Annotated in this window: 43 protein-coding genes, 2 rRNA genes and 6 pseudogenes; 34 read left to right on the top strand and 17 right to left on the bottom strand. The window is 60.0% G+C overall.

Translation table 11 applies throughout. The annotated features are described in order from the left end of the window. Positions 1-1,339 precede the first annotated feature (1,339 nt). The 4 genes and pseudogenes from OMP38_RS11360 to OMP38_RS11345 all read left to right on the top strand — a co-directional run bounded on the left by OMP38_RS11360 (position 1,340) and on the right by OMP38_RS11345 (position 5,049). A complete protein-coding gene (locus tag OMP38_RS11360) occupies positions 1,340-2,350 on the top strand; it encodes an ABC transporter substrate-binding protein (RefSeq protein ID WP_277565282.1) in 1,011 nt (336 codons plus the stop codon). A gap of 68 nt (positions 2,351-2,418) precedes the next feature. Further along, positions 2,419-3,199, top strand: a pseudogene (locus tag OMP38_RS11355) (ABC transporter ATP-binding protein). After that, positions 3,180-4,043: an ABC transporter permease gene (locus tag OMP38_RS11350; protein WP_277565281.1), complete on the top strand. Its 864-nt coding sequence runs from the start codon at positions 3,180-3,182 to the stop codon at positions 4,041-4,043. The pseudogene OMP38_RS11355 and the gene OMP38_RS11350 overlap by 20 nt, the downstream one beginning before the upstream one ends. A gap of 364 nt (positions 4,044-4,407) precedes the next feature. Further along, on the top strand, positions 4,408-5,049 hold the full coding sequence (locus OMP38_RS11345) for a polysaccharide deacetylase family protein (RefSeq protein WP_277565280.1): 642 nt from the start codon (positions 4,408-4,410) through the stop codon (positions 5,047-5,049). A gap of 372 nt (positions 5,050-5,421) precedes the next feature. Here the strand turns inward: OMP38_RS11345 and OMP38_RS11340 are convergent, their stop codons facing one another. From OMP38_RS11340 to OMP38_RS35770, 4 genes and pseudogenes are all read right to left on the bottom strand, one after another. Next, complete coding sequence (locus OMP38_RS11340) at positions 5,422-6,282, bottom strand: SDR family oxidoreductase (protein WP_277565279.1); 861 nt, start codon at positions 6,280-6,282, stop codon at positions 5,422-5,424. Continuing rightward, the gene (gene uxuA, locus OMP38_RS11335; protein WP_277565278.1) at positions 6,279-7,370 is read right to left on the bottom strand and encodes a mannonate dehydratase; all 1,092 of its coding nucleotides are present in this window, start codon (positions 7,368-7,370) and stop codon (positions 6,279-6,281) included. The genes OMP38_RS11340 and uxuA overlap by 4 nt, the downstream gene beginning before the upstream one ends. Before the next feature lie 137 nt (positions 7,371-7,507). Beyond that, positions 7,508-7,804: pseudogene (locus OMP38_RS35775) on the bottom strand (FCD domain-containing protein); the annotation flags it as partial. 109 nt (positions 7,805-7,913) lie between these two features. Next, positions 7,914-8,066 (bottom strand): annotated as a pseudogene (locus OMP38_RS35770) (GntR family transcriptional regulator); the annotation flags it as partial. 809 nt (positions 8,067-8,875) lie between these two features. Between OMP38_RS35770 and OMP38_RS11325 the strand changes: the two are divergent. Together OMP38_RS11325 and OMP38_RS11320 are read left to right on the top strand one after the other, a co-directional pair. Beyond that, the gene (locus OMP38_RS11325; protein ID WP_277565277.1) at positions 8,876-10,510 is read left to right on the top strand and encodes a response regulator; all 1,635 of its coding nucleotides are present in this window, start codon (positions 8,876-8,878) and stop codon (positions 10,508-10,510) included. Between the two features lie 65 nt (positions 10,511-10,575). Then, positions 10,576-12,303, top strand: coding sequence for a cache domain-containing sensor histidine kinase (locus tag OMP38_RS11320; protein ID WP_277565276.1), 1,728 nt, complete (start codon positions 10,576-10,578; stop codon positions 12,301-12,303). Positions 12,304-12,551: 248 nt separating this feature from the next. Here OMP38_RS11320 and OMP38_RS11315 read toward each other — a convergent pair whose 3' ends face one another. Beyond that, a complete protein-coding gene (locus tag OMP38_RS11315; protein ID WP_277565275.1) occupies positions 12,552-12,845 on the bottom strand; it encodes a hypothetical protein in 294 nt (97 codons plus the stop codon). On the opposite strand from OMP38_RS11315, the gene OMP38_RS11310 reads away from it, so the two are divergent. From OMP38_RS11310 to OMP38_RS11295, 4 genes are all read left to right on the top strand, one after another. Continuing rightward, on the top strand, positions 12,838-13,374 hold the full coding sequence (locus OMP38_RS11310) for an ABC transporter permease subunit (protein ID WP_277565274.1): 537 nt from the start codon (positions 12,838-12,840) through the stop codon (positions 13,372-13,374). The genes OMP38_RS11315 and OMP38_RS11310 overlap by 8 nt on opposite strands. Positions 13,375-13,866: 492 nt before the next feature. Further along, positions 13,867-14,325: a carbohydrate ABC transporter permease gene (locus OMP38_RS11305; RefSeq protein ID WP_338130561.1), complete on the top strand. Its 459-nt coding sequence runs from the start codon at positions 13,867-13,869 to the stop codon at positions 14,323-14,325. Positions 14,326-14,381: 56 nt separating this feature from the next. After that, positions 14,382-15,965 (top strand): extracellular solute-binding protein, encoded by a 1,584-nt coding sequence (locus tag OMP38_RS11300; RefSeq protein WP_277565273.1) that lies wholly within the window; start codon positions 14,382-14,384, stop codon positions 15,963-15,965. 109 nt (positions 15,966-16,074) lie between these two features. Next, on the top strand, positions 16,075-22,035 hold the full coding sequence (locus OMP38_RS11295) for an S-layer homology domain-containing protein (protein WP_277565272.1): 5,961 nt from the start codon (positions 16,075-16,077) through the stop codon (positions 22,033-22,035). 202 nt (positions 22,036-22,237) lie between these two features. On the opposite strand, the gene OMP38_RS11290 is transcribed toward OMP38_RS11295, so the two are convergent. Both OMP38_RS11290 and OMP38_RS11285 read right to left on the bottom strand, forming a co-directional pair. Then, complete coding sequence (locus OMP38_RS11290; protein ID WP_277565271.1) at positions 22,238-23,287, bottom strand: anthranilate phosphoribosyltransferase; 1,050 nt, start codon at positions 23,285-23,287, stop codon at positions 22,238-22,240. Then, positions 23,284-23,907 carry an ANTAR domain-containing response regulator gene (locus OMP38_RS11285; protein ID WP_277565270.1) on the bottom strand — a complete coding sequence of 208 codons (624 nt, stop codon included), beginning with the start codon at positions 23,905-23,907 and terminating at the stop codon, positions 23,284-23,286. Before OMP38_RS11285 ends, OMP38_RS11290 begins: the two co-directional genes overlap by 4 nt. A 308-nt stretch (positions 23,908-24,215) precedes the next feature. On the opposite strand from OMP38_RS11285, the gene nirB reads away from it, so the two are divergent. From nirB to OMP38_RS11240, 9 genes and pseudogenes are all read left to right on the top strand, one after another. Further along, on the top strand, positions 24,216-26,648 hold the full coding sequence (nirB, locus tag OMP38_RS11280; RefSeq protein WP_277565269.1) for a nitrite reductase large subunit NirB: 2,433 nt from the start codon (positions 24,216-24,218) through the stop codon (positions 26,646-26,648). A 19-nt stretch (positions 26,649-26,667) separates the two neighbouring features. Beyond that, positions 26,668-26,976, top strand: coding sequence for a nitrite reductase small subunit NirD (gene nirD / locus OMP38_RS11275; protein WP_277565268.1), 309 nt, complete (start codon positions 26,668-26,670; stop codon positions 26,974-26,976). A 28-nt stretch (positions 26,977-27,004) separates the two neighbouring features. Further along, entirely contained in the window at positions 27,005-27,856 is an 852-nt protein-coding gene (locus tag OMP38_RS11270; RefSeq protein ID WP_277565267.1) for a formate/nitrite transporter family protein, read from the top strand. Continuing rightward, positions 27,853-28,621, top strand: a pseudogene (gene cobA / locus OMP38_RS11265) (uroporphyrinogen-III C-methyltransferase). The gene OMP38_RS11270 and the pseudogene cobA overlap by 4 nt, the downstream one beginning before the upstream one ends. Positions 28,622-28,833: 212 nt before the next feature. Next, positions 28,834-29,538 (top strand): annotated as a pseudogene (locus OMP38_RS11260) (enolase-like domain-containing protein); the annotation flags it as partial. Continuing rightward, complete coding sequence (locus tag OMP38_RS11255; protein WP_277566783.1) at positions 29,483-30,058, top strand: enolase C-terminal domain-like protein; 576 nt, start codon at positions 29,483-29,485, stop codon at positions 30,056-30,058. The pseudogene OMP38_RS11260 and the gene OMP38_RS11255, both read left to right, overlap by 56 nt. Before the next feature lie 17 nt (positions 30,059-30,075). Further along, positions 30,076-30,912 carry an NAD-dependent epimerase/dehydratase family protein gene (locus OMP38_RS11250; RefSeq protein ID WP_277566782.1) on the top strand — a complete coding sequence of 279 codons (837 nt, stop codon included), beginning with the start codon at positions 30,076-30,078 and terminating at the stop codon, positions 30,910-30,912. 242 nt (positions 30,913-31,154) lie between these two features. After that, positions 31,155-31,633: pseudogene (locus OMP38_RS11245) on the top strand (DUF6530 family protein). Between the two features lie 2 nt (positions 31,634-31,635). Then, on the top strand, positions 31,636-32,016 hold the full coding sequence (locus OMP38_RS11240; RefSeq protein ID WP_277566781.1) for a GIY-YIG nuclease family protein: 381 nt from the start codon (positions 31,636-31,638) through the stop codon (positions 32,014-32,016). Positions 32,017-32,065: 49 nt separating this feature from the next. Here OMP38_RS11240 and OMP38_RS11235 read toward each other — a convergent pair whose 3' ends face one another. After that, the gene (locus tag OMP38_RS11235; RefSeq protein WP_277565266.1) at positions 32,066-32,497 is read right to left on the bottom strand and encodes a MarR family winged helix-turn-helix transcriptional regulator; all 432 of its coding nucleotides are present in this window, start codon (positions 32,495-32,497) and stop codon (positions 32,066-32,068) included. 122 nt (positions 32,498-32,619) lie between these two features. On the opposite strand from OMP38_RS11235, the gene OMP38_RS11230 reads away from it, so the two are divergent. After that, the gene (locus tag OMP38_RS11230) at positions 32,620-33,207 is read left to right on the top strand and encodes an NAD(P)H-dependent oxidoreductase (RefSeq protein WP_277565265.1); all 588 of its coding nucleotides are present in this window, start codon (positions 32,620-32,622) and stop codon (positions 33,205-33,207) included. A gap of 57 nt (positions 33,208-33,264) precedes the next feature. Here OMP38_RS11230 and OMP38_RS34625 read toward each other — a convergent pair whose 3' ends face one another. Beyond that, positions 33,265-33,915, bottom strand: a complete 651-nt coding sequence (locus OMP38_RS34625; RefSeq protein WP_338130501.1) for a phosphodiester glycosidase family protein — start codon at positions 33,913-33,915, stop codon at positions 33,265-33,267. Between the two features lie 140 nt (positions 33,916-34,055). On the opposite strand from OMP38_RS34625, the gene OMP38_RS34620 reads away from it, so the two are divergent. Next, a complete protein-coding gene (locus OMP38_RS34620; RefSeq protein WP_338130500.1) occupies positions 34,056-34,184 on the top strand; it encodes a hypothetical protein in 129 nt (42 codons plus the stop codon). 148 nt (positions 34,185-34,332) lie between these two features. Here the strand turns inward: OMP38_RS34620 and OMP38_RS11220 are convergent, their stop codons facing one another. Then, positions 34,333-34,770 (bottom strand): hypothetical protein, encoded by a 438-nt coding sequence (locus OMP38_RS11220; RefSeq protein WP_277565264.1) that lies wholly within the window; start codon positions 34,768-34,770, stop codon positions 34,333-34,335. A gap of 237 nt (positions 34,771-35,007) precedes the next feature. On the opposite strand from OMP38_RS11220, the gene OMP38_RS11215 reads away from it, so the two are divergent. Beyond that, positions 35,008-35,790 carry a TetR/AcrR family transcriptional regulator gene (locus OMP38_RS11215; protein WP_277565263.1) on the top strand — a complete coding sequence of 261 codons (783 nt, stop codon included), beginning with the start codon at positions 35,008-35,010 and terminating at the stop codon, positions 35,788-35,790. A 73-nt stretch (positions 35,791-35,863) separates the two neighbouring features. Here the strand turns inward: OMP38_RS11215 and OMP38_RS11210 are convergent, their stop codons facing one another. Continuing rightward, positions 35,864-36,652 carry an ABC transporter permease gene (locus tag OMP38_RS11210; RefSeq protein ID WP_277565262.1) on the bottom strand — a complete coding sequence of 263 codons (789 nt, stop codon included), beginning with the start codon at positions 36,650-36,652 and terminating at the stop codon, positions 35,864-35,866. Beyond that, positions 36,649-37,533 carry an ATP-binding cassette domain-containing protein gene (locus tag OMP38_RS11205; RefSeq protein WP_277565261.1) on the bottom strand — a complete coding sequence of 295 codons (885 nt, stop codon included), beginning with the start codon at positions 37,531-37,533 and terminating at the stop codon, positions 36,649-36,651. The genes OMP38_RS11210 and OMP38_RS11205 overlap by 4 nt, the downstream gene beginning before the upstream one ends. A gap of 167 nt (positions 37,534-37,700) precedes the next feature. Between OMP38_RS11205 and OMP38_RS11200 the strand changes: the two genes are divergently transcribed. Further along, entirely contained in the window at positions 37,701-38,243 is a 543-nt protein-coding gene (locus OMP38_RS11200) for a shikimate kinase (RefSeq protein ID WP_277565260.1), read from the top strand. 390 nt (positions 38,244-38,633) lie between these two features. Here the strand turns inward: OMP38_RS11200 and OMP38_RS11195 are convergent, their stop codons facing one another. After that, positions 38,634-39,644, bottom strand: a complete 1,011-nt coding sequence (locus OMP38_RS11195) for a Gfo/Idh/MocA family protein (protein WP_277565259.1) — start codon at positions 39,642-39,644, stop codon at positions 38,634-38,636. A gap of 4 nt (positions 39,645-39,648) precedes the next feature. After that, the gene (locus OMP38_RS11190) at positions 39,649-40,494 is read right to left on the bottom strand and encodes a sugar phosphate isomerase/epimerase family protein (RefSeq protein ID WP_277565258.1); all 846 of its coding nucleotides are present in this window, start codon (positions 40,492-40,494) and stop codon (positions 39,649-39,651) included. Positions 40,495-40,648: 154 nt separating this feature from the next. Here OMP38_RS11190 and OMP38_RS11185 point away from each other — a divergent pair, with 154 nt between their 5' ends. The 5 genes from OMP38_RS11185 to htpG all read left to right on the top strand — a co-directional run bounded on the left by OMP38_RS11185 (position 40,649) and on the right by htpG (position 47,554). Then, on the top strand, positions 40,649-41,590 hold the full coding sequence (locus OMP38_RS11185; protein WP_277565257.1) for a helix-turn-helix domain-containing protein: 942 nt from the start codon (positions 40,649-40,651) through the stop codon (positions 41,588-41,590). 63 nt (positions 41,591-41,653) lie between these two features. Then, complete coding sequence (locus OMP38_RS11180) at positions 41,654-42,328, top strand: GntR family transcriptional regulator (RefSeq protein ID WP_277565256.1); 675 nt, start codon at positions 41,654-41,656, stop codon at positions 42,326-42,328. Positions 42,329-42,477: 149 nt separating this feature from the next. Further along, positions 42,478-43,839 (top strand): GntT/GntP/DsdX family permease, encoded by a 1,362-nt coding sequence (locus tag OMP38_RS11175; RefSeq protein WP_277565255.1) that lies wholly within the window; start codon positions 42,478-42,480, stop codon positions 43,837-43,839. A 46-nt stretch (positions 43,840-43,885) separates the two neighbouring features. After that, entirely contained in the window at positions 43,886-45,433 is a 1,548-nt protein-coding gene (gntK, locus tag OMP38_RS11170) for a gluconokinase (protein WP_277565254.1), read from the top strand. A gap of 240 nt (positions 45,434-45,673) precedes the next feature. After that, positions 45,674-47,554, top strand: coding sequence for a molecular chaperone HtpG (gene htpG, locus OMP38_RS11165; RefSeq protein WP_277565253.1), 1,881 nt, complete (start codon positions 45,674-45,676; stop codon positions 47,552-47,554). A gap of 130 nt (positions 47,555-47,684) precedes the next feature. Here the strand turns inward: htpG and OMP38_RS11160 are convergent, their stop codons facing one another. Next, complete coding sequence (locus OMP38_RS11160) at positions 47,685-47,903, bottom strand: DUF2188 domain-containing protein (protein WP_277565252.1); 219 nt, start codon at positions 47,901-47,903, stop codon at positions 47,685-47,687. A gap of 250 nt (positions 47,904-48,153) precedes the next feature. Between OMP38_RS11160 and OMP38_RS11155 the strand changes: the two genes are divergently transcribed. Next, positions 48,154-49,110 (top strand): 3'-5' exoribonuclease YhaM family protein, encoded by a 957-nt coding sequence (locus OMP38_RS11155; RefSeq protein ID WP_277565251.1) that lies wholly within the window; start codon positions 48,154-48,156, stop codon positions 49,108-49,110. Positions 49,111-49,157: 47 nt separating this feature from the next. Here OMP38_RS11155 and OMP38_RS11150 read toward each other — a convergent pair whose 3' ends face one another. After that, positions 49,158-49,364: a hypothetical protein gene (locus OMP38_RS11150; RefSeq protein WP_277565250.1), complete on the bottom strand. Its 207-nt coding sequence runs from the start codon at positions 49,362-49,364 to the stop codon at positions 49,158-49,160. Positions 49,365-49,369: 5 nt separating this feature from the next. On the opposite strand from OMP38_RS11150, the gene OMP38_RS11145 reads away from it, so the two are divergent. The 3 genes from OMP38_RS11145 (at position 49,370) to OMP38_RS11135 (ending at position 51,649) form a co-directional block, all read left to right on the top strand. Next, on the top strand, positions 49,370-50,296 hold the full coding sequence (locus OMP38_RS11145; protein ID WP_277565249.1) for a stalk domain-containing protein: 927 nt from the start codon (positions 49,370-49,372) through the stop codon (positions 50,294-50,296). Positions 50,297-50,450: 154 nt separating this feature from the next. Beyond that, the gene (locus tag OMP38_RS11140) at positions 50,451-50,975 is read left to right on the top strand and encodes a WGxxGxxG family protein (protein ID WP_277565248.1); all 525 of its coding nucleotides are present in this window, start codon (positions 50,451-50,453) and stop codon (positions 50,973-50,975) included. A 194-nt stretch (positions 50,976-51,169) separates the two neighbouring features. After that, entirely contained in the window at positions 51,170-51,649 is a 480-nt protein-coding gene (locus tag OMP38_RS11135; RefSeq protein ID WP_277565247.1) for a C40 family peptidase, read from the top strand. Between the two features lie 66 nt (positions 51,650-51,715). On the opposite strand, the gene OMP38_RS11130 is transcribed toward OMP38_RS11135, so the two are convergent. Continuing rightward, entirely contained in the window at positions 51,716-52,549 is an 834-nt protein-coding gene (locus tag OMP38_RS11130) for a sugar phosphate isomerase/epimerase family protein (protein WP_277565246.1), read from the bottom strand. A gap of 507 nt (positions 52,550-53,056) precedes the next feature. On the opposite strand from OMP38_RS11130, the gene OMP38_RS11125 reads away from it, so the two are divergent. Then, positions 53,057-54,609 (top strand): 16S ribosomal RNA (locus tag OMP38_RS11125). A gap of 233 nt (positions 54,610-54,842) precedes the next feature. After that, positions 54,843-57,671: ribosomal RNA gene (locus OMP38_RS11120) — 23S ribosomal RNA — on the top strand; the annotation flags it as partial.

The following is a 57,671-nucleotide window of genomic DNA, read 5'->3' as shown; positions in this document are numbered from 1 at the left end:
ATTCGCGCTGCGATCGCCTATCGGCGGGTCCCGCGGGCTTGGACGGGGCGCGGGAAAAGCCCGCCTAGCATATAATACATTTCCATCACGGATCCGGGCTGTGCGATGATGCGCACGGAGCTTGACCAAAGCTCGCAGCGCCTGAAGAGGAGGCTGCTCGCCCAACATACGAATAGCGCAAAAATGCGCTATTCCGCCCGCGAGCGACCAACGCTCGCTTCGCCGCTGCCATGCTGCCCATGGAATAGCGCAAAGTTGCGCTATTCCGCCCGCGAGCGACCAACGCTCGCTTCGCCGCTGCCACGCTGCCCATGGAATAGCGCAAAGTTGCGCTATTCCGCCCGCGAGAGACCAACGCTCGCTCCATCGCTGCCACGTTGCCCATGGAATAGCGCAAAGTTGCGCTATTCCGCCCGCGAGCGACCAACGCTCGCTTCGCCGCTGCCACACTGCCCATGGAATAGCGCAAAAATGCGCTATTCCCGCCCGCGAGCGACCAACACTCGCTCCGCCGCTGCCACGCTGCCCATGGAATAGCGCAAAGTTGCGCTATTCCGCCAGCGAGCGACTAACGCTCACTCCATCGCCGCCACGCTGCCCATGGAATAGCGCAAAGTTGCGCTATTCCCGCCCGCGAGCGACCAACGCTCGCTCCGCCGCTGCCACGCTGCCCATGGAATAGCGCAAAAATGCGCTATTCCCGCCCGCGAGCGACCAACGCTCGCTCCGCCGCTGCCATGCTGCCCATGGAATAGCGCAAAGTTGCGCTATCCCCGCCCGCGAGTGACCAACGCTCGCTCCATCGCTGCCACGTTGCCCATGGAATAGCGCAAAGTTGCGCTATTCCGCCCGCGAGTGACCAACGCTTGCTCCATCGCTGCCACGCTGCCCATGGAATAGCGCAAAGTTGCGCTATTCCGCCTGCGAGCGACTAACGCTCGCTCCATCGCTGCCATGCTGCCCATGGAATAGCGCAAAGTTGCGCTATTCCGCCCGCGAGCGACCAACGCTCGCTCCATCGCTGCCATGCTGCCCATGGAATAGCGCAAAGTTGCGCTATTCCCGCCCGCGAGCGACCAACGCTCGCTCCGCCGCTGCCACGCTGCCCATGGAATAGCGCAAAGTTGCGCTATTCCGCCAGCGAGCGACTAACGCTCGCTCCATCGCCGCCACGTTGCCCATGGAATAGCGCAAAGTTGCGCTATTCCGCCAGCGAGCGACTAACGCTCGCTCCATCGCCGCCACGCTGCCCATGGAATAGCGCAAAGTTGCGCTATTCCCGTCTCGTTCCAAAATCAAAGGGAGGCTAACAACATGTTCAAGCCAAAAAAGACCCGTCTTGCTGCTGCTCGCCGCGCTGCTGCTGGCGTTCGCGTCGTCGTGCGGCGGCGCGAACGAAAAGCCCGCGAGCCCGAGCGCCAAGCCCGCCGAGTCCGCATCCCCCTCGACGTCCGCCGCCGAACCGAGCCCGAGCGCGTCCGTCGCGCCGAAGGAGATCGTGACGATCAAATTTTCCGAGGTCATCCGCTCGATCTTCTACGCGCCGTATTATGCCGCGATCTCCAGAGGCTACTTCGAGGAAGAGGGCCTGAAGCTGGACATGAACACGGCCCAGGGCTCAGACAAGGGCGCGGCCGCGCTAATCGCGGGAACGGCGGACATCTCGCTCGTCGGACCGGAGACCGCCATCTATATTTACAACCAGCAGGGCGACAAGAAGCTTAAGATTTTCCACCAGCTGACGATGAAGGACGGCTCGTTCCTGCTGTCCCGCGACAAGGCCGACGCCTTCGACTGGCACGCGCTCGCAGGCAAGAAAATCGTCGGCTGGCGTCCCGGCAGCGCGCCGCAGATGGTGATGGCCTCGACGCTCAAAGCCCAGGGCGCGGAAGGGGCGAACGTCGTCACGAACATCGCCGCGCCGGCGATGGCAGGCGCGTTCGCGAGCGGGCAGGGCGATTATATCCAATTGTTCGAGCCGGTCGCTTCCACGCTTATCGCGGAAGGAAAGGCCTACTACGTCGCCTCGCTTGGCGAGACGTTCGGCGATTTCCCGGAGACGTCGTTCGTCGCGACCTCGGACTATATCGATAAAAATCCGCAGATCATCCAAGGCTTCGTGAACGCCGTCGCCAAGGCGACCGCCTGGCTTGCGAGCGCGTCCGACGACGAGATCGCGACGGCGCTTTCGCCGTATTTCGAGGGGGACGCCGAAGGAACGGATCGTCGAATCGGTTCGCCGCTACCAGCAACAAGACACGTGGCCGGCAACGCCGGTGCTGACCGCCGAAGCGTTCGACAAGCTGCAGACCGTGCTGATCGACAACGGCGTGTTGAAGGCCGAGGATAAGGTCGCCGATATGAACGAGATCGTCGATATGTCCTTCGTCCAGCGGATCGGGAAGGCGGGATGAACCGATGGCGCAAATCGAGCTGGAGGGCGTTGGGCTCAGTTATTTCACGCTGAAGCAGGAAACCGAGGCGCTGAGCGACATTCGTGCGTCGATCGAACGCGGGGAATTCATCAGCGTCGTCGGACCGAGCGGCTGCGGGAAAAGCACCTTGCTCTCCCTCGTCTCGGGCATGCAAAAGCCGACGAAGGGCAAGGTGCTGATCGACGGGGCGGAGGTGCGCGGCGCCTCCCCCCAAGGTGGGCTACATGCTTCAGCACGACCACCTGTTCGAGTGGCGGGATCTGCTGAGCAATCTGCTCGTCGGCGCGGAGATCCGGCGCATGGACATGAAGAAGGCGAAGCGCAAAGCGCTCGAGCTGCTCGAACGTTACGGTCTCGGCGGGTTCGCCGGGCACAACCCGGCCCAGCTGTCGGGCGGCATGCGGCAGCGGGTGGCGCTCATCCGGACGCTTGTGACGGAGCCGGACATTTTGCTGCTCGACGAGCCCTTTTCCGCGCTCGACTACCAGACGCGGTTGACGCTGGCCGACGAGGTTTTTCATATCATCAAGGATCAAGGCAAGACGGCTGTGCTCGTGACGCACGACATCTCCGAGGCGATCGGCATGGCCGACCGCGTGATGGTCCTATCGAAGCGGCCGGGCACGATCGCCAGCGTCCACGACATCCGTTTCGACGAAGGCGAGGGACTGTCTCCCTGGAAAAAGCGGGAAGCGGGCCGTTACCATTCGTATTTTAACGCGATATGGAAGGAGCTGGACAGTCATGTCGTCGAACAGGCATAAGGAATTGACGGACGCGAAGGACCCTCAATCCGTCGCCTCCGCCGGTCCGGCTTCGCCGCAGTACAGGAAGTACTTGCGCGCGCAGCGGCTCTTGCGCATGGCCGTCTGGCTCGCCAGATTCGCGCTGCTCGCGGCGTTCCTCGGCGTATGGGAGCTGGCCGCGGACCGCAAATGGGTCGACGCCATGCTGACGAGCCGTCCGTCGCATCTGGTAACGGCCTTCAGAAGCCTGGCGCTCGAAGGACGGCTGTGGCATCACGCCTGGGTCACGACGACGGAGACAATCATCGGCCTGGCGCTGTCGATGGCGCTCGGCACGGCGATCGCGGTCGCGCTCTGGTGGTCCGCGTACGCGTCCAAAGTACTCGAGCCGTATATGGTCGTGCTGAACGCGCTGCCCAAGGTAGCGCTAGGACCGATCTTCTACATCTGGCTCGGCGACTGCTATTCGGTGTACGGCATGGCGATAGCCATCTCGGTCATCGTCACGATCCTGATGCTCGAGTCAGGCTTCAAGGAGATCGGCCAGTCGAAGCTGAAGCTGATGGAGTCGTTCGGCGCGACCAAGCTGCAGACGCTCCGGATGGTGCTGCTGCCCGCGAGCGTCCCGAATCTCATCGCGACGCTGAAGGTCAATGTGGGCCTAACGCTCGTCGGCGTCATCATGGGCGAGTTTTTGTCGTCGAAAGCCGGGCTCGGCTACATGATCATCTACGGAGGCCAAGTGTTTCAAATGGACATGGTCATGGTCGCCATCGCGCTGCTCGCGGTGCTTTCCATGGCGTTGTACGGGGTCGTATCGCTCGTCGGCAGGTTTGCGCTGCGGCGCCATCACTATGAGTAAAAGGCATCCGTCGCGCCGCCGTCGCATCGCATGCCGGCGGCGCGGCGGATAAAGGGGAGGCTGCACATTCCCGCCGAGGTCGCGCCAGTAGGAACGTATCGACGCCCCATTGCCGCGCGTTGTTGCCAAGATCGCGCCCTAATGCGTTTACCGTCACCGCGAAGCCGCGCATGTCCGCCGGGATAGTGCCCTAAGGCGCTTATCGGCCCTTGTAATCAAATCTTAGGCAATCTTAATATGGGGTGCATTCGACGGGGAATCCAATCGGCTTAAATAAAGTGAAAAAATCGCGAATATCGTCTATGCTAATTCATGGATGAAAAAGGTAAGCCCATTTATATCGTACATAAGGAGAGGTTGCCGTATGAGCCAAGCCGAAGCCCGATCTCGCGATTCGTCCGAGATGATCTCGATTCACGGCACGTCCGCCAAGGCGATCGCCATCACTTTCGACGACGGACCGAACCCCGAGTTTACCCCGCAGATGCTGGCTATTTTTCGCGAGGAGGGAGGACGCGCGACGTTTTATATGAACGGCAACCAGATCGAGCGTGATCCCGATACGGCGAGACTCGTGCATGCCGAAGGCCATGAGATCGGCAATCATTCGTTCACGCATCCGAATCTGACCGAGTTGGACGAGGCAGCCGTTAGGGCGGAGCTTGTCCGCACCGGCAACTTGATCCGCGAGACGGTCGGCGTTGAGCCCGCGACATTTCGCCCGCCCTATCTGGCGACGGACGCCAAGGTCGAACGCATCGCGCGCGAGCTCGGCTACGCGGTCATGGGCGGCGTGAACGGCGCTGCGCGGGACTGGGAAATGCCCGGGGCCGATCACATTCTGGAAGCTTCGCTCGCCGTAGTGGAGCCGGGCAGCATTTTGGTTTTCCACGACGGCCACGGCGACCGGTCCCAGACCGTTGAAGCGGTACGGGCGCTTGTAAGGACGCTGATAAAGGAAGGTTACATGTTCGTCACGGCCAGCGAGCTGCTTGCTATGAAGTAAACTATCCAAAAAGCCCAGCGACAGATGCGGCGCCGAAGCGGAAAGATCCGCTTCGACCCGTATCCCGCTGGGCTTTTTTTTGCAGCTCGAGAAGTCTCAAATTGGAAACAACGCTTGCGCCGAGCCAAACTTCCACGTAAACTTCCACGCAAAAGTAGTCCTGACCAGAATCAATTCTAATTACGCATCGACCCAACTATACAAGGAAGTCCCAACCGGAAATAAGCGAAACCCTCGCGACAGTCTCTTCTAGAAAGAAGTCCTCACCAGAAACAATCTCGGCCTTGTCTTAACTATACTCGACGAGGAAGTCCCAACCGGAAACAACGCTTGCGCTGCGCCGGCCCTCCATGCAAGAGGCGCAAGCTCCCGTCACACGCCCGAATACGCCATGAAGCCGCCGTCCACCGGGATGAAGGCGCCGGTCACGAAGCCGGAAGCCGCGTCGTCGACGAGCCAGAGCAGCGTGCCGAGCAGATCCTCCGGTTGGCCGAACCTGCGCATTGGCGTGTGCGCGATGATTTTGCCGGACCGCTCCGTCAGCGAGCCGTCCGCGTTTTTGAGCAGGGCACGGTTCTGCTCGGTCAGGAAAAAGCCCGGCGCCAGCGCATTGACGCGGATGCCCGATTCCGCGAGATGCACGGCGAGCCACTGCGTCCAGTTGTTGATGGCGGCCTTCGCCGCGCTGTATGCGGGTACCTTCGTCATCGGAGACGGAGCGCTCATCGACGAGACGTTGACGATGACGCCGCTGCCCCGCTCGGCCATCGATCGGCTGAAAATCTGGGACGGGATGAGCGTTCCCATAAAGTTCAGGTCGAGCACGCCGCGGAAGCCGGCGGCGCTCAGGTCGAAAAAGGTGGTCACGCCTTCTTGCCCGAGGTCTTCGGGGCGAAAAATCTCGCCCGTCGTATTGGCGCTCGGATGATTGCCGCCCGCGCCGTTGATCAGGATGTCGCAGGGTCCCAGCTCTCGCGATACGACGGCCTCGGCCTCGCGCACGCTGTCCGCGTCCGTGGCGTCGCAGGCGACGGCGATCGCCGTGCCGCCCGCCGCCCGAATATCCGCCGCGACCTGCTCGCCCTTTTCGGCCGTCCGGTTAAGAACGGCGACCTTGACGCCTTGGCGGCCAAGCTCCTTGGCCATCACGCGGCACAGAACGCCGGAGCCGCCGGTGATGACGGCGACTTTGCCCGCGAGCGATTCGTGGATCGGGAGGAGATTCTCGCTCATACGGCAGCCTCCTTGGTCTTGGCGTCCGCGGCCGCGCGTACCGCCGCGTCCCACAGCCCCCACAAGTACATGATGCCGAGCGCGCGGTCGTACAGCCCGTAGCCCGGACGGCATACCTCGCCCCACAGATGACGCCCGTGGTCCGGACGCGCATAGCCCGTGAAGCCGATGTCGTGATACGCTTTTACGATGCCGGCGATGTCGACCGTCCCGTCCTGCGTACGATGGGAGGTCTCGATGAAGTCGCCGTTTTCGTAGACGCGCACGTTCCGGATATGCGCGAACGGGATGCGGTCCGCGAGCTCGTGGATCATGGACACGATATCGTTGGCCGGATTGGCGCCGAGCGAGCCGCTGCACAGCGTGATGCCGTTGTACGGACTATCGTGCAGCGCGAGGAACCGGCGGAAATTGGCCTGGCTCGTCATGATGCGCGGGAGACCGAAGATCGGCCACGGCGGATCGTCCGGGTGGATCGCCATCTTGATGCCGCAACGGGCAGCGACGGGGATGACCTCGTCCAGGAAGTAGCGCACGTTTTCCCATAGATCCTCTTCGGTGACGCCCGTATAAGCTTCGAACAAAGCGGTCAAATGCGCGAGCCGCTCCGGCTCCCAGCCCGGCATCGTGAGCTCCGAGTTTTCGTTGATCTGCCGGACCAGTTCGAACGGGTCGATGTTGTCGATCCGGCTTTTTTCATAGAACAGGGCGGTGGACCCGTCCTCCATCTCCTTGTGCAGCTCGGTACGCAGCCAGTCGAACACGGGCATGAAGTTGTAGCAGACGACTTTGACGCCGACCTGGCCCAGTTTCTCCAGGGTTCGCTTGTAATTCTCGATGTAGGCGTCCCTGCTCGGAAGCCCAAGCTTGATGTCCTCGTGGATGTTCACGCTTTCAACCACGTCGATGTTGAGTCCGGCTGCGTGCGCCTCGTCGCGTAAAGCAACAATCTTCTCCATCGGCCATTCTTCTCCGGCGGGCATGTCGTGCAGCGACCATACGATCCCCTCGACGCCCGGGATCTGCCGGATCTGCTCGAGCGAGATCGTGTCGTTGCCCGTGCCGAACCAGCGGAACGTCATTCTCATGGCTTGCCGTCTCCTCCCGATATGAAATATTGCGGGTACTTCTCCATCAGATGCGCCAGATCGCGAACGCCGAGCAGGAGATGCTCCTGCATGACGCGTTCCGCCCGGTCCGCATCGCCGGCCTTGACGGCCCGAAAGACCGTCTCGTGTTGTTCGTACAGATGCTGCCAATGGCGGTCCGCCACGAGCCGCAGCATCCGGCTGCGGTTCAGATGGACGTTCATCTGCCCGATGGCGCGCCACGTACCCAGCTTCCCGCAGCCGTCGAACAGAATCCGGTGGTAGGCTTCGTCCAGCTCGAACAGCCTGCGGTCGTCCTCGCGCTCGATGCTCTTCAGCTGCAGGGCCAGATTGTCCTCGAGCGCGTGCAGATGCGCGTCGGGAAAATGCGCGCAGGCGAGCCTGACGACGGCACGCTCGAGATGCTCGCGCATGAACCGGGCTTCTTCGACCAGCGCGGGATCGATGAGCGAGACGAACGTCCCCCCGCTGCGGCAACACCTGCACGAGGCCCTCCTGGGCGAGACGCACGAAGCTCTCGCGAACCGGCGTCCGGCTGACGCCGAGCACGAGCGACGATTCCTTCTCGGACAGGGCGGTGCCGGGCGCCAGCTCCAGATTCAGAATCTGTTCCTTCAGCTTCGCGTAGACCGTCTCCCGCGCCGAGGGCTCCTGTGCGCGTCCGTACGTATACATGGGAGCATGACTCCTTCCGGGCTTTCCACCAGTATCCTACCATACTTGTATGGTAGTGTGGTAGGTGTTTTTTTTGCTCGTAAATATAATGGATTGTATAAAAAGCCTGCTTAATTGCAGGTTTTAAACTCCTTTGGGCGAAGCCGCATCGTATTCCTGCAAATACGCATGTTTTTCGGCAGGAGGGTCCCGGAAGAGGCGTATGGGATTACAAAAGATGTATAGACGTAGGAAATCAGCTTTTAAAGGGGAGATTTTATTGAAAAAGCCTTTGACGGTCATAAAAATCCATACAAAGTCGCAGAAATAGGATAATCCCCGCCAATCCATTACCTCGTACTCAGGATGCAGCCCTTCAAAATCACCTCGAAGCCGCCACCATACGTTTTTGCAAAATAGTTTCTCGGCTTCACGGTGTCCGCGTTCAAGTCGGCCTCTGCGCTCCACGGTACGCCGTGTTAAATGATATTCTACGAATTCGGCATGCGCCCGGTTTAAATGCCATCGCTCGTCAAAACCTCCTTAAAGCAAACAACAAAATAAAAAGCCCCGTCTCCATTCGCGCGGAATGAAGAGGGACGTGCTTCATCTCATACGTACCCTTGTAAATGAGTGGAAGGAGTACTGGCCATAAATTCCGGTCGCAACCAATGAAGCATGCGGTTCACGTTGGCACGGCACGGATCAATATCGCATTTCCCCTAAAAAGCTAAGATATGCACATTGCGATTTGCGAGCGCCGAAGGTATGCTTTTCTGACGAATGTCCGCATTCTACTATAGCGGGTTCATGGGAAAGGGGAGACCCTCGTGCTGGCGCTCATCGTGGACGACGAACTGGAGATTAGGGAAGGACTTCGAACGCAAATTCCCTGGGCCGACTACGGGGTGGAGGAGACGGTGGTCGCGGACGACGGCGACACGGCGCTGGCGATCGCCAGGGCGCGGTTGCCCGACCTCGTCGTCACGGATATCCGGATGAACCGCATGTCGGGACTCGAGCTGCTCGAGCGCCTGTCCGCCGAGCGTCCCCAAGGATGGAAGGGAATCGTCGTCAGCGGTTACGACGATTTTGACATCGTTCGGACGGCCATGAAGTTGGGCGCGATGGACTATATATTGAAGCCGATCAACGCCGGGGAATTAGGCGAGATCGTCACCCGGACGATCGGACAGCTACGCAAGGAGCGCAGCGAGCGCGAACGCCAGAGCCGGCTGCAGAGCGATCTGACCTCCGCCTTGCCCAAGATGCGCGACGAGGTCGTGCGCGAGCTGATCGAGGTGCCGTACGATCCGTACCGGGAGACGCGAATCGTTCACAGGCTGCGAACGCTGGAGCTCGATTGGCTCCTGGCCGGCCATCTGGCGCTCCTGCTCGTCGAAGTGGACGACCTGAAGTCGATCGGGACGCGGGACGGCTCGCCGCTGGAGAAGGAGCTGATCCTGTTCGGCATCGGCAACGTCGCCAAGCAGACGCTGGAAGAGGACATGCCGCATCGCGCCGTCCTCGTACCCGACCGGAAGAACCGGTGGGCGATCGTGCTGTCCTGTCCCGAGAACGGATGGCTCGAGGCTTGCAAGGAGCTGGCCGAGCTGTTGATTCGGCGCGCGAACCAATTCGTGAAGGTGAACGTGAGCGTCGCGATCAGCTCGGGATGCGGCGATACGAATCGCCTGCATGCGCTGTATCAGGAAGCGGAGGACATTCTGATGCAAAAAGCCGTCTACGGCGGCAACCGCGTGCTGACGAGTCTCGGCTGGGAAAACGAAGCGGAGCGGGACGTGCCTTCGATCGCGCAAACGGACGAGGTGCTTGATCTGGTCCGGTACGGCACGGACGAGGATATCCGGACGGCGATGGACCGCTTCGTCGAGATGGTGCAGCGCTGGGGCGCGGGCCATATCCGCGATACGCAGCAGCGGATTTTCGAATGGCTGCTGAGCCTGTTCAAAAAGGCGGCCGCGATCGGCTGGACCGACCGGTCCTGGGAGCGCAACCCGGTAATCGTCTGGGAGCGGCTCGAGAAGTTCGACACGCTGGAGTCGCTGCGGGAGCAGTCCGAGCAATTCCTGCTCGCCATGGCCGTCGACTTCCGCAGCCACGCGGCGCCGCCGAGCCAGATCATCCAGGAGGCGGACAAGTTCATCCGCGCGCACTACGCGGAGAGCCTTACGCTGCCGAGCGTGGCGGCCGAGGTACACGTGACGCCGGTATGGCTGAGCAAGCTGTTCAAAAAGGAAATGCATCAAACGTTTCTCGAATATTTGACCGACATTCGCATGGAGAAGGCGAAGCGGATGCTCTCGGACGTGCAATACAAAATTTACGAGATATCCGCGCAGGTCGGCTACAAGGATCCCGTCCATTTCACGAAGGTGTTCAAAAGGCAGACGGGGCTGACGCCGAAGGAATACCGAAGGATGCAGGGCATCGCGGATGAATAAAGGGATCTCGCTGCGGCTCGCCTCGTCGCTCCGCAACCGGATGATATTGATTTTCTTCATGATCATTGTCGTCCCTTTTTTTATGGTTCGCCTATTACGCGCACGTCAAATCGATCGAAGGCATCTCGAACGCGAACCTGTCGATGACCAACAACTACTTGCTGCAGGTGCGGACCAACTTTCAAAACTACCTGAGCGCGCTGAACGATCAGGTCAACGACCTGATCGGCGACAAGCGCCTGCAGGATTTGCTCGAGCCGGCCGGCGGGGACGCGGCCAGCGAAGAATCGTTTACGGTCGATTTGCTGACCTGGCTGTACCAGCGCACCTCGGCCGTCGACGCTTTCCGGGTCAGCGTGTATCCCATCGATCCCGGCCGGTATGCCGATTACCTCAGCACGATCGGCGAACCGAACGTAGGCGCGCAGCCATGGTTCCGACAATCCGCCGCGCAAGTCAGTCCTTCCTGGTACCTGAAGCTGCCGGAGAAGGGCAGGATGGAGCGTCCGCTCCTATCTTACGTCAAGCGTTTCTCGGGCTTGTACGATCAGACGCCGCGGGGCATTATCGCCACGGACGTGTCCGAGGACCAATTCAAGCGGTTTTTCTCGCCGAGCGGGCAGATGATCGAGCAGCGGCTCTTGCTGCTGCGGGACGACGACGGCGTCGTGCTGTACGATTCGTTCGAAAACGGCTGGACCGGCACGGCGTTCCCCTCGTCCGTCTTCGTGGAGCAGTTCCGCAAGGACAGCGAAGGCGAGAAAACGATCGAAGTCGGGGGAAGCAAGTATTTGGCGAGCTTCGTCCGGACGGACAATGAGCCCTGGGCGATCGTCAGCCTGACGCCGCTCAAGGATCTGACCGGCACGATCGACGAGATCAACCGGGCGACCGTCTATTTTCTGATCGGCTATTTGCTTTGCTGCGTCGGCGTCGTGCTGTATATTACGGCTTCCTTTACCCAGCCGATCGTCCGCCTGGTCCGTTATATGCGCAAGCTGGAGTCGGGCGATTACCAGCAGCAGATCCCGCCGTCCCGCAGGCAGGACGAGGTCGGTTGGCTGTACCGGGGCTTCGGCAGCCTCATCCGCAAGATCGAAGGCTTGATCAACGAGGCCTCGCGCGCGGAGCGCGACAAAAAAGAGCTGGAGTTCCAGGTGCTGAGCCACCAGATCAATCCGCACTTTTTGTACAATACGCTCGAGTCGATCCGCTGGAAGGCCGAGAAGCACGGCGCGGGCGAGGTCGCGCAAATGGTCGCCGCGCTCGGCAACCTGCTGCGGCTTAGCCTGAACCAGGGCAAGGAGATCACGACGCTCGGCAGGGAGCTGGAGCAGGTCAAAGCCTACGTCCAGATCGAGCAGGCGCGGATGGGACGGCCGATCCGGATCCTGTACGGCGTCGACGACGGGCTGAAGGAGCTGCCGTTCCTGCGGCTGCTGCTCCAGCCGCTGGTCGAGAACGCGATCCAGCACAGCATCCGCAACGACTTCGAGAGCGGGAAAATCCTGATCTCGGCCAGCCGGGAGGGCGGCGATATCGCGATCGATATTATCGACAACGGCGGCGGAATCCCGCCCGAAGCGCTCGCGAAGCTCGATATGGAGCAGCCGCCGGGCGGCCGCAGCTCGGAGAGCGCGAAGGGCGTCGGCCTGCGCAACGTCAACAATCGGCTGAAGCTGTACTTCGGCGACGGCTACCGCCTGCGCATCGAGACGGGGCCGGATTTCGGCACGAAGATCGCGCTTCGGCACCCGATATTGGACAAAGAAGACAAGAGCCGGCCCGACTAGGGCGGCTCTTTTTTTTGACCCGCGGCGGCGCCGCCCGAACAGGATAGGCAGGGACCGCAAAGGATAAGATCCGCTCATGGAACGGCGAACGGCCCCCCCTTATCATAAAGGTATCACGATAACAGAAAGGAACATCGCGCATGAAACGCCGAAACGGACTGGTCCGGGACCTCGCGCAAAACCATCAGCTGATCGTCATGTTCCTGCCCGTCGCGACGCTGCTGTTTTTGTTCTGCTACCTGCCGCTGTCAGGACTGATCATCCCGTTCAAAGACTTCGACTTCCAGAAAGGCATCTTCGGGAGCGATTGGATGCACCCGTTGTTCAACAATTTCGACTACCTGCTGTCCTCCGACGCCGCCTTCCGCGCGGTCCGCAACACGATTTTGCTGAACGTGCTCTTTATCGCCGTCGGATTGGTCTTCGAAGTCGGCTTCGCGCTCATGCTGAACGAGCTGCGGAACAAATATTTCAAGCGCGTCACGCAATCGCTCACCTTCCTGCCGTTTTTTTATCTCCTGGATCGTCGTCGGGGTGTTCACGTACAACCTGCTCAACTACGAGACGGGCGCGGTCAACCGGTTCCTCGAGTGGATCGGCGCGGGACCCGTCGACTTCTACAGCGAAGCGGGCCTATGGCCGCTCATCCTGACCATCGCGATCCGGTGGAAAGTGACGGGCTACGGCACGATCATCTACCTGGCCGCCCTCACGTCCATCGATAACTCGTATTATGAAGCCGCATCGATCGACGGCGCTTCGCGGTGGCAGCAGATCCGGTATATCAGCCTGCCGATGCTTAGACCCACCGTCGTTATCCTGACGCTGCTGGCGATCGGACGGATCATGAACGCGGACTTCGGGATGTTCTACGCCATGGTCGGCGACGCCACGCTGCTCTTCCCGACGACCGACGTCATCGACACGCTCGTCTACCGTAGCTTGCGCCAATCAGGCGATATCGGCATGGCCTCCGCAGCCGGCTTCCTGCAGTCCGTCGTCGCCTTCGTGCTCGTGCTGTCCAGCAACTACGCCGCCCGCAGGATCGACAGAGACTCGGCGATTTTCTGATCCCGATCCGCCCGCCCGCGGCGCGTGCAACTACTACCGCAATATTGGCAAGGAGGCTGATAACGATGCTTACCAGAAGATTCTCGCTAAGCCAGGCGGCGATCGGCACAATCGTCCTGCTGTTCAGCCTGGCGTGCCTGTTCCCCTTCATCATGGTCGTCTCCGGTTCGCTCAGCACCGAGAACGACATCGTCAACTACGGCTACGCGCTCATCCCGCGCCATGTCACGCTGAGTTCCTACAAGATCCTGCTGCTCGGTTCGAGCCGGATCGTCGACGCTTATATCATCAGCATTCTCGTCACCGTGATCGGCACCGCGCTGTCCATCATCGTGAACGGCATGGGCGGATACGTCATGGCGAGGCGATCTTTCAAATACCGCAACGTGCTGTCCATCTACGTCATCATCACGATGCTGTTCAGCGGGGGGGCTCGTGCCCTGGTACATCATTTGCGTACGGTATCTCGACTTGAAGGACACGCTGTGGGCGATGATCCTGCCGCCGCTCGCGAACGCCTTCAACATGTTCCTCATCCGCAACTTCATGATGGCGATCCCGGAGGACTTGTACGAATCGGCGAAAATGGACGGCGCCAGCGAATACCGGATTTTCTTCCGCCTCATCGCCCCGCTGTCCGTGCCGGTGCTCGCCACCGTCGGCCTGTTCGTCGCCCTCGGTTACTGGAATGACTGGTTCCTCGGCCTCATGTTCATCGACAAACAGGAGCTTCAGCCGCTGCAGCTGCTGCTGCGGACGCTCGTTTCCAACGTCGAGTTTCTCAAGAGCTCCAGCAACGCCGCGGCCATGCAGCAGATCTCGGCGACGATCCCGTCCGAATCGATCAAGATGGCGCTCACCGTCATCACGATCGGGCCGATCATCTTCCTGTATCCGTTCGTCCAGCGCTACTTCGTGAAGGGCCTCATGGTAGGCGCAGTCAAAGGTTGACTATACCGGCTTCAGCCGTGATAGTATATATCTCACAATTAAGGGGAGAGGTTCACATGCGAAAGGGGAAATCGGCAACTGCGGTCCTCGCCGGCGTCATGCTGCTCGGCGCGATGCTGTCGGCCTGCGGAGGCAATAACAACAACGGCAACGCAAGTCCGTCGGGCACGGCGACGGCAGGCTCGAGCGCAAGCGCCAGTGCCAGCGGAGCGGCGAGTCCAAGCGCGACGGCAAAGGCCGAAGACGAGGTCACGCTCAAGTTCTACTTCGGCGGCGACAAGAAGGCGGCCACCGACGAGGTATGGTCCAAGATCAGCGACTATGTCAAAGACAAGGGCCTGAACGTCAAGTTCGACATCAACTTTATCCCGTTCAACGACTTCAAGGACAAGATGCTCGTCATGGCGGCTTCCGGCGACAACTGGGACCTGAACTTCGACGGCGACTGGCTGTCCTACAACCAGATGGCGGCCAAAGGCTCCTACATGGCGCTGAACGACCTGCTGCCGCAGTATGCGCCGAACCTGTACAAGAAATACGAGGAGCAGGGCACCCTCTCCGCTGCGACGATCGACGGCAATATCGTCGGCCTGCCGTGGACGATGAAGATGAACCAGCGGCAGTTCGTGACCTGGCGCTCGGATCTGACCGAGAAGGCGGGCATCAACGTCGCCAAGGACTCGGTCAAGACGATCGAGGATACGGAAAACCTGCTGCGCGAGCTGCGCAAAGCGTACCCGAACATGAAGCTTAATCGTACGGGGCCGCTGACGCTGATCAAGATCCGCGAAGAGTGGATCGATCTGAACCAACACGGACTGGGCTACTACTTAAGCGATCCGTCGATGAAAATACAGCCGATCGAGCAGCAGCCGTTCTACAAGGAAGCCGCGGTCAAGGCGCGCCAGTGGTATGACGAGAAGCTGATCAACCGCGACGCGATGATCGACAAGACGGACGGCGCGGCCGAATGGCGCAACGGCAAAGCAGTGTTCACGCTCACCTCGCACGAATGGGTCAACGCCGATCCGGGCTTCTCCGATCCGTCGTTTAAGCTGGACTCGTCGCTGATTTATCCGGACAAGAAACAGGTGAACCGCACGCCGCTTGCCAACGTCGCCGCGATCAACCGCAACTCCAAGCATCCGGACCGCGTGCTGCGCTTCCTCGACATGATCGAGACGGACCGCACGTTGTACGATCTGGTGCAATACGGCATCGAGGGCAAGACGTACAAGCTCGACGGCGATACGGCCGTTTATCCCGACGGCATGAGCACGACGACGAGCAATTACATGGAGTGGGGCGGACAATGGGCGTTCTGGAAGCCGCAGTTCATGCGCCCGACGTCGACCTACCCGAAGGACTTCTGGCTGCACGAGGCCGAGTTCGCCAGCGAGCCGATCAACGTCAATTCGCCGCTCGACGGCCTGTTCGTCTCCGAGGAGCCGATGAAAAACGAGCTGGCCAAGCGCGACCAGGCCATCGAGGAGTTCAACAAGCCGATCGAATTCGGCACGGGGAAGGATCCGGAAAAAGCGGTCGACGACTATATCGAAAAGCAAAAGAAAAACGGCCTCGACAAGATTATCGCGGAAACGCAAAAGCAGGTCGACGCCTTCCTCGCAGCCAAGAAGTAATACGCTCATGAACGGCGGGAGCCCGCCTCGAACTCATCATAGCTGTCGATGATTCGCGAGGAGGGCTTCCTTTTCTTTTGTCCAAAACAGGCATTGGAGGGGTAAAATAATGCGAGTTGATACGAAAAATGCATGGCGGACATGGGTGTCTGGCTTGCTCGCCGTCCTCCTGCTGATCGGCAGCTGGCCGGGGAAGTCGTCTGCTCGGGCGAGCGCGGCCGAGGTTTTGGCGGGAAATGAAAGCGTTAGCATCTCGCTTGGAGCGTCGCCCGAGGCGGAAGGGATCTCCGCGCGGCCCGGCGACGGAGTGCCGGACGGGCTCGTCGCGGGCGAGCTGGGCGGCCGAACTTACTGGCAAACCAACAAATCCGCGGAAGACGAGAGCAAGCGGATTTTGTACTTTTACATGAACGTGGACGATAGCTATTCCGTGAACATGGCGGCGTACGACGTCGAAGTGACGGTCGATTATTACGATGCGGGGAGCGGCAAGCTCGTGCTGCAGTATGACGCGCAGGGAGAGGGCAACGGCTTCAAGGACGCGCCGCTATTCAGCTACGGCGATACGGGCGCCTGGAAATCGCATACGTTCAAGCTGTCCGACGCGAACTTCGCGAACCGGACGGGCGGGGCGGACTTCCGTCTCGGCATCGAGGGCGGCGGCGCGAGCTGGCAGACGAACGCGGAGCTGAAGCTCGCGAAGGTGGTCGTCACGAAGACGCTGAAGGCGGCCGCATCGGACGAGGCGAGCATCGTCCTCGGCGAGACGGCGGTCGAGCAGGGCATCGTCGGTCGGGGCGGGGACAACGAGTCCGGTCTCGTAAAGGGCACGCTGGACGGCAAGGGTTACTGGAAAACGAATCGCGGCGCGCCGGGCGACCGCACGCTTTATTTGTACATGAACGTGGACGACGCCTATTTGTACGACAATGCGGACAAGGATGTTTATGTGACCGTGGAGTACCTGGACCAGGGCAGCGGCAGCTTCGTGCTTCAGTATGATGCGCTCTCGGCTGCGTTCAAGGACTCGCCGCTCTTCACGTACGGCAACAGCGGGCAATGGAAAACGAAGACGTTTAAGCTGATCGACGCGAAGTTCGCCAACCGGACGAACGGCTCGGACTTCCGCATCGGCATCAGCGGCGGCGGCAATCCGGAAAACAATCCGGATCTGACCGTGGCGCGCGTGTCGGTGAAAAAAGTCGCGCGCACGTCCACCGCGATGCAGACCAAGGTGTACGATACGCAGTTCGCGACGGATGACGTCGTCATCGCGGACTTCAGCGTGCTCGACTTCGGCGCGAAGGCCGACGGCGCGAGCGACGATACGGCCGCGTTCCAGGCGGCGCTTGATGCGGCGGGCGGCAACGGGGGCGGCGTCGTGTTCGCGCCTGCAGGCACCTACCGGCTGAACGGCCATCTGAACGTGCCGACCGGCGTGACGCTGCGCGGCGACTGGATCAGTCCGGACGAAGCGGGAGGGCAGGTGAAGGGCACCGTTCTGGCTGCATACGGCGGGCGCGGGCAGGCGGACGGCGAGAGCTTTATCCAGTTGCAGCCGGTGAGCGGCGTCACGAACCTGTCGGTCTGGTACCCCGAGCAGACGCTCTCGGATCCGGCGGCGTACCCGTGGACGTTCGAGCAATTGCCGGGCGACAGCGCGACGATGGAGAACATCACGCTGGTCAACAGCTACGGCGGCATCAAGATCGGACCGGAATGGAACGAGCTTCATTACGTGAAAAATCTGTACGGTACCGTGCTTCATACAGGCATTTTTCTCGACTTTACGACCGATATCGGGAGGCTCGAGGGCATCCGGCTCGCGCCGTCCTACTGGGCGGCGTCCGGGCTGGCCGGCGCGCCGGACTCAGGACAGCTGCGCGCCTATACGACGACGCATGCCGAAGGCATCGTGATGGGTCGTTCCGACTGGGAGTACATGTCGGACATTCGTCTGTCTGGATTCGACAACGGCATGCGGGTGACGACGCGCACCGGCTCCGCCGAGACGGCGAACGCGCAGCTGTATGACGTTCATGTGAGCGACAGCCGGATCGGACTTAAGATCGAGGGCGTCAACGATTACGGCCTACTGGTGACGCGCAGCGGCTTTGCGGCGGGCGTCGGCGAGTCTTCGGCCGCGATCTATGCGACCGCGGGCTTCCACTCGATCGCGCAATTCCAGGACGTGCAGGTCGACGGCAGCGGCGGGAGTGCGGTCGTCAGCGAGGGCAGCGGCGTGCTGTCGTTCGAAAATGCGGCGTTCGCGGGCTGGGACGATGCGTCCGGGCGTTATGCGATCGAGCTTGGCGGCGGGTCGCTGATCCTAGGCCAGTCGAGCTTCGCCAAGGCCGCAAAGCAGGTGAAGCTGACGGGCGCCGTGCAATCGTTGAACGCGGTGAACTCGGGCCTGGACGGCAGCTTGCAGGTGACGGACGATAGCGAGGCTGCGGAGGTCAACGTCACGCACAATGCCAGCTATTCGCTCGAACGGCTGCCCGGCGACATCCCGACCGACGCGGCGGCGAGGCCCAAGCCGGCGAACCGGCAGCTATTCGACGCGACCGCGGCGCCGTATAATGCGGACCGGGCCGGCGCGATCGACGCTTCGACCGCGATCCAGCAGGCGCTGGACGCAGCGGGCGGCGCAGGCGGCGGCACCGTGTATTTGCCGGCGGGCATCTACCGCGTCGACTCGCCGTTGTCGGTGCCGACGGGCGTCGAGCTGCGCGGCTCCTGGGACGTACCGCACCATACGATCGGCGGCGGCACGGTGCTGTTCACCCGCTACGGCCAGGGTGCGCCGGAAGGCGCGACCGCGCTGATCACGCTGAAGGCTTCCGCGGGCGTACGCGGCTTGTCGGTCTACTATGACGAGCAGGACTGGAACAACGTCAAGCCGTACGCCTGGACGATCCGCGGCGAGGGGCACGGCGTTTACGCGATCGATACGACGCTGATCAATTCCTATCAGGGCATCGACTTCGGCACCTACGATACGAGCGGCCATTATATCGACTACGTGGCGGGATCTCCGCTCAGGGAGGGCATCTATCTCGGCGGCGGCGCCGAAGGCGGGTTCATGCGCAACGTGCAGTTCAACCCGCATTATTACGGACGCAACAACTACCCGAACCATCCGTCCACGGACGCCGACTTCGACAAGGTATGGAGCTACCAGAAGGAGCATCTGGACGCGTTCCGCATCGGGCATGTCGTTGGGGAGACGATCTTCAACACGTTCGTCTACGGCTCCCAGTATGGCATCCACTTCGCCGCGGAGAGCGGCGGCGCGCCGGTCGCGACCGTGCTCGGCCATGGCACGGACGGGAGCAAGAAAGGCGTTTATCTGGAGGGCGCCGGCGAAGGCGGCTTGACGTTCGTCAACACGGAGCTCGTGTCGATGAGCTCCACGGACAAGGTTTACATCACCCTTGAGGACGGCTTCGACGCGACCGCACGGTTTTTCAACACCTCGATGTGGGGCGATACGTCGCGCTCGGTCGATATCCGTGCGGGACGGCTGCGGATGCAGCAGAGCAACTTCACGACCGTCGGCGAAAAGGGGATCAATGCGATCGGCGGCGACGTCGCGCTGTACGATTCCTACTTCCAGCAGCCGCGAACGACGCATGTGTACGCGGGACCCGGCATCGAGCGGATGACGATTACGAACAACCTTTTCAAGGGCGGCTTCCAGCTCGCGAACGAAGCCGGCGTTAAGGTCGGCGGCTCCAACCTCGTGCCGGTGGCGTTGAGGCTCGAAAAGACGGCGCTCGAACCGGCGCACAAAGAGCGGTCGAACGCGCGGCTCGTGCTGTCCAATGCGACCGATGCGGCGGCGCTGTCCGGCAAGATCGAGCTGGTTCAGCCATCGGTATACGCGGGACTGCTGAAGCCGATTCGGTTTGCGGGTGTTGCTTATGGAGATAGCTTGGCGATCGACCTGCCGTACCTAGCGGCCGCTTCGCTGAAGTTCAAAGTGACGCTGGACGACGGCAGGACGTATATGTCCTCGGTGAAGCTCGGACAGTCGTTCGGCGGCTCTATGAACGGGGAGGTATCGGACGCGCCGCGGATCGATCTGTCCGCGCAGGACGAATATGCCGGCGGCGGACGATCCGGCGCGGCGGATCTGAGCGCCGACGCGGGCGTCGCTTGGGATGACGACAAGCTGTACTTCGACATTATCGTGCGCGACGACGTTCACAAGCAGTCCTACGGGGGCGTCGACATCTGGCAGGGCGACAGCATTCAGCTCGGCATCGACCTGAATCGCGGGGCCGGCGCGGCGAGCAAGCAGGTGAGCGAGCTCGGTTTCGCTTTGCGCGACGACGGCAGCATCGTCAAGTGGCGGTGGAAGGCGCCGGAAGGACTGCAGACCGGCGCGCTCGGCGCGGGCGTCGAAGCGACGGTGACCCGCGACGCGGAAGCGGGCGCGACGCGGTATGCGATCGCGATACCGCTGGACCAGCTGCACGGCGCGGGTTTTGATTTTGACCCGCAGGCTGCGCTCGGATTCACGCTGCTCCTGAACGAGAACGACGGCAGCGGACGCGAAGGCTACATGGAATACAACCAGGGCATCGGCGCAAGCAAGGACTTCTCGTTGTTCGGCGACCTGTATTTGCTGGACGGCAGCTTCCTGGATTGGTCGCTGGCCTCTGCGCAGGCGGCCGTCGCTGCGGCGAAGCTTGAGAAGAGCGACACGTCGATCGATGCGGCGCGCAATTTTGTGGTCCTTCTGCCCGAGGGCAAGGACTGGACGGCACTCGCGGCGGAGCTGGATGCGCTGGAGGAGGAGGGCGGCGGTGGGCCGACGCCTACGCCATCATCGACGCCTACGCCATCATCGACGCCTACGCCAGCCCCGACGCCGGCAGCCGGCACGGTCACGCTTATGCCGACAGCTTCACTTGATGCGGCCAGCGGTCTCGTCCGGGCTTCGGTGAGCGATAGCGAGCTTGCTCAGGCTTACGGCAAGGAAGGCGTTAAGTTGGTTAAGGTCGTATTGTCCGCTGCGGCGGGAGCGAACGGATATGCGGTCGAGCTGCCTGCGGCTGCGCTTGCCGGAGGCGGCGGGGATCGCCGGGTGGAGCTGTCTACGCCGCTCGGCTCTGTAGTAGTGACCGGCGATATGCTGAGCGACGCCGGATTGGCGAGCGTCGTGGGAGGAAAGGTGACGCTGGTCGTGCAGGCGGTGGATCGAGAGGCTTGGGGCGCGGAACTGCGGACGCTCATCGGCGATCGGCCGGCAGTCGACGTGTCCTTGATGTCGGGCGGCGTTCCGATCGCTTGGAGCAATGCGGGTGCGCCTGCCATCGTCTCCGTGCCTTACTCGCCGGACGCGAACGAAGCGGTCCATCCCGAAAAGCTGACGATCCGCTTTATCGACGCCCAAGGGACGGCGCATCCGGTCGTCAGCGGAAGGTATGACGCGGCAGGCGGCGTCGTGACCTTCCGGACGACGCATTTCAGTCCGTATGCGGTAGCCTATGTCGACCGTCGCTTCGACGATCTCGACAAGACGGCGTGGGCGCGCGAAGCCGTCGAGGCGCTGGCTGCCCGCGGCATCGTGGAGGGCCGCGAAGACGGATCTTACGACCCGGGCGCGCCGGTTGGCAGAGCCGACTTTCTTCTGCTGCTCGTGCGGCTGCTCGAGCTGAATGCGGACGCAGGGACGGCTGGCGGCTCCGCCGCATTCGCTGACGTGGCGGCCGGCGCGTACTATGCCGACGCGGTGCGCATCGGCGCGGCGCTCGGCATCGCCGGCGGCTCCGGCGACGGCCGGTTCCGGCCGCGCGACGCGGTCAGCCGCCAGGAAGCGGCGGCACTGGTCACCCGCGCGCTGCGCAGCGCGGGCGCGGAGCTGCCCGGCGGAGGCGATGCGGCGTTAGCCGCGTTCGCCGACGCATCCGCAGCGGCCGCCTATGCGCGACCGGATCTCGCGGCGCTCGCCGGCGCCGGCCTGCTGCAAGGCGCCGGCGGCAAGCTGCGGCCGCAAGGCGAGCTGACCCGCGCCGAGGCGGCGGTGCTGCTGTACCGCGTTTACCAGCGCGGGCAATAAAAAAGAGGGCGCATCGCCTTTCCTTAAGGAGGCGTTGCGCCGAATCCCGCGCGTGCCGCGCCAATCGCCTATCCTAGAGCAGGCGTTGCGTCTGCCGCTCCAAAGACAAAGAGACGCTCCTCCTTTCGGCAACCGCCGAAAGAAGGAACGTCTCTTTTTTGCCAAACGCCGCTTGGTACATCGCCGCCGCAGCATCCGCCGCTCAGCGCATCGCGGCCGCCGCGTTCGCCGGCTCGAGCAGCGCCGTCCGCCAGCTCATGTACGCCGCATGCGCTTCGCCGCCGTCGAGCAGCGCCTTGCAGGCGTACAGCCCTTGCTCGACCGACTCAGCTTTGCCCGCCAGGTGCAGACGGACAGCGCCGTTGAACAGCACCTGGTTCGTGTACGCCAGATCGGCCTCTCCCTGCAGCACCGCCTCCGCGACGGCCAGCTGATCGGCCGGCGTCCATGTCCGCTCCGGCGGCTCGGCCTCGATGCCGTACGTCTCGGGATCGAAGATCTGCAGGCGGAATTCGCCGTTTTCCACCAGATAGGCCCGGGTCGGGCGATTGATGTGCAGGTCCTCGGAGCCCTCCGCGCCTTGGACGATGAGCGCCTGCTCATAGCCGAGCTTGATGAACAGCCTGGCGAGCCTGTCGAAAACGGTATTATGGTAGACGCCGAACACGATGCGCGGCGACGAACCGAGGTCCAGCAGCTTCTCCGCGCTATTCAGCACCGTGCGCATGCCCAGTTCCTCGCGAATCTGGCGAAGCCGGCCGAGAGGCGGGCACCACGCTTCGGTCGAGGCGAAAAACACGCCGGACCGCTCGAAGGCGCGCAGCGTCCGCTCGGGCGTCAAGCCGGCCGCCGGAATGCCGACGGACTCGACGATGTCCTGCAGCGTGATGCCCCACTTCGGCGGCAGGGAGGCGGTACCGTGCAGCGCGTTCGGCAGGCCGGCGGCCGCGAGCAGGAAGGCCGTCGGAAACGTCGCGTAAAAGGACGTTTTGCGGCCGTCGTAAGGCCCTGCGCAATCCAGGCCGATGCCGAGTCCCTCGGCGCGGCGCGCATGCTTGCGAGATACCCGAACGAACGCTTCGAGCTCGTCTACGCTTTCCATCTTAATGCGTTCCGCGATAAAAAAGGCGCCGGTCTGCGCCTGCGTCGCTTCTTGCGTCAGAATGGCTTCCGCAGCCAGGACGGCTTCGTCGTAGGTTAGATCGCGGGCGCCGCGCTTGCCGCGGGCGACTTCCTTGAGCAGCTGGATCATCGCTTCGTCCTCCCTTGTTTTTGCTCTTGCAGCAGATTGTAAACATTGACGATGGAGGCCGCGACGTCGACCAGCCGCTTGCGTTCGTTCATCGCTTGTTTGCGCAAAATGTCGTAAGCTTCGGTCTCCGTGATGTTTTTCACTTCGCACAGGATGCCCTTGGCCATGTCGATCCACTTGCGCTCTTCGATCTTGGCGAGCAGCTGCCGGCGTTCGAGATGCCATTGCTGGCGCTCGAAGCATTGCTTGGCCCCGAACTGCAGCGTCCAATGAATCTCGGTCGGCAGCATCGATGCGCTAAGCACGCCGTCGGCCATCACGCCGTCTTCGCAGGCTTCGACGGACAGCGTCGCGGTCGCTTCGCTGCACCACCACAGGATCGGTACGACTTTCCACTCGAGGACGCTTCGGCTCCACGCTTCGATTTCCGGGATGGGCAGGTCGAGGATCAAGGCGTCGGCTTCCGCGATGCGCTGGCGCGCCTGTTCTTCCCCCCGCGCCGTCGCTACCGTATAACCGGCCGCACGCATGACCGACTCGGGAAGCTGCTGCTTGGAAACGACGGATTCGAGCCGTTCGGCGGCTGTCGGATGGTTATGAACAACGAGCAATGAACGCATCGACGCCCTCCTCTCCAATCGGTTCGCCCTTCTTAATGAAGGCGACACTTTTTCTCCGTTACTTTTTTATAACACAAAAGAAAGCAGAGTGTCGAGCGAAAAGATATTTCATTTTTTCGTGTTATATATATTGACATGAATTTGATTTCATAATATATTCGGGTTAATCAATCGCGAATACAATGGCGTATTCGGATGAAGCGGCAATGGTGCCTGCTTTCGTATCATGGGAGATTTTCGTTTCCCATGCCGCGAAGCAGGCTTTTTTGGTTTCTAACGAAATATCCGAAACGGGGGGAGACGCGAACATGGCGGACAAAAAGAAACTGGTGATGATCGGCAACGGAATGGCGGGCGTGCGGGCGTTGGAGCATCTGCTGAAGCTGGCCCCCGACCTGTACGAGATCACGATCTTCGGCGCCGAGCCCTATCCGAATTATAATCGCATCATGCTGTCGTCCGTGCTCGCCGGCGGCACGGAGCTTAAGGATATCGTCATTAACGACTGGGACTGGTATTCGGAAAACCGCATCGCGCTGCATGTCGGTCATACGGTGAGCCGGATCGATACGGAAGCGCGCATGGTCTATTCGGATCAAGGCGCGGAAGCGGTCTACGATACGCTCATCATGGCGACGGGTTCGCGTCCGTTCATGCTGCCGCTGCCGGGGGCCGACAAAGAAGGCGTCATCGGCTTCCGCGACATCGCGGACTGCGAGACGATGTTCGAAGCGTCGCGATCGTATAAGAACGCCGTCGTCATCGGCGGCGGCCTGCTCGGTCTTGAAGCGGCGCGCGGCCTGCTGAACCTGGGCATGAACGTATCGGTCGTCCATATCAGCCCGAATCTGATGAACCGGCAGCTAGACGAACCGGCATCGAAAATGCTGCAGAAAGAATTGGAAGCGCAAGGGATGAAGTTCTTGCTCCGCAAGCAGTCCGAGCTGATCTACGGCAAAAAGCGCGTGAAGGGCCTTCGCTTCACGGACGGCAGCGAAGTGGAAGCGGACCTGATCGTCATGGCCGTCGGCATCAAGCCGAACGTGTCTCTCGCGAAGTCTGCCGGACTCGCGGTGGGCCGGGGTATCGTCGTAAATGATTACATGGAAACGAACGTGCCGAACGTCTATGCCGTCGGGGAATGCGCGGAGCACAGAGGCATCGCATACGGACTTGTCGCGCCGCTGTACGATCAGGGCGCGGTGCTGGCGAAAAGGCTGGCGGGCGTAGACACGGCCGGCTACGAGGGATCGATGACCTCCACCAAGCTCAAGGTATCGGGCGTCGACGTGTTCTCGGCCGGCCAGTACGAGGAGACGCCGGGCACGCGCGCGCTTCGTTATCAGGATGAGTTGGAAGGCGTCTACAAAAAGATCGTGATCGAGAACGACCGGCTCGTCGGCGCCGTGCTGTTCGGCGACACGTCCGACGGCGCGTCGTTGTTCTCGATCATGAAGAAGGGCGAGTCGATCAAAGGCAAGGAAAAAGAGCTGCTGCTCGGCTTCGCCCCTGGCGGCGCCGCCGCTTCACCGGCGAGCCGGCTCGAGAGCATGGCCGACGACGAGATCGTCTGCGGCTGCAACGGCGTCTCGAAGGGCGCGATCAAGGACGCGATCGAGACGAAGGGCTGCGCCACCGTCGGCGAGATCAAAGCGTGCAATAAAGCGACCGGCTCCTGCGGCGGCTGCAAGCCGCTCGTCGAAGGCCTGCTCAGCCTCTATGCGGGAGAGCGCGCCGGCGAAGCCGTCAAAGAGGGCATCTGCGGCTGCACCTCCCTGGACCGCGACGAGATCGTCGCCGGGCTCCGTCGCCTGGAGCCGGCGACGATCAAGGAAGCGATGCTCGCGCTTGACTGGAAGCAGCCGGAAGGGTGCACGAAGTGCCGGCCTTCCCTGAACTACTATATGGGCATGCTGTGGCCCGAACGCTACAAGGACGAGAAGGAATCCCGCTTCACCAACGAGCGCTATCACGCCAACATTCAAAAGGACGGCACCTATTCGGTCGTGCCGCGGATCTATGGCGGCGTCACCACGCCTTCGGAGCTCAAGAAAATCGCGGAGGTCGCGGAGAAGTACGACGTTCCGCTGGTCAAGTTCACGGGCGGACAGCGTCTCGACCTCTTTGGCGTCAAGAAGGAAGACTTGCCGGGCATGTGGGAGGATCTCGATATGCCGTCGGGCCACGCTTACGGAAAAATGCTGCGCACCGTCAAAACTTGCGTCGGCAATACGTTTTGCCGGTTCGGCACGCAGGACGCCATCGGAATGGGTATCCGGCTCGAGAAGGAGTTCGAGCGGATGAACGCGCCGGCCAAGGTGAAATTCGCCGTATCCGGCTGCCCCCGCAACTGCGCCGAGGCGACGATCAAGGATTACGGCATCGTCGCGATCGACGGCGGCTGGGAGCTGCACGTCGGCGGCAACGGCGGCGTGCATGTCCGGGCGACCGACCTGCTGTGCGTTGTGAAGACGGAGGACGAAGTCGTCGAGTGGGGTGGCGCGTTCCTTCAATATTATAGAGAGAACGCGACTTGGGGCGAGCGGACTTCCGTGTGGGTAGAACGCGTCGGCCTGGATGCCATCAAAGCCGCGCTGGACGATCCCGCGGAGCGCAAAGCGCTACACGGACGGATGAAGACCGCGCTCAGCTACATTAAAGATCCTTGGAAAGAGATCATCGAGGACAAAGAGCTGCGCAAAAACTTCGAAGCGCTCGCGGTGCCCGCGCCGCTGAACTAAGGACTGGGAGGCGGAGAACATGACAAAAATGCTGGTCGCTCACGTTGCCGATATCGATGCCAAAGGGTCTCGTACGTACCGGCACGAGGAGCTGGAGATCGCCATCTTTAAATTGTCCGACGGACAGATTCGTGCCGTGGAGAACCGCTGCCCGCACAAAGGCGGCAAGCTGTCGGAAGGGATGGTGTGCGGTACCGCGATCCATTGTCCGCTGCACGACTGGAAGATCGACCTGAAGACGGGAAAAGTATACGAGCCGGACGACGGGTGCGTGACATCCTATGAGACCGAAGTAGACGCAGCGGGCTCCATCTATATTACGATTTAAACCATTTACGCAGCAGGGAGATGAGCGCATGGATTTCGTTAAACCGAAGGAAGTATTGAAAGCGATGATCGAAGGCGGCGCCGCCAAAGCGGAGATGAGCGCCTCGCAAATGCTGGTACGGGGCTTCCTCGGCGGGGCGATCCTCGCCTTCGCCACGACGCTGGCGTTCACGGCCGTCGCGCAGACGAAGATCGGGATGGCGGGCGCGGTCATCTTTCCGGTAGGCTTCGTCATGATCGTGCTGCTTGGCCTGGAGCTCGTGACCGGCAGCTTTGCGCTCATCCCCTTAAGCGTGCTGCAAAAGAAAACGACCCTGGGCAAGATGCTCAAAAATTATGGCTGGGTCATCGCGGGACATCTAATCGGGTGCTTCGTCTATGCCGTTCTGTACGATCTGACGACGACCAAGATGGGTTCCGACATGGCGAGCCCGCTGGCCCAGACGCTGATCACCGCGGCTGAAACGAAAACGATCGGCTACAAGCATTTGGGCGCGGACGGGATCGTCCTTGTCGTCATCAAGGCGATTCTGTGCAACTGGATGGTGACGCTCGGCGTCGTCATGGCGATGACCTCGACTTCGACGCTCGGCAAGATCGTCGCGATGTGGCTGCCGATCGTGACGTTTTTCGGGCAAGGCTTCGAGCACGCGGTCGTCAACATGTTCGTCATCCCGGCGGGCATGCTGCTCGGCGCGGACGTCAGCTTCGGGGACTGGTTGCTGTGGAACCAGATTCCCGTGCTAATCGGCAACTTCGTCGGCGGCGCTGTGTTTACGGGCATTCTTTTCTACCTGTCGCAAAAGGGAATCGGACTGACGGCAGGTACGCTGTCCGCGCTGGATTCACCTAAGACGCTGCACGCGGAGCGGCGCGCATGAGGCCCGCGCCGGTTTATCTCGTCGGTGCCGGTCCGGGCGACCCGGAGCTCGTCACGCTGAAGGCGATCCGCCGCATCCGGGAAGCGGACGTCATCTTGTATGACCGCTTGGTCAACGCGGAGCTGCTTGATTATGCCAAGCCGGGCGCCACGCTGCTCTACTGCGGCAAGAGCCCGGGGCAGCACGCGATGCCTCAGCGGCAGATCGAAGCGCTCCTGATCGAGCATGCGCTCGGCGGCCGGACGGTCGTCCGGCTCAAGGGCGGCGATTCGCTCGTGTTCGGCAGGGGCGGCGAGGAGGCGCTCGCGCTCGCGGAGCGCGGCATCCCCTGCGAGATCGTGCCCGGCGTCACTTCGGCGATCGGCGCCGCGGCTTCGAGCCGGATCCCGCTCACGCATCGCGACCTGGCCGCTTCGTTCGCCGTCGTCACGGGCAACCGCTGCCGGGAGGACGCGGCTCCGATTCGCTGGGACCTGCTGGCGCACGGCGTCGACACGCTTGTCGTGTACATGGGCATCGGACGGCTGGAGGAGATTCGGGCGGAGCTGCTTCGCCACGGCAAGCCGCCGTCCACGCCGGTCGCCCTGATCGAACGGGGCACGACCGACCGGCAGCGCGTCGTGACGGGGGGAGCTAACGCATATTCACAAGCTCGCCGAGGCGATGAAAATTAGCAATCCCGCGCTGATCGTGATCGGCGAAGTCGTGCTGGTGCGGGAGCAGCTCCTGCTGCTGGAGGCGCAGGCAAGGCTTGCGATCGGGTAGAGAGCGGAGCTTATGCGACGGACCATTTATGGCGGACGATTTATATAGAAGTAAAGTAGACGAGAGAACGAAGCGCGCCGAGCGCTTCTTTTTTTTGTCTTCGCTATCGTCTCGAATCGGCTAAGATCGCCGACTTAAGTTTGTCATCGTCTCATTAATCGCGGCGTACGCGTGAAGTAGAATGAGGCTAACCGAAGGAGGCGATCGCGCAAATGGCTAAAATCACCGGCGTCGCGTGCATACGGACGAGGAAAAACGGGACCTGGACGATCGTGAAGGTGACGACGGACCAGGACGGCCTGTACGGCTTGGGCTCGGCGACCGACCTCTTCAATCCGGAAGCGGTCGTGCAGATCGTCGAGCAGCTGCTCGGGCCGCTGCTGATCGGCCGCGATGCGGCCAACATCGAAGACTTGTGGCAGCTCATGCACCATAGCGGCTATTGGCGCAGCGGCGCGTTGCTCAACACCGCGATCGGCGGCATCGACATGGCGCTCTGGGATATTAAAGGCAAGGAGGCGGGACTCCCCGTGTACCAGCTGCTCGGGGGGGCCGCCCGTTCGGCGGTCGCTTGTTATGGTCACGCGGGAGGGAGGGACGTCGCGGAGCTCAAAGAGGACGTCGCCCGGTTTATTGAAGAGGGCTATACGGTGCTGCGCGTGCAGATGGGCGGCTACGGCGGCGGCGGCTTCGTGGGCGCGGATCGCGCCAACGTTCCCCGCGGCGCTCGGACCGACGGCCACGTTTTCGACGAGCACCTATACGCGAACGCCATCCCGGCCATGTTCGAGTCGCTCAGGGTCGCGTTCGGTGACGACGTCCAATTTACGCACGACGTGCACGAGCATTTGTCTCCGATTCATGCAGTGCGACTGGCGCGGCGTCTCGAGCCGTACGGCCTGTTTTTCCTCGAAGACGCGCTGCCGCCGGATCAGGCCGGATGGTACAGGCAGCTTAGGCAGCAATGCGCGACCCCCCCAGGCTGTAGGCGAGCTGTTCACGAATCCGCAGGAGTGGCTGCCGCTCATCTCGGAGCGCCTGATCGACTTCATCCGCGTACGCGTCTCCAAAGCCGGCGGGATCAGCGCATGCCGCAAGATCGCGGCGCTGGCCGAAGCGTTCGGCGTACGCAGTGCCTGGCAGGAGGGCGGGGAGAACGATCCCGTCAACCAGGCGGCCGCCGTGCACCTGGACATGGCGATCTGGAACTTCGGCATTCAGGAGGTCAATCACTTCCGGCCGGAGGAATTGGCCGCATTTCCCGGACATATCGAACGGGTCGGCGGTTATCTGTATCCGTCGGCCAAGCCCGGGCTCGGCATCGACATCGACGAGGCGATGGCCGCCGCGCTGACGGGCGACGGATGGTCGCGCCAAAGCTATCATTCGCCGTACCCGCTGGACCGCAAAGCCGACGGCACGATCGTTCGGCCATGAGAGAGGAGGGAAATCGCATGCGCACGATCGCGGTTACCGGAGGCAGCGGGAAGCTGGGGCGATACGTCATCGAGGAGCTGCGCCGGCAAGGCTATCAAGTCGTGTCGCTGGATCACCGCCTCGCAGAGGGCCTTCCCTGCCGGCAGATCCGCGTGGACATGAGCGATCTCGGACAAGTGGCGGGTGGATTAAAGGGGGCGGACGCGGTTATACACCTGGCGGCGATCCCGGCGCCGGTCGGATATCCGCACCATACGATTTTCGCGAACAACGTACTGGGTAGCTTTAACGTGCTGGAGGCCGCGGACTTGCTCGGCATTCGGCGCATCGTGATGGGATCGAGCACGTCCTGCTATGGATTTGCGTGGGCGTCCAAGCCCTTTGCGCCCGCGTATTTGCCCGTTGACGAAGCGCATCCGCAGCTTCCCCAGGAGGGCTACGGGCTGTCCAAGACCGTGAGCGAATTATCGGCGGCCATGTTCGCGCGCAGAAGCGGCCTGGAGATCGCGAACCTGCGCTTCTCGCTGATCGCGGCGCCCGAAGAGTACGAGAGAATGGCGGCGGATGCGCGCCATCCCGAGCGATTCGTCAACATATTGTGGAGCTATATCGATATCCGGGATGCGGCAACCGCGTGCGCGGCTGCGTTAACCGCGCCGCTGGAAGGCGGGTCGATATCGCTGAATATCACGGGCGACGACGTGCTGAGCGAAGGGGATACGGCCGTCCTGATCGCCGAGCACTACCCGGAAGTGACGGACATTCGCGCGAATCTCCGCGGGACGGCGCCTTTATTCGCCAACGCGCTCGCCAAGGAGACGCTGAACTGGCGTCCTTTCTATAAATGGCGTTGAGCGAGGCCAGCGTGGCTGGTTGAGATAGACCTTTATACATAAAATTCAAAAAACATCGGTACGAGCGCCGGGATAGGAGGCGTTGGCGTCGATGTTTTTTCTTGTTCGGATGTCGGACGCGAGGAACGCCTGCCCTGCCTTTTTGCGCTCGGCGGGATTGACCGGTAGGTTTTCATTCGATATAGTTAAAGAACAAACTTAGTAAATTACTAATTTACTAAATAAAAAGTGAGGGCTATCTTTTGAAAATCCCGACATCGCTCAAGCATAAACCTGTCATCGTCTCGGAAAATTACGAAAACGTGGACGGCCGATACGCCGGCCATACGGACGCAAAGGGCCTCTCGCTCGGCCTCGCGCAGTGGAACGACCGCGGCAAGGTCGACATCTCGGCGAAGGTATGGCGATATACGGGGAGAAGTGGTCCCGCCAATCGGAGGAGCTTCCGCTTCACCGCGTGCTCGACCTTGCGATATTGGTGGCGCGCAGCCTCGGACATTTTCGCGAAGCTTACCGTCATGAAGCGTTGTACGATCCGGACAACCCGGTCATCGACCGGATCGGTCTGCAGGGAGATGCGATGACGGTGGCGGTATGCACGGACAACGAACGCATCCGCGAGGACATCAAGTTGTTCGGCGCCGCGCTAGAAGGAGACGGCGAGCTGATCGGCGAACGGCTGAAGACGCTGGCGGACATTTTGAAGGAGATGGGGTATTGACGATGGACAAACAGCGCAAAAAGCAGCTGGCCGACGCCTACGCGCAAACTTTTCGCGCGATGGGCGTCTATCAGATCCGCAACGCGGAGAACGGGAAGGTGCTCGTCCGCTCCTCGATGGATCTGGACGGCGCCCGCAACCGGTTTGAATTCATGAGGCAAATGAACAATAATACGCTGCCGGAGCTGAAGGCCGACTGGGATCGTTACGGGGGCAAGGCGTTCGAATTTTCGGAGCTGGATCGGATCAAGCCGAAGGAAGAGACGGTAACCGACCGCGCCGAGCTGAAAAAATACCAGGAAGAGGTAGACGCCCTCGCCGAGCTGTGGGTCGAAAAGCTGCAGCCGTTCGGGGAACGCGGGTACAACAGGCCGCAGAGCTAGCGCGGATATGAAAAAAACGCGGGCTTTGAACAGCTCGCGTCTCATGAACTTACGCACGGAATACCTGATCGTGAAGGAGGTCGAGCGCTTGCTCGATCTCCTTCAGCTTTTCGTCGGACAAGGTCCCGATGCGCCCCTCGAGCTGCGACAGCATATGGCCGAAAATGCCGTTCATCAGCTGCTGGCCCTTTTCCGAGAGACGAATGAGCTGCTTCCTCCGATCGTCCGTATCCGCGACTTTTTCGCAAAGCCCTTTTTGCATCAGCTTCTTGATCTCGCGGCTCGTATTGGGCAAGGACATATGGGTACAGTCGGCGATGCTGCTGAGCGTGACGGGCTGGCTGACCGCGACATACTCCAGCATCTTATATTGAACGGGCGTAACGTCTTCAAGCTTCGCGCCTTTAGAAAACGCATGCGTCGTCTGATGGACGGACGTTATAAAATCGAAAAATTTTAAAAACAGAACCTGTTTGTCCATACAATCACCTCGTACGCTAAACGATAACAAAATCATTATCAAATAAAAATGATCATTTGACAACTAATTGGCGTCATGCTATTTTATAGTTATCATATGATAATTATATAGGAGGCGCGGCCATGAAGCTGCTCGTCATCTTCGCCCATCCGAATCATCGAAGCTTGAATTACGCGTTTTTGCAGGAGATCGTGCGCGGGAGCGGAGAGAATGCCGCGATCGAGGAGATCGAGGTGCTCGACTTGTATGCGGATGGCTTCGACCCGGTGCTCGTATTCAACGAGGAAAAAAGGAGAAGGGACATGCACGCCGACCCCGAGCTCGAGCGATACCGGGCGATGATCAAGCGGGCCGACAAGCTCGTCTTCGTCTATCCGATCTGGTGGGGCAGGCCGCCTGCGATGCTGCTCGGCTTTATCGACCGGATGTTCGCTTCGGGATTCGCCTATCGGGACAATGGAAAAATGCTGCCGGAAGGCTTGCTGAAAGGCAAGACCGCCGTATGCGTGTCGACGATGAAGGGGCCTGCCGTGTATATGCCGCTCTGGCTGTACAACGCGCACAAGACGCTCATGCGCAAGGCGCTGCTGCGATACGTCGGCTTTGGCAAGGTGAAATTTTTCGAGTTCGGCAACATGGAAAGCCCGCGGGGCAAACAGAAGGAGAAGCTGGCGAAGATATACCGCTACTTCAGGACGATGACCGCCTGATGGAGGTTGACCGCGCAAAACGTATGAAGTAAAAAAAGAGGCCGGCGGCGGCCTCTTTTATTTGAAGAAAAGGAAATTCGTCGCCAGGCGCCGCAGCTGCCCGTCGGAAGGACTGTTGACGACTCTGCCCTTGAACACGAGGGTGGAGGAGCCGCCGCCGTCCAGATTGTAGCCGTCGATCGTCCCGAAGCGGGAGAGCAGGATCTGAAGCTCATCTAGCGTGGCGCCCGAGCTGCCGTCCTCGCCCCGTCCGTCGATGACGATCATCAGGATCTGATTGTCCTTGTAATTCGCGATGACCGTGCGCGGCGCGCGGAGCGGGCTCGTCCGCCATTTGGCGGGGATAGGCAGGTTGACGCCGTTTTTGCGAAGCACGGGCACGAAGGAGGCGCCGAACTTCGGCTTCTCCCTGTCCAGCTGCGATTTATTGCTGTATTTGCCGCCGATAAGCTTCAGGTTTTCGTTCAAACCGACGAAAAAAAGATCGTTGAAGCTCGGCTCGAAGCCTGTGACGTACTCGCCGCCGACGACGGTCGTGCTGAGCGGGTAACGCTTGCCTCCCTGGTCGGCAAAGCCTCCGGCATTGACGCCCGCGATCGCCCCGGTCCGCTTGACGGCCGCGAGCGTCGTCTCCGAGCTGCCCGGCTTGCCCCCCTGCCAGCGCCATCGACATCGCCTTGTCGCTCTTGAGCCTGACCTTGAGCGCATAGCCGCTGAAGTACTGCGCGCGGATCGTGTAAAGCTGAGCCGTCAATTTGTCCGATTGCACGGAGTCGCGCGGGTAGCCGAGCTTGATGGAGATGCGCCTGTCATAGATCGCCGCGGGCCGCCCGACCTGCGCCCTGGCGGTGGACATCATCGCGCTCATGCTCCTGTTCGTCTTCGTATACAGCTCGGATACGCGCTTGACGGAGGCCGAGATGTCCTTGGCGATGGCGCCGGCCCGATCGAGCGATTCGATCTGCGGCTCGACGTAGCCGGCGAGCGAAGGGCCGGGCGTCTGCGGGGGCGGACCGATGTCCGGCGCCTCCGGCTTGACGCCCGCCGCGATGAGCCAGATCATCATGCCGAGAAACGGCGCGCAAGCGAGCAGCACGGTTCGGTTCAATTGCTGGACGCCCGTTCTCATTTGAGCACGTCCAGTTCTTTTTTCAGCTGGTCCAGCTGCTTTTTCAATTCGCTGATCTGCGTATACAGCTTGTTGCTGTTGTCGGTCTTGTCGCTGGCGTTGTCCTGCGTGAAAGTGAGCAGCTCGTTCAGCGCGTCGACCTTCGAAGAGAGCTGCGCCATCTGCGCGGCGTAGTCGCTCTCAAGCTTGTCCAATCTGGCGCGGTAATCCTGCTGCAGCGCCGCGATCTGGCTTGCTGTCTGCTGCTGCAGCTGCGCGGATACCTGCTCCCGCTGCTGTCCCGTGTACCAGATCGTGCAGGCGACGCCGGCGCCGATCAGCAAAAGCCATAACAATACGAACGGCACGACGGATCTTCTCGCCGCTCTCCTCGGGGGTCTTTCCGTGCTGCCGATCTGAGCTCTCGCGTCCGTCAGAGGGGAAGAATTCATCATTGCAGTTTGTCACCTCGTAATTCGGCCATACCGATATTGAATGTCCATTGTAGCATAATCCTAAAAAAAATTGGGCAAACTATACTGTTTTTTTACCTTCGGATGGATAAACAAGAAACGCCATACAGATTCTCCTCAAAACTGAATCGACGATCAGGCCTTACGTGCGACGCCTCTCGGTCTGTGTTATACTGTATACACCATATACAATTAATTTGCGGAAAAGAGGCTTGCGCGATGAGCGGCAACGATACGATGGACGAGGACAGCTTGAACAGCTTGCCGCACGGCGCGCAGCTGGCCTGGGGGCTGGTGAAGCCGTCGACGAGAGGTCCGAAGGGCGAGCTGAGCGTCGGCAAGATCGTGGACGCGGCCGTCGGCATCGCGGATCGGGAAGGGCTGTCGGCGTTATCGATGAACCGGGTGGCGAGCTCGCTTGGTTTTACGACGATGTCACTGTACCGTTACATTAAGAGCAAAGATGACCTGCTGATGCTCATGACGGAGGCGGTCTGCGACATTCAGATACCGGAGGAGAGCGAAGGCAAGGGATGGCGGGATCAGCTAAGAGAATACGTGGAGACCTGCATCCGGCTCATGCGCGCGCATCCGTGGTTCACGGACGTTCCGATCATGGGCGTGCCGATTACGCCTAACAATCTGAAAATGGTGGATTGGCCGCTGCGCATCCTGCGGGATCTGCCGCTTAGCGAATACGAGAAAATGTCCACCGTGCTGCTGGTCAGCGGCTATTCCCGCTTTTACGCCATCATGATGCGGGATATGGACCGGGCGATCGAGGCAGGCGGTAATCCGGAAAGCTTTTCGGGGCTTATGTACGGGGAGGCGCTGAGGCAGCTGGTCACGCCCGAGCGTTATCCCGCGCTATATCCCATCGTAGCGGCGGGCGTCTATACAGAAGACGACGGCAACAAGAGCGAGGCGCAGAACGACTTCGACTTCGGCTTGGAGCGCATTCTCGACGGCATCGAGCTGCACCTGTCCCGGGCGAGATCGTAGCGGAACGAACGAAGAGCATGGCCAGGGTCGCATAGACCCCGGACATGCTCTTTTTTGTTGGTCGTTCGATCGCTTATCTCCGTCCCGCGCGCTTCTTGAAGGCGATGCCGCACCAGACGAGCGCGATCAGGATGAGCCCCGCGCACCAGGCGGCGCCGATCCAGGCATGGTCTCCGATCGGCGTGCCGAGGAGCAGCCCGCGAATCGTCTCGATCAGAGGCGTGATCGGCTGATGGCTCGCGACGCCGCGGAGCCAGTGCGGCATCGTGTCGATCGGCACGAATGCGCTGGAGAGATAGGGCAGGAACAGCAGGATGAAGCCGTACCCGCTCGCTGCCGAAGGACTGCCGGCGACAAGGCCGATCGCGGCGTAGAGCCAAGTTAGCGTGAGGATAAAAAGAACGATGACGCCAAGCGCGGCGATCCATTCGAGGAAGGAGCCGTTCGGCCGGAATCCGACGAGCAGCGCCACGCCGATGACGACGCCAGTCGCGACCAGATTGCGCGCGAGGCTCGCGGCGACATGGCCCGTGACGACCGACAAGCTGCGGATCGGCATCGTGCGGAAGCGGTCGATGATGCCGTTCGTCATGTCCGTGGACACGTCGACCGCCGTCGTCGCGGCGCCGTAACCCGCGCACAGCAGGATGATGCCCGGCACGACGTAGTTGGCGTAGTCGCCTCCCGGCGCGATCGCGCCGCCGAATACGTACGTGAACAGCAGCATGAGCATGACCGGCAAAATGATGGACATCATGAGCGATTCGGTATTGCGAAGGCTTAGGGTCAGGCTGCGGCGGATGAAGACGGCATTGGTCGCGGCATAAGAGGGCGGGGCAAGCGGGGAGAGAGATTGGTTCACGATACGGACACCTCCGAAGGTTGATGGGTGAGCGCGATAAAGACATCGTCCATGCTGGGCCTGCGAATGGTCACCTGGGTGTCCGCCGGCAGGGATGCGGCCAGGCCGTTCAGGATTCGTCCGATATCCTGCGCCGAACCGGTCGTCGCTACCGTGCGGCTCCACTGCTCCCGCTCGTTCGTCAGCTCGATGACTTCGCCGCCGATGCGGGCTTTCAATTCGGCGGCCGTGCCCTCGGCGACGAGGCGTCCGCCGTTAATGACGCCGATCCGGTCCGCCAGTTGGTCCGCCTCCTCCAGATATTGCGTCGTCAGGAAAATCGTGATGCCCGACGCCTTCAGCCGCTCGATGATGTCCCACAGCGCGCGCCGGCTCACCGTATCGAGTCCGGTCGTCGGCTCGTCGAGGAACAGCACCGGCCGGCTCGCCACGAGGCTGATCGCCAGGTCAACCCGTCTGCGCATCCCGCCCGAGTACGTCTTGACCCGTTTGCGAGCCGCCGCTGTCAGATCGAACTGCTGCAGTAGTTCGGCCGTCCGCCGCTTGGCTTCGGCGCTCTTCATGCCCGAGAGCCTGCACATCATCCGCAGATTCTCCTCGGCCGTCAGCATCTCGTCGACGGCGGCGAACTGTCCCGTCAGGCTGATCGATTGCTTGACCTTGCCGCTCTCGGCCGCGACGTCATAGCCCGCGATCCGGGCGCTGCCGCCGTCCGCCGCGACCAGCGTCGTCAGGATGTTGATGAGCGTCGTCTTGCCTGCGCCGTTCGGGCCGAGCAGCGCGTAGATCTGGCCTTCGGGAACGAAGATGTCGACGCCGCCCAGCACCTTTTGATCGCCGAAGCTTTTGCGCAAGTCCTTGACTTCGATCGCGAATTTCATAAGGAAAGCTCCTCTCGTCTCTTTAACTGTTTATTATGTACACAGTGTATTATATAAACAGTATATATGCAACACTGTTTTTGGATATTCCTGATTTTCATTGGCGGGGTGCCGGCATATCGCTATAATTGGGAGATAAACGATAACGGAAAAGAGTGATCATCTTCATGCAAGCGGACGGATTCGTGCCTTACCATGAACGCAATATCGTGCTGATCGGATTCATGGGCGCGGGCAAGACGACGATCGGCAAAGTCCTCGCGGCCAAGCTGTCCCGCGAATTCATCGATGTGGACGAGCTCATCTCGACGGAGCGCGGGATGCCGGTTACCGAGATATTCAGGACGCTTGGCGAAGAGGCGTTTCGCCGGATGGAAAAAGAGTATATTCGAGAGCTGTGCCTTCAGAAGCGGGACGCGGTTCTGTCGGTCGGAGGCGGAGCCTTCCTTCAGGAAGAGATCCGCGATTTGTGCATGGCGAACGCGGCCGTCTTTTTAATGGATATTCCATGGGAGCAATGGAAGACGAGACTGCCGCTCATCCGCGACAGCCGACCGATTCTGCAGAACAAGACGGACGAGGAGATTCGAGCGCTCTACGAGACGCGCCAGGCGATCTACGAACGGCATCACTTCAAGGTGGACGCCGGCAGCCAGACGCCGGAGGCGGCCGCGCAGGCGATGGCTGATTGGCTGAATGAGCGGCAATGAACGAATAAAGCGCTGCCTGGGCTTTTGTGCCCGGGCAGCGCTTTTTTTTGGCTGGACCGCGTAATCGCGCGCATGGAGGCGAGGTGTATTGGCGGGAGGCAGGCAGATGCTAGCGGAAGTGCGCCGCCTAGCGTGGTTGCAGCCGCGCATTCCGCCGTTGCAGGGGCAAGCGAAGCCGATCCCGCAGCTGCAACGGCGTAAATCTCGCTTGGAGCGTCCACCGCGAGCCACAGCCGCGCATTCCGCCGTTGTAGGGGCAAGCGAAGCCGATCCCGCAGCTGCAACGGCGCAAATCTCGCTTGGAGCGTACGCCGCTTCACCTTTCGCCGCGCGCGAAAAAGACCGCGCATCGCTGCGCGGTCCCGGGGTGCTACTCCTTGCACTTGCCTTTTACAGCTTGATCCACTCGCCGCCGCGCTCGGCGGATTGCTGCTCCGCTTCGACGATCTCGAGGGAGGCGAGCGTGCTTGCCGGCGGGCAGACCTCGATCGCTTCGTCCTTCAGGATCGCGTTCGTGAAGCTGCGCAGCTCGCCGTAGTAGCCGTCGTGATCGGCCAGCTCAGGCTTGAATCCCGGCGCGTCGCTCGGATTGACGGTAAGGCCGTCTTTGCCGAGGATGATGTTGGCCCCGGCGAAATTGACGCGGAAGCCCATCTCGAAGCCGAAGTCGCCTTCGAGCGTCCAGTCGACCTGGGCGTTTAACACCTTCCCGTCGGGATAGACGTAATGCGTGGAAGCGGCGTCAAACCCGCTGCCCGGGATGTTGTTGCGTCCGATCGTGGATACGCGCTCGGGCTTGCCGAACAGCCAATTCACGATGTCGGTGTCGTGAATGTGCATGTCGAGCAGGGCGCCGCCGCTCAGCTCGCCGTTGAGGAACCAGCCTGCCGGCGCATGGGAGCCTCTATAGAAGTAACCGCCCGTCACGTCGCCGTAGCGCTTGTCTTCCACGCAAGCCTTGAGATACTCGTAAGCCGGCCAGAAACGGAGGCATTGGCCGATCTGCAGCTTGCGTCCGGTACGCTCGGCCGTTTCGACCATCCGGCGCGCCTGGTCGGAGCTGCGCGCCATCGGCTTTTCGCAGAAGACGTGATAGCCCTTCTCGAGCAGCTCGCAAGTCAGATCGGCGTGCAGCGTCGTCGGCAGCGTGATATCGATCAAATCGAGCTCTTCGCTCGCGATCATCTGATCGACGGAGTCGTAAAGCGCATAGCCGGACAGGTCGTACGTTTCCTGCGCGGTCGCCATATTGCCGCCGGCCTTGGCGTTTTTCAGCGTTTCGATCGCCACGTCGCAGATGGCGACGACTTTGATCTGCTGTCCTTCCGCGGCCAGGCGCTTATAGTTGTCGAAGTGCATTCTTCCCATGAAGCCGAAGCCGATAAGTCCGATTTTTAGCATGCGATTAGCCCTTCCTTCCCAGAATGGCGTCCATCGCGCCGGAAGTATTGTAGATGATTTGCTTGGTGTGGTGCGCGTACTGCGGGATCATCTCCGCCGTGACGTAACCGTCGTAGCCGATCTCCTGCAGCGCCGCGACGACGGCCGGATAGTCGACGTCGCCCGCCAGCAGGTCGACGAAGCCGTGCAAGCCGCCCGCTTGCCTGCGGTAATCCTTGAAGTGAACTTTTTTGATGCGAGGGCCTAGGATGCGGATCCAGTGCTCGGAATAGCCGCTATAAACCGTGTTGCCTACGTCGAAGTAGGAGCCGACGAACTTGGAGCCGATCGCGTCGATGAACCCGCGCATCTCGAGCGGGGAGAGCAGGAACTTGTTCCAGACGTTCTCGATGCCGATGGATACGCCTGCGGCTTCGGCTTCGGGCGCGAGCTTCGAGATCGCCTCGAGCGCGCGGTCGTAAGCGACGTCATAAGGAACGACTTCGCTGCCCGGAATGAAGTCCACGCCTACGGCGCCGGGAATGACCAGGATCGCGTCCGCGCCGAGCTTGGCAGCGGTTTCGATTTGCTTTTTGCATACGTCTATCGCCTTCAGGCGGTTCGCTTCGGTCTCGCTCGTCATCGCGTAGGACCAGTACAGACCCGTCGCCAGGCCGGCCAGCTCAAGTCCCGTGTCCGCCAGCTGCCGCTTGATGCTCGCCAGTTCGGCGTCCGTCGCTTCCAGACCGAGTTCGCCGGTCTCGTTCAGCGAGAGCTCGATGCCGTCGAAGCCTGCGTCCTTGGCCGTCGCGATCGCGTCCTTGATCGAGACGCCGTCGCCGAACGACCAGATATTAATGCCTTTTTTCATCGGAATAGTCCTCCTTGGGCAAGCGTTTTATTTGTCTTTCATTATAAGGAAGGCGCCGTCGCGTTCATTTAGAGAAGAAAGCTAAAACTTGCACGATTCCGTTCTAATAGCGATGCTTATGTTAAAATGATGGAACGAAGGGAGTGTCGTATGGATGGATTTTGCGCGTTTCCCGCTGCGCCGGGCGCTGCCGGCGAAGGACTGGTCGCCGACCGTCCATTATGCGCAGTACCAGAAGCTCCCGCCAGGCACGTTGCCCGAACGGTATATTTACGACTTCGAGTTGATCTGCGTGTGCAAAGGAAAGCTGGCGACCGAGATGCGCGGCGCGCGCTATACGATCGGCGAAGGAGAGGCCGTCGTCCTCCCGTCGGGCGTGCCGCACCGCAATGCGATCGTGTCCGCGAACGGCGCGACGCTGCTCGGGATTCACTTCGACTTCGACGGGAAGCTTCGGATCGCGACGGAGAGCGATATGGTATCGCACGACCTGGTGGCCGAGCCGGACTTGGATAAATTCGCGGAGGAACCGATCGCGCCTGATCTTGAAGCGCTGTCCGCGCGCGCGGTTTATGCGTGCGTACCGGAATGCTTTCAAATGATGGACCGGCTCGTCGGCGAGTTCACGATGCGGCGCAGCGGCTATGAGCTCGCATGCAAGTCCTTGATGCTGGGCATACTCGCGATGCTGCTTCGGACGGGAGACGAGGGTGCCGACGGCAGCGATTCCGTGCATCGCGAGCGAATCCGCAAAATGGTCGAAACGATGGAAAAGGAGCCGGGCGCTTCCTGGAGCGCCGAGCGCGTCGCGCGGGAATTGAAGGTCAGCGAGGACTATGCCTCCAAGCTGTTCAAACAGATCGCCGGCTTGCCCCCGGGGCGCATGATTCAGTCGATCCGGCTCCGCGAAGCCCGCAGGCTGCTGAGGGAGACGGACTGGTCGGTCGAGACCGTGGGGGCGAAGATCGGCTACCCGGACCTGCACTACTTCAGCCGCATCTTCACGGCCGGCGAAGGCATCTCCCCCTCGGGAATACCGCAAGCTCTCGAGAGTGCTGTGAGCAAGACTATTTACAGGACGATATGCGCAAGTTAATATATACAGGTCGACTTGTCGACAAGTTTGCGTGCCGGAAGCGCAGAGAGAAGGTTGGTATCCATGCGACAGTATCCTGCCGCTTGGCTGAAGGGACAATCTCGCGGCGAAGCGATCGCCGGCGAGCTGCGGCTGCGAATCGTGGACGGTACCTTGAAGCAGGGCGACGTTATTTCGGAAAATAAAATCGCCGCGGACTTCGGCACGAGCCGATCTCCCGTCAGAGAAGCGCTGAAAGCGCTATCCAACGAAGGCTTGATCCGTCTCGAGCGGATGGGCGCGGTCGTGCTGGGTCTCTCCGCCAAGGATATCGCCGAGCTGTACGACGTTCGTTATCTTATCGAAAGCTTCGCGCAGCAGCGCCTCGCGTCATCCTGCCCGCCTGAAGTGATCTCGACGCTGCGTCACCGCATCGACAGCATGCGCGTGGCCGCCAAATATGCGGACATCGCCGAGTTCGCCTGGCTGGATTTCCAATTCCACGACGGTCTGGTCGCGGCGGCCGGACATGCCCGGATCGCGCGGTTGTGGGACAGCGTTCGCCATGTGGTGCTCGCCGTCATGCTGCTCACGACGGAGGAAGTTTTCGGAGGCGGTCCGGACCGGCTCGAACGCGTCGTCGCCAAGCATGAGACGATCGCGGACGCGATCCAATCCGGAGACGAAGCGCGGATTGCGGAGGTCGTCCGGGATTACTTCGCCGACTCGCGCAGGACGCTCCGAAGTACCTGGTCCTAATTTTCCAAATGGCTTCGTGGCTTGCGGGCAACGCCTGGTTCAGGTCGAAGCCCTTCTTTTCAATCAAACTTGTCGACTAGTATACGTGTGTGCTGGGTATACCATCTTTAGCAAAGGGATCCGCAATACGATCAACGGAGGTTTGGATCTTGGACAATGTATTCGGTTTCGGACATAACGCGACGCTGCTCGTCTGGGCGCTGCTCGCGATCGTATTTTTGGTGGTCATGATCGCCAAGTTCAGGTGGAATCCGTTCGTCACGCTGCTGCTCTCCGCGCTGCTCCTCGGTTTTTTGGCCGGCATGGACAGCCAGGCGCTGATCAAGTCGGTGACGGGCGGTCTCGGGGGCACGCTGGGCACGATCGCCATCGTCATCGGCCTGGGCACGATGCTGGGCAAGATGATGGCCGAGTCGGGCGGGGCGGAGCGCATCGCGACGACGCTGATCGACCGATTCGGGGAAAAACGGGTCCATTGGGCGATGATGATCGTCGGTTTTATCGTCGGCATTCCCGTCTTTTTCGAGGTCGGCGTCATTTTGCTCATTCCGATCGTGTTCATCGTCGCGCGCAAGGTCAAGATGCCGCTTCTGCAGATCGGAATTCCCGTGCTGGCCGGCTTGTCGACGGTCCATGGACTCGTGCCGCCGCATCCGGCGCCGATGATCGCAATCGACGCATTCAAGGCTGATCTGGGCAAGACCATCCTCTATTCGCTCATTATCGGGCTGCCCACGGCAATCATCGCGGGTCCGCTGTTCGGCAAATGGATCGGCAAGCGAATCGACGTCTCGCCGCCCGAAAATCTCGCCAAGCAGTTCAGCTCGCGGGAGAAGGGCGACCTGCCGGGATTCGGCATTACATTGTTTACCATTCTGCTGCCTGTTATTCTAATGCTGGCGGGATCGATCGCGAGCATCGCCGATCCGCAGGCGGTCAGCCCCGTGACGCGCTTTTGCGCGTTCATCGGGAACGAGGTCGTCGCGCTGCTGATCGCGGTCGTTTTCTCGCTGTTCTCGCTCGGTTTTGCCCGAGGCTTTTCTAAAACCGACATTTCCCGGTTCACGCACGAATGCCTGGCGCCCACCGCTTCGATCATTTTGATCATCGGCGGCGGCGGCGCCTTCAAGCAGGTGCTGATCAACAGCGGCGTCGGCGACGCGATCGCGGCCATCGCCACGCAGGCGAACGTGAACGTCCTGCTGTTCGCCTGGCTGGTCGCGGCCCTGATCCGCGTGGCGACAGGCTCGGCGACCGTAGCGATGACGACGGCGGCCGGCATCGTCGCGCCGGTGCTTGCGTTAAGTCCGGGGGCCAACGTTGAGCTGGCCGTTCTGGCGACGGGCGCGGGCTCGCTCGTGCTGTCTCACGTCAACGACGCCGGATTCTGGATGGTCAAGGAGTTTTTCAACATGTCGGTACCGCAGACGCTGAAGTCATGGACGGTGATGGAGACGCTGCTCTCCGTCGTCGCGCTCGCGCTTATTATGTTAGTCAGCGTTTTTATGTAAGTGGCTCCGCCGTTATTCATTCAACGATAGGAAAGAAGGTCGTAACATGCATGCCTCCATGTATATGATCGGCGTCGATATCGGCACCACCAGCACGAAGTCCGTGCTGTTCGAGGAAAGCGGAAAGGTCGCGGCGCAGGAGACCGTGGAATACCCGCTCTATACGCCCTCGCCGGTCGTCGCCGAACAGGATCCGGACGAGATCTTCCGAGCCGCTCTTCTGACGCTGCGAAGCGTGATGGATCGGAGCGGCATCGATCCGGGGCGCGTGCTGTTCGTGTCCTTCAGCTCGGCGATGCACAGCCTGATCGCTGTGGACGGGGAGGGCCGGCCGCTCACGCGCAGCATCACGTGGGGGGACAATCGCAGCGCCGCATGGGCGGAGCGCCTCCGGGAAGACGGAACGGGCCACGCGATATATTTGCGGACGGGCACGCCGATTCATCCGATGTCCCCGCTGACCAAGCTGATGTGGCTGCGCGAATCGCAGAGCGAGTTATTCCGGACCGCGCGACGGTTCATCTCGATCAAGGAATACGTGTTCGCCAAGCTGTTCGGCGAGTACGTCGTCGACCATTCGATCGCATCCGCGACCGGACTGATGAACCTGGAGCGGCTGGATTGGGACGAAGAGGCGCTCGCGGCAGCGGGCGTGACCGCGGATCGGCTGTCGCGGCTCGTGCCGACGACGTATACGCTCGCCGGCTTGAACGAAGCGTATGCGCAGGAGACGGGGCTCGCGGCGGACACGCCTTTTATCGTCGGCGCCAGCGACGGCGTGCTGTCCAACCTAGGCGTCGGCGCGATCGAGCCTGGCGTCGTCGCCGCGACGATCGGCACGAGCGGCGCGATCCGGACCGTGACCGACCGCCCGGCGGTCGATCCGAAGGGGCGCACGTTCTGCTACGCGCTCACCGAGCGGCATTGGGTCATCGGCGGCCCGGTCAACAACGGCGGCGTGCTGCTGCGCTGGGCCCGGGAGGAGTTCGGGTCGTCGGTATCCGAGACGGCCAAGCGGCTGAAGGTGGATTCGAACGACCTGCTCATGGACATCGCAGCCAAAGTGCCGCCGGGCAGCGAAGGCCTCCTCTTCCATCCGTATATGACGGGCGAGCGCTCCCCGCTGTGGGACGCCAACGCGAGAGGCTCGTTTTTCGGCCTCACGCTGCATCACGGCAAGGAGCATATGCTGCGCGCCGTGCTCGAAGGCGTCATCTTTAATTTGTATACCGTACTGCTCGCCGTGGAAGAACGAATCGGACGACCCCGCCGCATCCATGCGACGGGCGGCTTCGCTAGGTCCGCGCTGTGGCGTCAGATGATGGCGGACATCTTCGACCAGGAGCTCATCGTGCCGGAGAGCTTCGAGAGCTCCTGCCTCGGGGCGGCCGTGCTCGGCCTGTACGCGACCGGACGGATCGGCTCGCTGAACGTCGCGGCCGGCATGGTCGGCGCTACGCACCGGCACGCGCCGGATCCGGCTCACGCGGCCGTTTATCACAAGCTGCTGCCGATTTTTATCAACGTCTCGCGAAGCCTGAAGGACGAATATCGGGCCATCGCCGCCTTCCAGCGAGAGCTCGCGGGGGAATAACCGCTCCTTGGCCCAGCTCGCCTCCGTATCTTTTATGGGGAAGCACCTCTCCTAAGCTCAACACGCGCGTGTTGCTTGGACGGGGTGCTTTTTTATTTCGCCGGCGAAGACGTTCGAAGGGCGGAAGCCGGGCTTCGTATTGACTTTACCGAGAATCCAGTGTTATAAAAAAGAAGGAAATAGCACTCCCTGCGCGAGAGTGCTAACACTACGCGAAGCATCGAAGGAGAGAGTAGAACGATGGAAAAGAAACCGTTCCAGGCCGAATCCAAGCGGCTGCTGGAGATGATGATCAACTCCATCTATACGCAGAAGGAGATCTTCCTCCGGGAGCTGATCTCGAACGCGAGCGACGCCATCGACAAGATTTATTACAAGGCGCTGACCGACGACAAGCTCGTATTCAACAAAGACGACTACTATATTCAAGTCATTCCCGACAAAGCCGCCCGCACGCTCACCCTCCGCGACACCGGCATCGGCATGACGCGGGAAGAGCTGGAGACGCATCTGGGCGTCATCGCCAAGAGCGGCTCGCTCGCCTTCAAGCAGGAGAACGCGTCCAAGGAAGGCCACGACATCATCGGGCAGTTCGGCGTCGGCTTCTATTCGGCGTTCATGGTCGCGGACAATGTCACGGTCGTGAGCCGCGCGCTTGGCAGCGACACCGCTTACAAGTGGGAGTCCGACGGAGCCGAAGGCTACACGATCGAGCCTGCCAGCAAGGACGAGGTCGGCACCGAGATCACGCTTAAGATCAAGGACAACACCGAGGACGACAGCTACGACGAGTATCTCGAGGAGTATCGCCTTCGTTCCATTATCAAGAAGTACTCCGACTTCATCCGCTACCCGATCAAGATGAACGCCACCAAGAGCCGCCTCAAGGAAGGCACGGAGAGCGAATACGAGTCGTATACCGAAGAAGAACGCGTCAACAGCATGGTGCCGATCTGGCGCAAAAACAAGAGCGAGCTGAAGGACGAGGACTACGAGAATTTTTACAACGAAAAGCACTACGGCTTCGACAAGCCGCTGAAGCATATCCATATCAGCGCGGACGGCGCGATCGTGTACCAGGCGATTCTCTACATTCCCGAGAGCATGCCGTTCGATTATTACTCCAAGGAATACGAAAAGGGACTCGAGCTGTACGCGAACGGCGTCCTTATCATGAACAAGTGCGGAGACCTGCTCCCGGACTACTTCAGCTTCGTCAAGGGCATGGTCGATTCCGAGAGCTTGTCGCTCAACATCTCCCGCGAGATGCTGCAGCACGACCGCCAGCTCAAGCTGATCGCCAAAAACATCGAGAGCAAGATCAAGGGCGAGCTGACTCGCCTGCAGCGGGACGATCGCGAGAAGTACGAGAAGTTCTACCAAGCGTTCGGCCGTCAATTGAAGTACGGCGTTTACAGCGACTACGGCATGCATAAGGACACGCTGCAGGATCTGCTGATGTTCTACTCGTCCAAGGAGAAGAAGCTGGTCAGTCTCGAAGATTACGTGTCCCGGATGCCGGAGGAGCAGAAGTACATTTACTACGCGACCGGCGATTCGAACGAGCGCATCGCGAAGCTGCCTCAGACCGAGCTGGTCGCGGACAAAGGCTACGAGATCCTTTACTTCACCGACGATATCGACGAGTTCGCGATCAAGATGATCATGAAGTACAAGGAAAAGGAATTCCGCAGCGTATCGAGCGGGGATCTCGGCATCGAGACCGAAGACGAGGCCAAGGAGGCGCAACAGGAACAGCAAGAGTACGAAGGGCTGTTCGGCGCGATGAAGGAGCTGCTCGGCGACAAGGTCAAGAGCGTCAAGGCTTCCAAGCGGCTGCGGTCGCATCCCGTCTGCCTGTCCACCGAGGGCGAAGTGACGATCGAGATGGAAAAGGTGCTGCGTATGATGCCGAACAATCCGGACGTCAAGGCGGACAAGGTGCTCGAGATCAACACGCATCACGACGTATTCAAGTCGCTGAAGAGCGCGTTCGAATCGGATAAAGAGAAGCTCGGCCTGTATACGGCGCTGCTATACAACCAGGCGCTGCTCATCGAAGGGCTGCCGATCGAAGATCCGGTCGAGTTCACGAACGACATTTGCAAAGTTATGGTATAACGCGATTGGATGCAGCTTTATCGCTCCGCGAAAAAGCGGGACGCAGCAGATCGAATGATCCGCCGCGTCCCGCTTTTTTCTTTTGTCACCAACAGATTCGTCAAGGCAGCCGGCAGCCCCGGCGGTTCGCTTAGCCTTTTGGAGGAAAGGGATCGTGGCCGTGGCTGTCCTTCGTCTGGATTCGGCCGTCCATGCCGTGAATGACAAGCTCGGAGCGCTGCTCTTGCGCCAGCTTGCGCGCCGCTTCGACCGCCTCTTGTTTCGTATTCGTCACGACCTCCGGCCGGCTCGATCCTTCCCCGCGTACGGCCCAGCCTTTTTCGTGAGGCACTACATGCTGATTCGGCATCGCCAGTCAACTCCTTTTTCTTTTAACAATTCATTAGCCAACATCGGGTTCGTCCAAACAGCCGACGAACGAGAAATGGGGCCGCTGCTCCAGTTAGGTCGACGCCTAACACGCCTGTATTGTCGCCTGCATTCGAAAAATCTCGTTTGCGGTCAACTTTTTGCGGCGCCGCTTCGTCTATTCAGTTATTAGTAGGGTTTTGGCGATTCTGCTATACTGTCTGCAAAAGAAGGAAAGCAGGGATGCCAACGTGACGTTAATCAGGGAAATGAGCAGCGGCAGCGAGTTCGTCGGCTTTTACCTGCTGCGCGAATTCGAGGTTAAGCAGACGAACGGTACGCCGGCCAAAGACTATTTCGACATCGTGCTTTGCGATGCCAGCGGCCAGCTGTCGGCTAAGTACTGGGACGTCTCTCCCGCGGAGAAGAGCCTGTTCGCGCCGATGGGGCTTGTCAAAGTGCAAGGGGTCGTTCAGCTCTACCGGGAAAAGCTTCAAATCAAGGTGAATCGGATTCGTCTGGCCGTCGAACAGGACGGCGTGGCGATCGCGGACTTCATCAAGGCGGCGCCGATCGCCGCCGCCGATCTGGTACATACGATCCAGCGGACGGCATCCGAGATCGCGGACGCGGAGCTTCGCGGGCTCGTCGACTATTGCCTGGCCAAGGTCGGGGATAAATTGTCCCATTATCCCGCCGCCAAAACCCACCATCACAATTACTATTCGGGTCTAGCCTACCATACTGTTCGCATGCTTGAGATCGGGGATTTTATTTGCCGCCAGCGTCCTTTTTTGAATGCCGACCTGCTGCGCGCGGGCATCCTGCTCCATGATATCGCCAAGACCGAGGAGCTCACGGCGAGTCTGGGCATCGTATCCGAATACAGCCTGCAAGGCCGCTTGATCGGGCATATCGCCCTCGCTTCGACCTGGGTGACCGAAGCTGCGCTTAAGCTCGGCATCCCGGCCGACTCGCCGAAGGTCGTGGCATTGCAGCATCTGATTCTTTCGCATCATAATTTAGGGGAGTGGGGCAGTCCCGTTCAGCCGCAGACGGCCGAAGCGATCGCGCTGCATTATATCGATTCGCTGGACGCCAAGCTGCAGATGGCGGAGGATGCTCTGGGCGCGCTTCCGGAAGGCGAAGCATGGACGCCTATGATCAGAGGATTGGAGAACAAAGCGATTTATCGGACGGTTTTTTAGCGCGAGCTGATCCTGCCGTTTGAATTTTGGGTAAAGGCCGGAAGACTTTAATTCCTGTTGGAGGAGGCCGCAATCATGGCTGCTACGCTTAAAGCATCAAATTCCGTTTTGCTGCGCCGGGCTAAAATCGCCGCGCTGGCCGCGGCGCTGGCGGTTGCCGGACTTGCCGGCACCGGCGGAGCCGAACGGGCCCAAGCTGCGATTTCGGAGCCTTCGCTCCAAATTTCGGCGAGACCTTTCGCGATCGACGGCAAAAAAAGTGTACCTGCCGGCCGCCATCGTGGAAGGAGAATCCTACATTGGCCTTCGTTCGCTGAACGATCGGCTGGGCATCGGCACCTCGTGGGACCCGAAAACGCGGGAAACGACGCTGACCGGACGCGGCCGGACGATGCAGCTGTCTCCGGCTTCCGGATATCGGCTCAACGGCGAGCGCTTATACGCCTCGCCTGCTTACGTTCAAGCGGGCTCGACTTTTGTGCCGCTGCGTTTCGTCCTCGAGAGTTTCGGATATCGCATCGGATACGACGCGCCTACCAAGACCGTGTCCATCGCGCCGATTGCCGAGAATAAGCTGACCTGGCAGTCGGAGCAGATCACTCATGAAGCTTCCAAGCTGTCGCTGACCGTTTCCTATCCGGTATTGTCCGGGATGGAAAACGAAGAAGCGCAGGCAAAAATAAACGCCAAGCTGAAATCCGAGGCAGAAAGGTACGCTGCAACCGGCCGTCAGACGATCGAGAAGGCCGCCAAAGACAATGCCGATGCCGAGAAGAGCAATCCGGGCATGGAAATTCCACCGGTCGCGTTCGAAGGTATTTACACGATCGCAAACAATGAAGCGGGTCTGCTTAGCTTGTACATGGACTATTACGTTTATACTGGCGGAGCCCACGGCGGCACCCAACGCGTACCGTATACGTTCGATTTGAAGACGGGAGATCTGCTTTCGCTGAAGGATGTCGCGGGCGGCAGCGCGGACTATGTCTCCATTATTAATCGCGCCATTCAAACGCAGATTAAAGAACGCAAGCTGGACCTGCTGACGCCGTTCAAATCGATCGAAGCCGACCGGCCGTTTTTCCTGAGGCACGGGGTCCTCGTCATTTATTTCGAACAGTACGAGTATACGCCGTACGCAGCCGGCATGCCGGAATTCGCGGTGCCGCTGAGCGCATTCGAATAACCGCGGGGGCACGGATAGGACTTGCTGCATAAACAGGGCTCGATTGAGCGGAATGGCAGTTTTCTCACGGTATGCGAACGGGGCGTCGGAGGGACATTACAAGGGCATTCGCGCTTGGTCTTGTCAATCCCACTTTCCCGAGGAGGAACGCATTTTGAAATCGACGCTTCGCAAAGCAGCAGCCTGTACGTGCCTGTCCATGTTTTTGGCCGTTCCCGCTTATGCCACTTCTTTTTCGACGGCCGTCCCGAGTCCTTCTCCGACTCCGTTGGCTTATGGCACGACCGGCACGCATGGCACGACCGGCACTTACGGAACGACCGGCACTTACGGAACGACCGGAACTTACGGAACGACCGGCACGACCAGCATGTATGGCACCGGCGAAACGGGCGTATCCGGCATGGGAACGGGCGGCACGATGGGCGGTTACCGTACGAATACGACGGGCACGGTAAGCCCTTATTCCACATCGACCACCTACAATGCCCGCAGCTATACTGGCTACAACACGCCGACGACGACCGGCACTTACCGCACTCGTTCGGTGGATGGCACGTACAGAGCTAAGGCTACGACGACGACCGGCCGCGGATCGAACTGGGGCTGGCTTGGCTTGCTGGGCTTGCTCGGCCTCGCAGGCATGCGTTCGCGCAGCACGAGCGACGATAGACGCTAATGGAAGACCGCCGGAAAGAAAATTTCCGGCGGTTTTTGTTGATTAACTTTTTCTCACGCCATTTTAACAATCGCGCTTTAAACGGCGATTTTCGCGGCATTGTCTTCTTTTTGGAAAATAGAGGATGATTCGGATGTGTTAAGATCAATTCCAAGCAAGATTATCATACAAAATTGCCCGGAGGATCTTAACCTATGAATGTTCGCAAGCTGATCAAACCTGTCGTGTCCGCCGTCCTTGCCGCCGGTTTGTTATTTGGAGGCGCATCCGCGCTGGGAACTTCGAAGGCTTCCGCCGCAACGCCCGAATCGCTCGCATTGCTTTCTTTCGGCAAGCAATACATAGGCACGCCTTATCTGTACGGCGCGGCCAGCGGATTGACTACCGCTTTCGATTGCTCGTCGTTTGTTCAATACATTTTCGGAAATGAAGGCACGAAGCTGCCGCGCACGGCCGCCGCTATTGCCGGCAAGGGCACGAAGGTAACGAAGGGCTCGCTGAGCGTTGGGGATCTGGTCTTCTTTAGCTCCTCAAATAACTGGATCGGCCACGTCGCCATCTACGCCGGTAGCGGCAAGATCCTGCATGCCAGCACTAGTCAAGGCGTCACCGTATCCAACATGAACAGCGCTTATTGGAAATCCAGGTACGTCACCGCTAAAAGAATTCTATAACACGCTTTTTTTGCAAAAACAGCCCCGCGTGCCTTGACTGCGGGGCGATTCGTTTATTGTGCTGTTTTAGCCGCGCAGCCTTGTTTCCACGATCGTTTTAATCCGTTCCAAGCCTTCCCACATGTCTCCCGGTCCGTCGTAGATTAAAACGTACGCCCCGTTGAAGCCGCTTCCGATCGCTCGGTCCAGGCAGCGCTCGAATTCCGCGCGATCGGGCCAGCCTCGATCGTCATATTGGGCTTTCGCGTGCACGGACACGCTATGCGTAAGGATCATCTCTAGCTCCTCGTACTTGCGAGCGCCTGAGAAATTGCCGAAGTCCGTGATCCATTGCACCTCCGGCTCGGTCAGCGTGACAAGCTCGCGGCAATGCTCGCCGGTCGCGGTAAGCGCTTTGAAGTTCTCGGTGACGACGTTTACGTTTTTCCCGTTTGCATAAGCGGCCAAATCTCTAAGGTGCCGTGCGGACTGCGCCAAAGCCGTTTTGTCCGATCCGTCGCGTTCGCCGGCGACGATTCTGATTTGTTTTGCTCCGGCAAGTGAAGCCGCATCGATCCACGCTCGTATGAGCGCCAGATCCGCCGTCAGCCTGATTGAATCGTTCAAAGTCAGATCCCCGTAATCCAGCAACAGCGTATCGAATCGAACGCCGGTTGCTTGGAAGGCTTCGCGGAGTCGGTTCAGATAATCGGGTTCGGTGCTTGGAAAATGAAAATGACAGATTTCCAACGCAGCATAGCCTCTTTTCGCCGCTTCGGCAGGCAGTTGAAGCAGCGTCAAATTTTCCGGCTGTTCCTGTTCGTTAACGATATGACGCTCGCCTTCGGCATCCCAGGCCGTCCACCGGAGCGGACCGAGCAGCCGATGCAGGCTCCATGTGCTTAATGATAAATAAGACAAGCCCTTTTCACCTCGCTCGCTTTCTTTCTATATAGAAGAGTAAGTTATCGTCTTCAGCATAGCATCGAACGGCTTTAGCGCTATCGCGATTTTTGTTCATTCAATACGCGTTCATGGTGCGATGGGAAGAAACAAATATATTTTTAAAAAAAGGGGTTGCGCATCGCAAGGGAGATATGTTAAATTACTTCTTGTGCCTTTTGCAAAGCCGTTTTAAAACCATCCGAACACTGGTGATTATACATACGAGTTTCGAAAGGAAGAAAAAAGGGTATTGCAAGAGCCGCGTGGTTATGATAAGATCTAATTCCTGCTTCGGAAACGAAGCGGACAAGCTTTAAAAGATTGCTCCTTGAAAACTGAACATCGAGCGTTAAAACAAACGGACGCTGAAGCCTTTCGGGGCGGAAGCAAAAGTTATACCAGCTTTATCATGAGCAAGTCGAACTACCTGTGCGTCTTTTGACTATCGTCGTTTCTAACGAAACGTCTTTCGTCAAAAACGCTATTATGGAGAGTTTGATCCTGGCTCAGGACGAACGCTGGCGGCGTGCCTAATACATGCAAGTCGAGCGGATCTTGTTTGCAGCTTGCTGCAAACTTGGTTAGCGGCGGACGGGTGAGTAACACGTAGGCAACCTGCCCCAAAGACCGGGATAACATTCGGAAACGAATGCTAAGACCGGATAGGCAACTTGGTCGCATGACTGGGTTGAGAAACACGGTGCAAGCTGTGGCTTTGGGATGGGCCTGCGGCGCATTAGCTAGTTGGTGGGGTAACGGCTCACCAAGGCGACGATGCGTAGCCGACCTGAGAGGGTGAACGGCCACACTGGGACTGAGACACGGCCCAGACTCCTACGGGAGGCAGCAGTAGGGAATCTTCCACAATGGGCGCAAGCCTGATGGAGCAACGCCGCGTGAGTGAGGAAGGCTTTCGGGTCGTAAAGCTCTGTTGCCAGGGAAGAATAAGGGTGAGGTAACTACTCATTCGATGACGGTACCTGAGAAGAAAGCCCCGGCTAACTACGTGCCAGCAGCCGCGGTAATACGTAGGGGGCAAGCGTTGTCCGGAATTATTGGGCGTAAAGCGCGCGCAGGCGGTCTTTTAAGTCTGGTGTCTAAGTGCGGGGCTCAACCCCGTGATGCACTGGAAACTGGGAGACTTGAGTGCAGAAGAGGAGAGCGGAATTCCACGTGTAGCGGTGAAATGCGTAGAGATGTGGAGGAACACCAGTGGCGAAGGCGGCTCTCTGGACTGTAACTGACGCTGAGGCGCGAAAGCGTGGGGAGCAAACAGGATTAGATACCCTGGTAGTCCACGCCGTAAACGATGAGTGCTAGGTGTTGGGGGGGTCCACCCCTCGGTGCCGAAGTTAACACATTAAGCACTCCGCCTGGGGAGTACGGTCGCAAGACTGAAACTCAAAGGAATTGACGGGGACCCGCACAAGCAGTGGAGTATGTGGTTTAATTCGAAGCAACGCGAAGAACCTTACCAGGTCTTGACATCCCTCTGACCGGTCTAGAGATAGACCTTTCCTTCGGGACAGAGGAGACAGGTGGTGCATGGTTGTCGTCAGCTCGTGTCGTGAGATGTTGGGTTAAGTCCCGCAACGAGCGCAACCCTTGGATTTAGTTGCCAGCACTTTGGGTGGGCACTCTAGATCGACTGCCGGTGACAAACCGGAGGAAGGCGGGGATGACGTCAAATCATCATGCCCCTTATGACCTGGGCTACACACGTACTACAATGGCCGGTACAACGGGCTGCGAAGTCGCGAGACGGAGCCAATCCTACCAAAGCCGGTCTCAGTTCGGATTGCAGGCTGCAACTCGCCTGCATGAAGTCGGAATTGCTAGTAATCGCGGATCAGCATGCCGCGGTGAATACGTTCCCGGGTCTTGTACACACCGCCCGTCACACCACGAGAGTTTACAACACCCGAAGCCGGTGGGGTAACCCGCAAGGGAGCCAGCCGTCGAAGGTGGGGTAGATGATTGGGGTGAAGTCGTAACAAGGTAGCCGTATCGGAAGGTGCGGCTGGATCACCTCCTTTCTAAGGAGCCCTTCGGGGCAATACGAAGTCCGTGGTTTTAACGCTCGAGTTCAGTTTTGAAGGAGAAATCCTTCAGTGCGTACCGCACGAACGCGTTTCTAGCGAAACGCTGCCTCTTGCGGCACGGACGAGACGATCTTCGATCGCTCGTTTGCACCTTGAAAACCGGATAGCGAAACGAAAATGCGCAAATTAGAAATTCTCATGCATTGCCTTGTGTGGTTTAGCCGACAGGTTAAGCTATTAAGGGCGCACGGAGGATGCCTAGGCGCCAGGAGCCTAAGAAGGACGCGGCGAACAGCGAAATTGCCTCGGGGAGCCGTAAGCAGGCTTTGATCCGGGGATGTCCGAATGGGGAAACCCGGCTGGGGTCATGCCCAGTCACCTATGAGTGAATCCATAGCTCATAAGGAGGCACACCCAGGGAACTGAAACATCTAAGTACCTGGAGGAGAAGAAAACAAGAGTGATTCCGTCAGTAGCGGCGAGCGAAAGCGGATTAGCCCAAACCTGAGAGCTTGCTCTCAGGGGTTGTGGGACGTCTCACATGGAGTTACAAAGGGATAGGTTAGGCGAAGAGATCTGGAAAGGTCCGGCATAGAAGGTAAAAGCCCTGTAGCCGAAAGTCTATCCCCTCCGAGACGGATCCCGAGTACCGCGGGACACGAGAAACCCCCGTGGGAATCCGGCAGGACCATCTGCCAAGGCTAAATACTCCCTGGCGACCGATAGTGAAGCAGTACCGTGAGGGAAAGGTGAAAAGCACCGCGGGAGCGGAGTGAAAAAGAACCTGAAACCGTGCGCTTACAAGAAGTCAGAGCCCGATCTAGGGGTGATGGCGTGCCTTTTGTAGAATGAACCGGCGAGTTACGTTTACGTGCGAGGTTAAGTCGGAGAGACGGAGCCGCAGCGAAAGCGAGTCTGAATAGGGCGCTTTAGTACGTAGTCGTAGACCCGAAACCGGGTGATCTACCCCTGTGCAGGGTGAAGGTGAGGTAACACTTACTGGAGGCCCGAACTCGTGAGCGTTGAAAAGCTCTGGGATGACGTGGGGGTAGGGGAGAAATTCCAATCGAACTCGGAGATAGCTGGTTCTCCCCGAAATAGCTTTAGGGCTAGCCTCGAGATTTAGCATCATGGAGGTAGAGCACTGATTGGGTGCGGGGCCCGCCAAGGGTTACCAAGTCCAGTCAAACTCCGAATGCCATGGATGTATGCTCGGGAGTCAGACGGCGAGTGCTAAGATCCGTCGTCAAGAGGGAAAGAGCCCAGATCATCAGCTAAGGTCCCCAAGTGTGTGTTAAGTGGGAAAGGATGTGGAGTTGCGAAGACAACCAGGATGTTGGCTTAGAAGCAGCCACCATTTAAAGAGTGCGTAATAGCTCACTGGTCGAGTGACTCTGCGCCGAAAATGTAACGGGGCTAAACACACCACCGAAGCTATGGCATGTACACTTTGTGTACTTGGGTAGGGGAGCGTTGAATGCGGGTTGAAGTCGGACCGAGAGGACCGGTGGACTGCATTCAAGTGAGAATGCCGGTATGAGTAACGAAAAGACAGGTGAGAATCCTGTCCGCCGAAAGCCTAAGGGTTCCTGAGGAAGGTTCGTCCGCTCAGGGTAAGTCGGGACCTAAGGCGAGGCCGAAAGGCGTAGTCGAAGGACAACAGGTTGAAATTCCTGTACCACCGTAATCCGTTACGAGCGATGGGGGGACGCAGGAGGGCAAGAACGCGAGCTGATGGAATAGCTCGTCCAAGCAGTGAGGGGTGTGTGTAGGCAAATCCGCACACTAATACCTTGAGCTGTGATGGGGAGGGAAAATTACAGTACCGAAGGTTCCGTGCTCACGCTGCCGAGAAAAGCCTCTAGCCAGGAGAAGGTGCCCGTACCGCAAACCGACACAGGTAGGCGAGAAGAGAATTCTAAGGCGCGCGGAAGAACTCTCGTTAAGGAACTCGGCAAAATGACCCCGTAACTTCGGGAGAAGGGGTGCCTCGGTAGGGTGAATAGCCCGAGGGGGGCCGCAGTGAATAGGCCCAAGCGACTGTTTAGCAAAAACACAGGTCTGTGCGAAGCCGTAAGGCGAAGTATACGGGCTGACGCCTGCCCGGTGCTGGAAGGTTAAGGGGAGCGGTTAGGGGCAACCCGAAGCTGTGAACCGAAGCCCCAGTAAACGGCGGCCGTAACTATAACGGTCCTAAGGTAGCGAAATTCCTTGTCAGGTAAATTCTGACCCGCACGAATGGCGTAACGACTTGGGCGCTGTCTCAACGAGAGATCCGGTGAAATTTTAGTACCTGTGAAGATGCAGGTTACCCGCGACGTGACGGAAAGACCCCATGGAGCTTTACTGTAGCTTGATATTGAACTTGGGTACGGTCTGTACAGGATAGGTGGGAGCCTAGGAAGCCTGAGCGCAAGCTTAGGTGGAGGCGCCGTTGGGATACCACCCTGATCGTATCTAGGTTCTAACCTGTCACCGTGAATCCGGTGAAGGGACCGTGTCAGGCGGACAGTTTGACTGGGGCGGTCGCCTCCTAAAGCGTAACGGAGGCGCCCCAAGGTTCCCTCAGAATGGTTGGAAATCATTCGAAGAGTGCAAAGGCATAAGGGAGCTTGACTGCGAGACCTACAAGTCGAGCAGGGACGAAAGTCGGGCTTAGTGATCCGGTGGTACCGAATGGAAGGGCCATCGCTCAACGGATAAAAGCTACCCTGGGGATAACAGGCTTATCTCCCCCAAGAGTCCACATCGACGGGGAGGTTTGGCACCTCGATGTCGGCTCATCGCATCCTGGGGCTGAAGTAGGTCCCAAGGGTTGGGCTGTTCGCCCATTAAAGCGGTACGCGAGCTGGGTTCAGAACGTCGTGAGACAGTTCGGTCCCTATCTGTCGCGGGCGTAGGAAATTTGAGAGGGGCTGTCCTTAGTACGAGAGGACCGGGATGGACGCACCGCTGGTGTACCAGTTGTTCCGCCAGGAGCATCGCTGGGTAGCCAAGTGCGGGAGGGATAAGCGCTGAAAGCATCTAAGCGCGAAGCCCGCCTCAAGATGAGATTC

This window comes from Cohnella ginsengisoli (genome assembly GCF_029525555.1).
Classification (GTDB): Bacteria; Bacillota; Bacilli; order Paenibacillales; family Paenibacillaceae; genus Cohnella; species Cohnella ginsengisoli.
The sequence above is the reverse complement of the archived record's forward strand: the minus strand, read 5'-3'. Positions and strand labels throughout refer to the sequence as shown.

What these genes read in the sequence shown, in the direction of transcription:
- OMP38_RS11200 (WP_277565260.1), top strand. Translation starts at nt 37,701, where the DNA reads ATGCAAGCGGACGGATTCGTGCCTTACCATGAACGCAATATCGTGCTG.
- OMP38_RS11295 (WP_277565272.1), top strand. Translation starts at nt 16,075, where the DNA reads ATGCGAGTTGATACGAAAAATGCATGGCGGACATGGGTGTCTGGCTTG.
- OMP38_RS11285 (WP_277565270.1), bottom strand. Translation starts at nt 23,907, where the DNA reads ATGCGTTCATTGCTCGTTGTTCATAACCATCCGACAGCCGCCGAACGG.
- OMP38_RS11270 (WP_277565267.1), top strand. Translation starts at nt 27,005, where the DNA reads ATGGATTTCGTTAAACCGAAGGAAGTATTGAAAGCGATGATCGAAGGC.
- OMP38_RS34625 (WP_338130501.1), bottom strand. Translation starts at nt 33,915, where the DNA reads ATGCGCTCAAGGTCAGGCTCAAGAGCGACAAGGCGATGTCGATGGCGC.
- OMP38_RS11300 (WP_277565273.1), top strand. Translation starts at nt 14,382, where the DNA reads ATGCGAAAGGGGAAATCGGCAACTGCGGTCCTCGCCGGCGTCATGCTG.
- OMP38_RS11205 (WP_277565261.1), bottom strand. Translation starts at nt 37,533, where the DNA reads ATGAAATTCGCGATCGAAGTCAAGGACTTGCGCAAAAGCTTCGGCGAT.
- OMP38_RS11220 (WP_277565264.1), bottom strand. Translation starts at nt 34,770, where the DNA reads ATGATGAATTCTTCCCCTCTGACGGACGCGAGAGCTCAGATCGGCAGC.
- OMP38_RS11345 (WP_277565280.1), top strand. Translation starts at nt 4,408, where the DNA reads ATGAGCCAAGCCGAAGCCCGATCTCGCGATTCGTCCGAGATGATCTCG.
- OMP38_RS11230 (WP_277565265.1), top strand. Translation starts at nt 32,620, where the DNA reads ATGAAGCTGCTCGTCATCTTCGCCCATCCGAATCATCGAAGCTTGAAT.
- OMP38_RS11305 (WP_338130561.1), top strand. Translation starts at nt 13,867, where the DNA reads ATGATCCTGCCGCCGCTCGCGAACGCCTTCAACATGTTCCTCATCCGC.
- OMP38_RS11240 (WP_277566781.1), top strand. Translation starts at nt 31,636, where the DNA reads ATGGACAAACAGCGCAAAAAGCAGCTGGCCGACGCCTACGCGCAAACT.
- uxuA (WP_277565278.1), bottom strand. Translation starts at nt 7,370, where the DNA reads ATGAGAATGACGTTCCGCTGGTTCGGCACGGGCAACGACACGATCTCG.
- OMP38_RS11350 (WP_277565281.1), top strand. Translation starts at nt 3,180, where the DNA reads ATGTCGTCGAACAGGCATAAGGAATTGACGGACGCGAAGGACCCTCAA.
- OMP38_RS11250 (WP_277566782.1), top strand. Translation starts at nt 30,076, where the DNA reads ATGCGCACGATCGCGGTTACCGGAGGCAGCGGGAAGCTGGGGCGATAC.
- gntK (WP_277565254.1), top strand. Translation starts at nt 43,886, where the DNA reads ATGCATGCCTCCATGTATATGATCGGCGTCGATATCGGCACCACCAGC.
- nirD (WP_277565268.1), top strand. Translation starts at nt 26,668, where the DNA reads ATGACAAAAATGCTGGTCGCTCACGTTGCCGATATCGATGCCAAAGGG.
- OMP38_RS11235 (WP_277565266.1), bottom strand. Translation starts at nt 32,497, where the DNA reads ATGGACAAACAGGTTCTGTTTTTAAAATTTTTCGATTTTATAACGTCC.
- OMP38_RS11290 (WP_277565271.1), bottom strand. Translation starts at nt 23,287, where the DNA reads ATGATCCAGCTGCTCAAGGAAGTCGCCCGCGGCAAGCGCGGCGCCCGC.
- OMP38_RS11195 (WP_277565259.1), bottom strand. Translation starts at nt 39,644, where the DNA reads ATGCTAAAAATCGGACTTATCGGCTTCGGCTTCATGGGAAGAATGCAC.
- OMP38_RS11190 (WP_277565258.1), bottom strand. Translation starts at nt 40,494, where the DNA reads ATGAAAAAAGGCATTAATATCTGGTCGTTCGGCGACGGCGTCTCGATC.
- OMP38_RS11185 (WP_277565257.1), top strand. Translation starts at nt 40,649, where the DNA reads ATGGATTTTGCGCGTTTCCCGCTGCGCCGGGCGCTGCCGGCGAAGGAC.
- OMP38_RS11215 (WP_277565263.1), top strand. Translation starts at nt 35,008, where the DNA reads ATGAGCGGCAACGATACGATGGACGAGGACAGCTTGAACAGCTTGCCG.
- htpG (WP_277565253.1), top strand. Translation starts at nt 45,674, where the DNA reads ATGGAAAAGAAACCGTTCCAGGCCGAATCCAAGCGGCTGCTGGAGATG.
- OMP38_RS11180 (WP_277565256.1), top strand. Translation starts at nt 41,654, where the DNA reads ATGCGACAGTATCCTGCCGCTTGGCTGAAGGGACAATCTCGCGGCGAA.
- OMP38_RS11340 (WP_277565279.1), bottom strand. Translation starts at nt 6,282, where the DNA reads ATGAGCGAGAATCTCCTCCCGATCCACGAATCGCTCGCGGGCAAAGTC.
- nirB (WP_277565269.1), top strand. Translation starts at nt 24,216, where the DNA reads ATGGCGGACAAAAAGAAACTGGTGATGATCGGCAACGGAATGGCGGGC.
- OMP38_RS11255 (WP_277566783.1), top strand. Translation starts at nt 29,483, where the DNA reads ATGCAGTGCGACTGGCGCGGCGTCTCGAGCCGTACGGCCTGTTTTTCC.
- OMP38_RS11135 (WP_277565247.1), top strand. Translation starts at nt 51,170, where the DNA reads ATGAATGTTCGCAAGCTGATCAAACCTGTCGTGTCCGCCGTCCTTGCC.
- OMP38_RS11160 (WP_277565252.1), bottom strand. Translation starts at nt 47,903, where the DNA reads ATGCCGAATCAGCATGTAGTGCCTCACGAAAAAGGCTGGGCCGTACGC.